The 54965-nt window shown below is 60.6% G+C and carries 56 protein-coding genes (1 of these 56 running past the window's edge); 27 read left to right on the top strand and 29 right to left on the bottom strand.

The genetic code is table 11. The features are described 5' to 3' along the window. Both AC30D9_RS06945 and prlC read right to left on the bottom strand, forming a co-directional pair. Positions 1-59, bottom strand: partial view of a YheV family putative zinc ribbon protein gene (locus AC30D9_RS06945; RefSeq protein ID WP_047230061.1) — the 5' portion only. 220 nt of this gene lie to the left of the window's left edge; the window shows 59 of its 279 coding nt (coding positions 1-59); the start codon lies at positions 57-59; its stop codon lies beyond the left edge, outside the window. After that, positions 56-2134, bottom strand: coding sequence for an oligopeptidase A (gene prlC, locus AC30D9_RS06940; RefSeq protein WP_167659290.1), 2079 nt, complete (start codon positions 2132-2134; stop codon positions 56-58). Before prlC ends, AC30D9_RS06945 begins: the two co-directional genes overlap by 4 nt. Before the next feature lie 72 nt (positions 2135-2206). On the opposite strand from prlC, the gene AC30D9_RS06935 reads away from it, so the two are divergent. Together AC30D9_RS06935 and AC30D9_RS06930 are read left to right on the top strand one after the other, a co-directional pair. Then, complete coding sequence (locus tag AC30D9_RS06935; protein ID WP_490143757.1) at positions 2207-2752, top strand: gamma carbonic anhydrase family protein; 546 nt, start codon at positions 2207-2209, stop codon at positions 2750-2752. 212 nt (positions 2753-2964) lie between these two features. Next, positions 2965-3615, top strand: a complete 651-nt coding sequence (locus AC30D9_RS06930; protein WP_134922277.1) for an HAD family hydrolase — start codon at positions 2965-2967, stop codon at positions 3613-3615. A gap of 39 nt (positions 3616-3654) precedes the next feature. Here the strand turns inward: AC30D9_RS06930 and AC30D9_RS06925 are convergent, their stop codons facing one another. The 4 genes from AC30D9_RS06925 to aspA form a co-directional block, all read right to left on the bottom strand. Then, positions 3655-4647 (bottom strand): AraC family transcriptional regulator, encoded by a 993-nt coding sequence (locus tag AC30D9_RS06925; protein WP_490143756.1) that lies wholly within the window; start codon positions 4645-4647, stop codon positions 3655-3657. An 87-nt stretch (positions 4648-4734) separates the two neighbouring features. Continuing rightward, on the bottom strand, positions 4735-5739 hold the full coding sequence (locus AC30D9_RS06920) for an asparaginase (RefSeq protein ID WP_490143755.1): 1005 nt from the start codon (positions 5737-5739) through the stop codon (positions 4735-4737). A 136-nt stretch (positions 5740-5875) separates the two neighbouring features. Further along, entirely contained in the window at positions 5876-7327 is a 1452-nt protein-coding gene (locus AC30D9_RS06915) for an alanine/glycine:cation symporter family protein (protein ID WP_490143754.1), read from the bottom strand. Positions 7328-7815: 488 nt separating this feature from the next. Continuing rightward, positions 7816-9240 carry an aspartate ammonia-lyase gene (gene aspA, locus AC30D9_RS06910; RefSeq protein WP_003196363.1) on the bottom strand — a complete coding sequence of 475 codons (1425 nt, stop codon included), beginning with the start codon at positions 9238-9240 and terminating at the stop codon, positions 7816-7818. Positions 9241-9423: 183 nt separating this feature from the next. On the opposite strand from aspA, the gene AC30D9_RS06905 reads away from it, so the two are divergent. The 5 genes from AC30D9_RS06905 to AC30D9_RS06885 all read left to right on the top strand — a co-directional run bounded on the left by AC30D9_RS06905 (position 9424) and on the right by AC30D9_RS06885 (position 13236). Next, positions 9424-10341 carry a LysR substrate-binding domain-containing protein gene (locus AC30D9_RS06905; RefSeq protein ID WP_212801692.1) on the top strand — a complete coding sequence of 306 codons (918 nt, stop codon included), beginning with the start codon at positions 9424-9426 and terminating at the stop codon, positions 10339-10341. Between the two features lie 333 nt (positions 10342-10674). Then, a complete protein-coding gene (purE, locus tag AC30D9_RS06900; RefSeq protein ID WP_134922283.1) occupies positions 10675-11166 on the top strand; it encodes a 5-(carboxyamino)imidazole ribonucleotide mutase in 492 nt (163 codons plus the stop codon). A 12-nt stretch (positions 11167-11178) separates the two neighbouring features. Next, complete coding sequence (locus AC30D9_RS06895) at positions 11179-12264, top strand: 5-(carboxyamino)imidazole ribonucleotide synthase (protein ID WP_490143753.1); 1086 nt, start codon at positions 11179-11181, stop codon at positions 12262-12264. Between the two features lie 100 nt (positions 12265-12364). Further along, a complete protein-coding gene (locus AC30D9_RS06890) occupies positions 12365-12610 on the top strand; it encodes a GlsB/YeaQ/YmgE family stress response membrane protein (RefSeq protein ID WP_003196372.1) in 246 nt (81 codons plus the stop codon). An 89-nt stretch (positions 12611-12699) separates the two neighbouring features. Further along, entirely contained in the window at positions 12700-13236 is a 537-nt protein-coding gene (locus tag AC30D9_RS06885) for a DUF3299 domain-containing protein (RefSeq protein ID WP_490143752.1), read from the top strand. Positions 13237-13371: 135 nt separating this feature from the next. Here AC30D9_RS06885 and AC30D9_RS06880 read toward each other — a convergent pair whose 3' ends face one another. Both AC30D9_RS06880 and AC30D9_RS06875 read right to left on the bottom strand, forming a co-directional pair. Further along, the gene (locus AC30D9_RS06880) at positions 13372-14271 is read right to left on the bottom strand and encodes a D-hexose-6-phosphate mutarotase (RefSeq protein ID WP_490143751.1); all 900 of its coding nucleotides are present in this window, start codon (positions 14269-14271) and stop codon (positions 13372-13374) included. Between the two features lie 57 nt (positions 14272-14328). Continuing rightward, positions 14329-14733: an acyl-CoA thioesterase gene (locus tag AC30D9_RS06875; protein ID WP_003177184.1), complete on the bottom strand. Its 405-nt coding sequence runs from the start codon at positions 14731-14733 to the stop codon at positions 14329-14331. 378 nt (positions 14734-15111) lie between these two features. Between AC30D9_RS06875 and AC30D9_RS06870 the strand changes: the two genes are divergently transcribed. From AC30D9_RS06870 to AC30D9_RS06835, 8 genes are all read left to right on the top strand, one after another. Continuing rightward, entirely contained in the window at positions 15112-16410 is a 1299-nt protein-coding gene (locus tag AC30D9_RS06870; protein ID WP_134922287.1) for an MFS transporter, read from the top strand. Between the two features lie 239 nt (positions 16411-16649). Beyond that, positions 16650-17648 carry a phosphate ABC transporter substrate-binding protein PstS gene (locus AC30D9_RS06865; RefSeq protein WP_134922289.1) on the top strand — a complete coding sequence of 333 codons (999 nt, stop codon included), beginning with the start codon at positions 16650-16652 and terminating at the stop codon, positions 17646-17648. 413 nt (positions 17649-18061) lie between these two features. Next, entirely contained in the window at positions 18062-20095 is a 2034-nt protein-coding gene (locus AC30D9_RS06860; RefSeq protein WP_209022196.1) for an ABC transporter permease subunit, read from the top strand. Between the two features lie 15 nt (positions 20096-20110). Next, a complete protein-coding gene (gene pstA / locus AC30D9_RS06855; protein ID WP_134922291.1) occupies positions 20111-21781 on the top strand; it encodes a phosphate ABC transporter permease PstA in 1671 nt (556 codons plus the stop codon). A 162-nt stretch (positions 21782-21943) separates the two neighbouring features. Further along, a complete protein-coding gene (pstB, locus tag AC30D9_RS06850; RefSeq protein ID WP_072411200.1) occupies positions 21944-22777 on the top strand; it encodes a phosphate ABC transporter ATP-binding protein PstB in 834 nt (277 codons plus the stop codon). A 97-nt stretch (positions 22778-22874) separates the two neighbouring features. Continuing rightward, positions 22875-23636: a phosphate signaling complex protein PhoU gene (gene phoU, locus AC30D9_RS06845; RefSeq protein WP_018609970.1), complete on the top strand. Its 762-nt coding sequence runs from the start codon at positions 22875-22877 to the stop codon at positions 23634-23636. 168 nt (positions 23637-23804) lie between these two features. Next, on the top strand, positions 23805-24740 hold the full coding sequence (locus AC30D9_RS06840; RefSeq protein WP_307573191.1) for a response regulator: 936 nt from the start codon (positions 23805-23807) through the stop codon (positions 24738-24740). A gap of 228 nt (positions 24741-24968) precedes the next feature. Further along, complete coding sequence (locus AC30D9_RS06835; RefSeq protein ID WP_490143750.1) at positions 24969-25865, top strand: peptidoglycan DD-metalloendopeptidase family protein; 897 nt, start codon at positions 24969-24971, stop codon at positions 25863-25865. A gap of 186 nt (positions 25866-26051) precedes the next feature. Here the strand turns inward: AC30D9_RS06835 and AC30D9_RS06830 are convergent, their stop codons facing one another. The 3 genes from AC30D9_RS06830 to phoB form a co-directional block, all read right to left on the bottom strand. After that, on the bottom strand, positions 26052-27392 hold the full coding sequence (locus AC30D9_RS06830) for a hemolysin family protein (RefSeq protein ID WP_014335895.1): 1341 nt from the start codon (positions 27390-27392) through the stop codon (positions 26052-26054). 113 nt (positions 27393-27505) lie between these two features. Further along, positions 27506-28792 carry a phosphate regulon sensor histidine kinase PhoR gene (phoR, locus tag AC30D9_RS06825; RefSeq protein WP_245150961.1) on the bottom strand — a complete coding sequence of 429 codons (1287 nt, stop codon included), beginning with the start codon at positions 28790-28792 and terminating at the stop codon, positions 27506-27508. 81 nt (positions 28793-28873) lie between these two features. Continuing rightward, entirely contained in the window at positions 28874-29563 is a 690-nt protein-coding gene (gene phoB / locus AC30D9_RS06820; protein WP_003177195.1) for a phosphate regulon transcriptional regulator PhoB, read from the bottom strand. A 152-nt stretch (positions 29564-29715) separates the two neighbouring features. Between phoB and AC30D9_RS06815 the strand changes: the two genes are divergently transcribed. Continuing rightward, positions 29716-30099 (top strand): COG4315 family predicted lipoprotein, encoded by a 384-nt coding sequence (locus AC30D9_RS06815; protein WP_134922296.1) that lies wholly within the window; start codon positions 29716-29718, stop codon positions 30097-30099. A gap of 190 nt (positions 30100-30289) precedes the next feature. Here AC30D9_RS06815 and ubiA read toward each other — a convergent pair whose 3' ends face one another. Next, positions 30290-31180, bottom strand: coding sequence for a 4-hydroxybenzoate octaprenyltransferase (gene ubiA, locus AC30D9_RS06810; RefSeq protein ID WP_490143749.1), 891 nt, complete (start codon positions 31178-31180; stop codon positions 30290-30292). Next, positions 31180-31743, bottom strand: coding sequence for a chorismate--pyruvate lyase family protein (locus AC30D9_RS06805; RefSeq protein ID WP_490143748.1), 564 nt, complete (start codon positions 31741-31743; stop codon positions 31180-31182). The genes ubiA and AC30D9_RS06805 overlap by 1 nt, the downstream gene beginning before the upstream one ends. 175 nt (positions 31744-31918) lie before the next feature. On the opposite strand from AC30D9_RS06805, the gene AC30D9_RS06800 reads away from it, so the two are divergent. The 3 genes from AC30D9_RS06800 to AC30D9_RS06790 all read left to right on the top strand — a co-directional run bounded on the left by AC30D9_RS06800 (position 31919) and on the right by AC30D9_RS06790 (position 33723). Beyond that, a complete protein-coding gene (locus tag AC30D9_RS06800) occupies positions 31919-32083 on the top strand; it encodes a rubredoxin (protein ID WP_134922299.1) in 165 nt (54 codons plus the stop codon). Between the two features lie 24 nt (positions 32084-32107). Continuing rightward, on the top strand, positions 32108-33256 hold the full coding sequence (locus AC30D9_RS06795) for an NAD(P)/FAD-dependent oxidoreductase (protein ID WP_490143747.1): 1149 nt from the start codon (positions 32108-32110) through the stop codon (positions 33254-33256). A gap of 191 nt (positions 33257-33447) precedes the next feature. Beyond that, entirely contained in the window at positions 33448-33723 is a 276-nt protein-coding gene (locus AC30D9_RS06790; RefSeq protein ID WP_003213368.1) for an HU family DNA-binding protein, read from the top strand. Between the two features lie 144 nt (positions 33724-33867). Here AC30D9_RS06790 and AC30D9_RS06785 read toward each other — a convergent pair whose 3' ends face one another. Continuing rightward, positions 33868-34959, bottom strand: a complete 1092-nt coding sequence (locus tag AC30D9_RS06785) for an aminopeptidase (protein ID WP_490143746.1) — start codon at positions 34957-34959, stop codon at positions 33868-33870. 59 nt (positions 34960-35018) lie between these two features. Here AC30D9_RS06785 and AC30D9_RS06780 point away from each other — a divergent pair, with 59 nt between their 5' ends. Together AC30D9_RS06780 and AC30D9_RS06775 are read left to right on the top strand one after the other, a co-directional pair. Further along, positions 35019-35432 carry a PA0061/PA0062 family lipoprotein gene (locus AC30D9_RS06780; protein ID WP_134922302.1) on the top strand — a complete coding sequence of 138 codons (414 nt, stop codon included), beginning with the start codon at positions 35019-35021 and terminating at the stop codon, positions 35430-35432. Between the two features lie 41 nt (positions 35433-35473). Beyond that, the gene (locus tag AC30D9_RS06775) at positions 35474-35899 is read left to right on the top strand and encodes a PA0061/PA0062 family lipoprotein (RefSeq protein WP_134922303.1); all 426 of its coding nucleotides are present in this window, start codon (positions 35474-35476) and stop codon (positions 35897-35899) included. 6 nt (positions 35900-35905) lie between these two features. On the opposite strand, the gene AC30D9_RS06770 is transcribed toward AC30D9_RS06775, so the two are convergent. Further along, the gene (locus AC30D9_RS06770) at positions 35906-36139 is read right to left on the bottom strand and encodes a DUF1161 domain-containing protein (RefSeq protein WP_134922304.1); all 234 of its coding nucleotides are present in this window, start codon (positions 36137-36139) and stop codon (positions 35906-35908) included. Between the two features lie 152 nt (positions 36140-36291). Further along, positions 36292-36723 carry an OsmC family protein gene (locus tag AC30D9_RS06765; protein WP_134922305.1) on the bottom strand — a complete coding sequence of 144 codons (432 nt, stop codon included), beginning with the start codon at positions 36721-36723 and terminating at the stop codon, positions 36292-36294. Positions 36724-36960: 237 nt separating this feature from the next. Here AC30D9_RS06765 and AC30D9_RS06760 point away from each other — a divergent pair, with 237 nt between their 5' ends. Beyond that, positions 36961-37962, top strand: a complete 1002-nt coding sequence (locus AC30D9_RS06760) for an LLM class flavin-dependent oxidoreductase (RefSeq protein ID WP_058544936.1) — start codon at positions 36961-36963, stop codon at positions 37960-37962. Between the two features lie 54 nt (positions 37963-38016). Here AC30D9_RS06760 and AC30D9_RS06755 read toward each other — a convergent pair whose 3' ends face one another. Both AC30D9_RS06755 and AC30D9_RS06750 read right to left on the bottom strand, forming a co-directional pair. Continuing rightward, entirely contained in the window at positions 38017-38244 is a 228-nt protein-coding gene (locus AC30D9_RS06755) for a DUF1161 domain-containing protein (protein WP_134926567.1), read from the bottom strand. Positions 38245-38358: 114 nt separating this feature from the next. Then, positions 38359-38574 carry a dodecin gene (locus AC30D9_RS06750; RefSeq protein ID WP_003177209.1) on the bottom strand — a complete coding sequence of 72 codons (216 nt, stop codon included), beginning with the start codon at positions 38572-38574 and terminating at the stop codon, positions 38359-38361. A 156-nt stretch (positions 38575-38730) separates the two neighbouring features. Here AC30D9_RS06750 and AC30D9_RS06745 point away from each other — a divergent pair, with 156 nt between their 5' ends. Continuing rightward, complete coding sequence (locus tag AC30D9_RS06745) at positions 38731-39057, top strand: ElaB/YgaM/YqjD family protein (protein WP_003196426.1); 327 nt, start codon at positions 38731-38733, stop codon at positions 39055-39057. Here AC30D9_RS06745 and AC30D9_RS06740 read toward each other — a convergent pair. Then, positions 39030-39947, bottom strand: coding sequence for a LysR family transcriptional regulator (locus AC30D9_RS06740; protein WP_134922306.1), 918 nt, complete (start codon positions 39945-39947; stop codon positions 39030-39032). The genes AC30D9_RS06745 and AC30D9_RS06740 overlap by 28 nt on opposite strands. Before the next feature lie 112 nt (positions 39948-40059). Between AC30D9_RS06740 and trpB the strand changes: the two genes are divergently transcribed. Continuing rightward, positions 40060-41292, top strand: a complete 1233-nt coding sequence (gene trpB, locus AC30D9_RS06735) for a tryptophan synthase subunit beta (protein ID WP_134922307.1) — start codon at positions 40060-40062, stop codon at positions 41290-41292. After that, positions 41292-42104: a tryptophan synthase subunit alpha gene (gene trpA, locus AC30D9_RS06730; RefSeq protein ID WP_134922308.1), complete on the top strand. Its 813-nt coding sequence runs from the start codon at positions 41292-41294 to the stop codon at positions 42102-42104. The genes trpB and trpA overlap by 1 nt, the downstream gene beginning before the upstream one ends. 130 nt (positions 42105-42234) lie before the next feature. Here the strand turns inward: trpA and AC30D9_RS06725 are convergent, their stop codons facing one another. From AC30D9_RS06725 to AC30D9_RS06680, 10 genes are all read right to left on the bottom strand, one after another. Then, positions 42235-44196, bottom strand: a complete 1962-nt coding sequence (locus tag AC30D9_RS06725; RefSeq protein WP_490143745.1) for a DUF7844 domain-containing protein — start codon at positions 44194-44196, stop codon at positions 42235-42237. Beyond that, positions 44193-44513 (bottom strand): DUF2388 domain-containing protein, encoded by a 321-nt coding sequence (locus AC30D9_RS06720; protein WP_003187020.1) that lies wholly within the window; start codon positions 44511-44513, stop codon positions 44193-44195. Before AC30D9_RS06720 ends, AC30D9_RS06725 begins: the two co-directional genes overlap by 4 nt. Before the next feature lie 27 nt (positions 44514-44540). Next, the gene (locus AC30D9_RS06715) at positions 44541-44849 is read right to left on the bottom strand and encodes a DUF2388 domain-containing protein (RefSeq protein WP_024616321.1); all 309 of its coding nucleotides are present in this window, start codon (positions 44847-44849) and stop codon (positions 44541-44543) included. Positions 44850-44955: 106 nt separating this feature from the next. Next, positions 44956-45273 (bottom strand): DUF2388 domain-containing protein, encoded by a 318-nt coding sequence (locus tag AC30D9_RS06710; RefSeq protein ID WP_307573225.1) that lies wholly within the window; start codon positions 45271-45273, stop codon positions 44956-44958. 344 nt (positions 45274-45617) lie between these two features. Beyond that, on the bottom strand, positions 45618-45833 hold the full coding sequence (locus AC30D9_RS06705; RefSeq protein WP_003187014.1) for a DUF1127 domain-containing protein: 216 nt from the start codon (positions 45831-45833) through the stop codon (positions 45618-45620). 318 nt (positions 45834-46151) lie between these two features. Then, a complete protein-coding gene (scpC, locus tag AC30D9_RS06700) occupies positions 46152-47645 on the bottom strand; it encodes a succinyl-CoA:acetate CoA-transferase ScpC (RefSeq protein WP_134922311.1) in 1494 nt (497 codons plus the stop codon). Between the two features lie 198 nt (positions 47646-47843). Further along, positions 47844-49280 carry an NAD(P)(+) transhydrogenase (Re/Si-specific) subunit beta gene (locus AC30D9_RS06695; RefSeq protein ID WP_134922312.1) on the bottom strand — a complete coding sequence of 479 codons (1437 nt, stop codon included), beginning with the start codon at positions 49278-49280 and terminating at the stop codon, positions 47844-47846. After that, a complete protein-coding gene (locus AC30D9_RS06690; protein WP_003187010.1) occupies positions 49280-49603 on the bottom strand; it encodes an NAD(P) transhydrogenase subunit alpha part 2 in 324 nt (107 codons plus the stop codon). Before AC30D9_RS06690 ends, AC30D9_RS06695 begins: the two co-directional genes overlap by 1 nt. Positions 49604-49618: 15 nt before the next feature. Then, entirely contained in the window at positions 49619-50740 is a 1122-nt protein-coding gene (locus AC30D9_RS06685) for a Re/Si-specific NAD(P)(+) transhydrogenase subunit alpha (protein WP_134922313.1), read from the bottom strand. Between the two features lie 434 nt (positions 50741-51174). Beyond that, entirely contained in the window at positions 51175-52071 is an 897-nt protein-coding gene (locus AC30D9_RS06680; RefSeq protein WP_134922314.1) for a LysR family transcriptional regulator, read from the bottom strand. A gap of 156 nt (positions 52072-52227) precedes the next feature. Here AC30D9_RS06680 and AC30D9_RS06675 point away from each other — a divergent pair, with 156 nt between their 5' ends. After that, a complete protein-coding gene (locus tag AC30D9_RS06675; protein WP_014335919.1) occupies positions 52228-53409 on the top strand; it encodes an acyl-CoA dehydrogenase in 1182 nt (393 codons plus the stop codon). A 13-nt stretch (positions 53410-53422) separates the two neighbouring features. Then, positions 53423-54643: a CaiB/BaiF CoA transferase family protein gene (locus AC30D9_RS06670; RefSeq protein ID WP_490143744.1), complete on the top strand. Its 1221-nt coding sequence runs from the start codon at positions 53423-53425 to the stop codon at positions 54641-54643. The last annotated feature ends 322 nt before the right edge of the window (positions 54644-54965 follow it).

The following is a 54965-nucleotide window of genomic DNA, read 5'->3' as shown; positions in this document are numbered from 1 at the left end:
GCCGGGCAGACCGCCCCGGCGATAAAGCGTCTCTTGGTAATCACAGGCCCCTCGCTCATGCTGCCGCGTCCTCGGTCAGGCCGCTATGGCGCAAGAGTGCGTCAATCGACGGCTCACGGCCACGGAAGTCGACGAACAGCACCATCGGTTCCTGGGAGCCGCCACGGGCCAGGATGGCTTCGCGGAAGGCACGACCGGTATCGGCGTTGAGCACGCCGTCCTCTTCGAACTTGGAGAACGCATCGGCCGACAACACTTCCGCCCATTTGTAGCTGTAGTAACCCGCCGCGTACCCGCCGGCGAAAATGTGCGCAAAGCTGTTGGGGAAGCGGTTATAGGCCGGCGGGCGCATGACCGACACCTCGTCGCGCACGCCTTCGAGCACCTGCGCTACGCTGCGACCGTCGCCGTGGGTGGCGTGCAGCTCGAAGTCGAACAGCGAGAATTCCAACTGGCGGACCATCATCAGGCCGGACTGGAAGTTTTTCGCCGCGAGCATTTTTTCCAGCAGATCCTGGGGCAGCGGTTCGCCGGTTTCGTAGTGGCCGGAAATCAGCGCCAGGCCTTCAGGCTCCCAGCACCAGTTTTCCATGAACTGGCTTGGCAGTTCCACGGCATCCCAGGCCACGCCGTTGATGCCGGACACGCCAGCGTGTTCGACGCGGGTCAACAGGTGGTGCAGGCCATGGCCGAACTCGTGGAACAGGGTGGTGACTTCGTCGTGGGTCAGCAGCGCCGGCTTGCCGCTGTCGGCCGGAGTGAAGTTGCACACCAGGTTCGCCACAGGGCTTTGCAGTACGCCATCGATGGTACGGCGGCGGTCGCGGGCGCCGTCCATCCAGGCGCCGCCACGCTTGTTGGCGCGGGCATAGAGGTCGAAGAAGAAGCGGCCGACGTGCTGGCCGTTCTCCTTGATCTCGAACAGGCGCACGTCCGGGTGCCAAGTGTCGAAACCTTTCAGTTCGGCGATCTCGATGCCGTACAGGCGTTGCACGATGGCGAACAGGCCGCTCAGCACTTTGTCGATCGGGAAGTACGCGCGCAGGGCTTCCTGGGCCACGCTGTAACGCTGCTGGCGCAGCTTTTCACCGTAGAAACCGCTGTCCCAGCTTTGCAGGTCGGGGCAGCCCTGTTCGGCGGCGAAGGCTTTGAGCTGTTCCAGGTCGAGGGCGGCGAACGGCTTGCTGCGCTTGGCCAGGTCCCGCAGGAAACTGAGGACCTGGTCGCTGGATTCGGCCATCTTGGTTGCCAGGCTCAACTCGGCGAAGTTGGCGAAACCGAGCAGTTGGGCCAGTTCCTGACGCAGGTCGAGGATCTGTTCCATCACCGGGCCGTTGTCGTTCTGACCGGCATTCGGGCCCTGATCCGACGCGCGGGTGCAGTAGGCGGCGTAGACTTCTTCACGCAAGGCGCGGTCTTCGGCGTAGGTCATCACTGCGTAATAGCTGGGGAATTCCAGGTTGATCAGCCAGCCGTCCAGCTCCTTGGCCTGGGCAGCGGCGGCCATTTGCGCCTTGGCCGAGTCGGTCAGGCCGGCGAGGGCGGCTTCATCGGTGATGTGCTTGGTCCAGGCCTGGGTTGCATCCAGCAGTTGATTGGAGAAGCGGCTGCCCAGCTCGGAGAGTTTGCTTTGCACTTCGGCGTAACGCTTCTGCTGCTCGGGCGGCAGGTCGATGCCCGACAGACGGAAGTCGCGCAGAGAGTGTTCCAGGATGGTTTTCTGCGCCACGTCGAAACCAGCGGCTTCGGGGCTGTTGGCCAAGGCTTCGAAAGCCTGGAACAGTTCGCGGTTCTGGCCCAGCTCCGTGGAGTAGGCACTCAGCGCCGGCAGGCAGGCCTCGTAGGCCTCGCGCAGTTCGGGGCTGTTGCGCACGGCGTTCAAATGACTGACCGGGCTCCAGGCGGCGCCCAGGCGATCATTGAGCTCGTCCATCGCCAGCACCAGGCCGGCCCAGGTAGGCTGGCTGCCTTGAGTCTTGAGGATTTGCGCAATGGCGGCACGGTTGTCAGCCAGGATCTGCTCGATGGCCGGTTGCACGTGCTCGGCACGGATCGCCGAGAATGGCGGCAGGTCATAGGGCTGCAAAAGAGGGTTGTTCACGCTCACGGTCGACACCTTGGCTGGAAGAAACATGGGCCCATCTTAATTACAATCGACGTTCACCGCAGCTAGCAGCGCCTATCACTGAATAAGAGAGAGCCTATCGTGACCCTTCGTACGTACCAGAACCACAGCCCGCGGCTAGCCCGTGGCGCTTTTGTCGACAGCACCGCGGTGGTGATCGGCGACGTCGACATCGGCGAAGACAGCTCCGTCTGGCCGCTGACGGTCATTCGCGGCGACATGCACCGCATCCGTATCGGTGCGCGTACCAGTGTCCAGGATGGTTGCGTATTGCACATCACCCACGCCGGCCCCTTCAATCCCGAGGGTTTCCCGCTGTTGATCGGCGATGACGTGACCATCGCCCACAAAGTCATGCTCCATGGCTGCACCGTGGGCAGCCGGATTCTGATCGGCATGGGCAGCATCGTCATGGACGGAGCGGTGGTCGAAGATGATGTGATCATCGGTGCCGGCAGCCTCGTACCGCCGGGCAAGCGCCTGGAAAGTGGCTTTCTGTACGTGGGCAGCCCGGTGAAACAGGCCCGGCCACTGACGGACAAGGAGCGCGCTTTTTTCACTTACAGCGCGGCGAACTACGTGAAGCTCAAGGATCTGCACTTGGCCGAAGGCTACGACCAGGTCTGAATCGCCCACCTAAGATGTCGAATGAACCATGGTGGCGAGGGGATTTATCCCCGCTGGGCTGCGCAGCAGCCCCAAACCCTGCCACCGCAGTGTGCCAAGTTTGTTACATTCAGTTTTTTGGGGGCTGCTGCGCAGCCCAGCGGGGATAAATCCCCTCGCCACAGTTTCATTCAAGCCTGTTGAGTGAACTTCATGATCACCCAGGAACAGCCATGCACTACCAGACCGTACTCTTCGACCTCGACGGCACCCTCACCGACCCTCGCGAGGGCATCACCCGTTCGATCCAGTTCGCCTTGAGCAAGCTGGGCATCGACGAACCCGACCTGACCCGCCTCGAGCACTTCATCGGCCCGCCGCTGTTGCAGGCCTTCATGCAGTTCTATGACTTCGACGAAGCGAAAGCCTGGGAGGCGGTGAATTTCTATCGCGAACGGTTCAAGGTGACCGGGTTGTACGAAAACCGCGTCTTCGACGGCGTGATGCCCCTGCTGGAAACCCTGGGCGGCCAGGGTCGGCAACTGTACATCGCCACTTCCAAGCCCTGGGTCTTCGCCCGGGAAATCGCCCGTCATTTCGACTTCGCCCGGCACTTCAAGGTGATCTACGGCAGCGAGCTGGACGGCACTCGCACCAATAAAGTCGAGCTGATCGCCCATCTGCTGGCCGAAGAAGGCCTCGACCCGGCCAGTACGCTGATGATCGGCGACCGCAAGCACGACCTGATCGGCGCCCACAGCAATGGGCTGGATGCGGCAGCGGTCGGGTATGGGTTTGGCAGCCACGAAGAGCTTAGCGCCGAGCGCCCGGCGTATCACTTCCAGACGTTGGATGCGTTGCACCAGGCGTTTTTGCGGGGTTAGTCATATTGCAATCGCGGGCAAGCCTTGCTCCCACAGGGATCAGGAGCGGAACTGGCTTGGCGCTACCCCGCTCCAGCGCACGAAGGCATGGCGAAAACTGGCGGTCTCGCTGAAGCCCAGCCGTTCGGCGATTCGATGGATCGGCAATTGGTCCTCGCAGAGCATCTGCTTGGCCCGTTCGAAGCGCAGTTCGTCCAGCAGTTCCTGGTAGCTGCAACCCAGGTCCTTGAGGTGCCGGCGCAAGGTGCGCGCCGAGCAGTTCATTTGTTCGGCCAGGCCTTCCAGCCCGGGGGCGGCGTCGAGTTGGGCGGCGAGCAACTGGCGAATTCGCCCCAGCCAGGCCTGGCGGCCGGTGAACTCGGTGTTCTGCCGGCGGCAGCGTTCGGCCATGGCGTGATGAGTGATGGGGTCGGCCAGGGGCAAGGGTTGGTCGAGCCAGTGTCGGTCGAAAGCGAAAGCGTTATCGACGCTGTCGAAGCGCACCGGGCAATCGAGTAGCGCTGCATAACGCGCCTGGTAATCGGGCGCCGGGTGTTCGAAGCGCGCTGCGCGCAATGGCAATGGATGGCCGAGCAGGTCGTTGCAGATGACTTTCAGCGAAACCATGCAGAACTCTGCATTGAACACGGTCAGGGCTGGGTTCTCCCGATAATCGCTGGCGCTGAACCATATGCAGTCGCCGTCATCGTCCAGGTTCAGGTCGAAGAGTGTTCCCAATAGCGCCGGATAGCGCAGCGCCAGGCGCAAGGCGTCACCTAAGGTGGCACTGGTGAGCAGGGCGTAGCCGAGCATGCCGTAGGACGAAACGTGCATGCGCAGGCCCAGTTCCAGGCCGATGTCGCGCTTGAGGGCCACGGCGTTGGCGCAGACCTGCATCTCCTGGTTGGTGGTGATGCGCGTGTCAGCCCGGCTCAGGTCCGCCGCGCTGATGCCGCTGCCGGCCAGCAACGCGTCACTGGACAGCCCTTCGCTTTTAAAGGTGCTGAGTACCAGTGAGACGGCGTTCAGGGTGGTGAGATGAGAGTGAAGCATGTCCGTTTCCAGCCTGGGGAAGCTGGAAACGGAGCAAGTTGTATGCCGGGCGAAGATTGCAAGGCTTGAGCGGGCCCCCTGTGGGTGTCAGCTCAGTTCGCCACACAGGTCCAGCTCAACCAGCCGCCGAACTTCGTCTACCGGCAACCCCGCGCCAATCAATGCCTGCAACTTGCCAAGCGCTGCCTCACGGGTCATGCCGCCGCCGGACAGCACGCCAACGCCACGCAAGCGACTGCCGGCCTCGTACACGTCCAGCTCGACGCCACCTTCATGGCATTGGGTCACCGCCACCACTACCACGCCGCTGTCCCGCGCCCGCTCGAGGCTGGCGAGGAAGGCCGGGTTGTCGCTTGGCCCCGTACCGCTGCCATAGCACTCCAGCACCAGGCCCTGGACGCCGCTGCCCAGCAGGCCATCGAGGATCTGCGCGCTGATGCCGGGAAACAGCGGCAGCGCCGCGATATTCGCCAATTGCTTGGGCTGGTCGTAATTCAACTGCGCCGGCAGCGAAGAGGCCTTGGCACCGCCACCCTGGCGCTCCAGGCGCTTGAACGGATGACGACCGAAGCTGCGCACTTTCGCGCAACGGGTCGGTGCCAGCAGCTCACCGTGGAAGTACAGGTGCACGCCCGGCGCCAGACCCTGGCCGAGCGTGACCAGTGCGCCGCTGAGGTTTTCCCAGGCGTCGCTGTCGGTCACGCCGGCGGGCAGCATGGAACCGGTGAAGCAGACCCGCGCATGCAGGCCCAGCAGTTGGAAACTCATCGCCGCTGCGCTGTAGGCCAGGGTGTCGGTGCCGTGCAGGATCAGTACGCTGTCGCAGCCGTGCACATCGACGGCATCGACCACCGCTTCGCGCAGTTGCTGCCAGTAGGCCGGGGTCATGTTGGCGCTATCGATCAGCGGCGCCATTTCCCGGAAGCGCCATTGCGGCACGACGAGTTCGGGTTGGCTGTGCAGGTAGTCACGCATCCGCGCTTCGAAACCGGATGCCGGGGCCAGGCCGTGGGCGCTGGCCTGCATGCCAATGGTGCCGCCGGTGTAGAGCACCATGACGTGTTGGGCGGCAGGGTAGGTGGTGGAATTCATGGTTGTTCTCCGAGGACGAAAACGGCAGCTTCATTAATAGCTGCCACAACATAAGGCCGAGCATACGCCGACCTTATGCTGTGTCACGCCGGGCGCAGGGGGTGCGCCCGGTTTTTTCCAGACAGCTTGTTACCGATCAGCGTTGCGCTGCGGTCACGCCAGCAACAGCGGCGTCAGGCTTGGTAACCGGCGCCGAGGGGGTCGCAGGCCAAGCCTTGCGGTCCAGGTCCAGGTCCGGGAACTTGCTGGAGTCGAAGACTGGGGTCTTGATACCGGCCGAACGCTGGTCATCGTAGTCACGCAGGATGCGCATGCCGACCTTGAACAGCAGGAACAGCGCGATCAGGTTCACGAACGCCAGCAGGGTCATGGTGATGTCGGCGAAGGCGAACACGGTGCTGAGGTTTTCGATGGCGCCCCAGAAAATCAGGACCAGGACCAGCGCGCGGTAGGCGATCAGGGCCTTGCGGTTTTCACCCAGCATGAAGCGCAGGTTGTTTTCGCCCAGGTAGTAGTTGTAGAGGATCGAGGTGAAGACGAACAACGCCAGGGCCACGGAAATGAACATCCGGCCCCAGTCACCGACCACGGCTGCCAGGGAGTTCTGGGTCAGGGCAATGCCGTCGCCTTCGAAGCCTGGGGTGTAGAAGCCCGACAGCAGGATCAGCAGTGCGGTGCAGGTGCAGATTACGAACGTGTCGAGGAACACGCTGAACGCCTGTACCACGCCCTGGGCTACCGGGTGCTCGACCGAGGCTACGGCGGCCACGTTAGGCGCACTGCCCAGGCCGGCTTCGTTGGCGAACACGCCGCGCTTGACGCCCATGACGATGGCGCTGCCGATCAGGCCGCCAAAGGCCTGGTCCAGGCCGAAGGCGCTCTTGACGATGGTCGCCAGCATGGCCGGTACGTGGTCGAACTGCAGCACGATCACGTAGATGGTCACGGCGATGTACGCCAGGGTCTTGACCGGTACCAGCAGGTCGGCAACCTTGGCGATACGCTTGATCCCGCCGATGAACACCAGGCCCAGCAGCACCGCCAGGCCCAGGCCGGTGTAGGTGGTGTCGAAGCCGAAGGCGTTGTTCAGGGAATGGGTGACCGCGTGGGCTTGCAGGCCGTTGAAAGCGAAGCCGAAGGTGACCAGCAGCAGGAACGCCATGATCATGCCCAGCCAGCGCTTCTGCAGGCCGTGCTGGATGTAGTAGGACGGGCCGCCACGGTACTGGCCTTCGGAGTCGCAGCGCTTGTAGAGCTGGCCGAGGGAGCATTCGAAGAAGCTGCTGGACATGCCGACCAGAGCGGTCACCCACATCCAGAAGACCGCACCAGGACCGCCAAGGGTCACGGCGATGCCGACACCGGCAATGTTGCCCGCGCCGACACGGCCAGCCAGGCTGAGCATCAGGGCCTGGAAGGAGCTGAGTTGGTCGGTGCTGCTTTTCAGACTGTCGCGGAACACCGCGAACATGTGAAAGAAATGACGGAACTGGACGAAACGCGAGCGGATCGTGAAGTAGCCACCGAGCCCGACAATGAGCACGATCAGCACTTTCCCTGAAAGGAAGTCGTTGATGACTTCGAGCATGAGTATTCCTCGCTGTTTTTTGTTTAAGCAAATGCTGGCCCTTTGGAAACATTGCGTTACATCGGTCGGCGCGCGGCACGACAGGTGAGGCGATGTTTCGTCCCGGACCATTTTCGCGGGTTTGTTATTAGTTCGGTTTTCGCATGTTTAAGGGTCTCGCTGCCGACGACCGCTCATGCGAAGAGGGGCGGCACTATACCTATCAGTGCGGTGCCCGTCTGCACAGTTGTGGTGCGTCCGACGAAACGGATCCTTTGAAACACCTGGCCTTTCGGTCAGGTTCTTGTGGGGGCGAGCTTGCTCGTGTTGGCTGGCGACGCGGTTTACAACGGGCAGCGCGTCATCGTTTATCACGAGCAGGTTCCTTCCCACAGGTTCGGTCATCCTTTGCTGCTATCAATTAAAAAAAGGGCTTGGGGATAATCCCCAAGCCCTCAAAAGGTGAGAGGTGTCTAGTCCCTCGACCTGGTGAGCGGTGCTCGTGTCGATCACGCTTTGAGCGGGACCAGACGCGGAGCGATCATGTTTTCCGGGCGCAGGATGTCGTCGAGCATGGCGTCGTCGAGCAAGCCTTCTTCGCGCACCAGTTCCAGCACGCCGCGGCCACTTTCCAGGGCAACACGGGCGATGCGGGTGGCGTTTTCATAGCCGATATACGGGTTCAGGGCGGTGACCAGGCCGATCGAGTGCTCGACCAGTTCGCGGCAGCGCGCTTCGTTGGCGGTGATGCCGACGATGCAGTGCTCGCGCAGCATGTCCATGGCCCGTTGCAGCAGGCGGATCGAGTCGAAGATCTTGAAGGCGATCAGCGGTTCCATCACGTTCAGTTGCAGTTGGCCGCCTTCGGCCGCGATGGTCAGGGCCAGGTCATTGCCGATGATCTGGAACGCCACCTGGTTGACCGCTTCCGGGATCACCGGGTTGACCTTGCCGGGCATGATCGAGCTGCCTGGCTGGCGGGCCGGCAGGTTGATTTCGTTGATGCCGGTGCGCGGGCCGCTGGACAGCAGGCGCAGGTCGTTGCAGATCTTCGACAGTTTGACCGCGGTGCGCTTGAGCATGCCGGAGAACAGCACGAAGGCGCCCATGTCGGAGGTGGCTTCGATCAGGTCGGCAGCCGGAACCAGCGGCTGACCGCTGATGGTTGCCAGGCGCTGCACGGCCAGGGCCTGGTAGCGCGGGTCGGCGTTGATGCCGGTGCCGATGGCGGTGCCGCCCAGGTTCACTTCGGTGAGCAGCTCAGGCGCCAGGGTTTTCAGGCGTGCCAGGTCTTCGCTCAGGGTGGTGGCGAAGGCGCGGAATTCCTGGCCGAGGGTCATCGGCACGGCGTCCTGCAGCTGGGTGCGGCCCATTTTCAGGACGTGGCTGAATTCTTCACCCTTGGCTGCGAAGGCCTGGATCAGGCTGTCGAGGCTGGCCAGCAAGGCGTCGTGGCCCAGCAGCAGACCCAGGCGGATCGCGGTCGGGTAGGCGTCGTTGGTGGACTGCGCCATGTTCACGTCGTTGTTGGGGTGCAGGTACTGGTACTCGCCTTTCTGGTGGCCCATGGCCTCCAGCGCGATGTTGGCGATGACTTCGTTGGCATTCATGTTGGTCGACGTGCCGGCGCCGCCCTGAATCATGTCCACCACGAATTCTTCGTGGAAATCGCCGCGGATCAATCGTGCACAGGCTTCACTGATGGCTGCGTGCTTGGCTTCGCTGAGCTGGCCCAGTTCACGGTTGGCGTCAGCGGCGGCCTGTTTGACCATGGCCAAGCCGACCACCAGCTTGGGGTAATGCGAGATCGGGACGCCGGAGAGACGGAAGTTGTTTACCGCTCGCAGGGTCTGGATGCCGTAATACGCTTGCGCCGGTACTTCGAGTACGCCAAGCAGGTCTTTTTCTGTGCGGAATGATGCAGCGGAGGACATGATAGAAATCATCTCGATAAGGACCCGGTCTGAGCCGGAACGCTGCGAATCCTAGGCTCTGGGGGAAATTAGGGCCAATGCTGTTAAACACTGGGCTATGCATATTCGGCATAATGCCGGTGTGACGCCGGCGGCGCGGCGAACGTGTGACCTGTTTTGGTGCGTTTAAGGGAGGGTGGTGGGATGAATCTTGAAAGCAAATGGCTTGAGGACTTCAGTGCCCTGGCCGCTACCCGTAGTTTTTCCCAGGCGGCCGAACGGCGCTTCGTGACGCAGCCGGCGTTCAGCCGGCGAATCCGTAGCCTCGAAGCGGCGCTGGGGCTGACCCTGGTCAACCGTTCGCGTACGCCCGTCGAGCTGACGGCGGCCGGACAGTTGTTCCTGGTGACGGCGCGCACGGTGGTTGAGCAACTGGGTGAAGTGCTGCGCCATTTGCATCACCTGGAAGGCGGACAGGGCGAAGTCATCCAAGTCGCCGCCGCCCATTCCCTGGCGCTGGGCTTTTTCCCGCGCTGGATCGCGCAATTGCGCAACGAGGGAATGAACATTGCCACGCGGCTGGTGGCGACCAACGTCGGCGATGCGGTCCACGCCTTGCGTGAAGGCGGCTGCGACCTGATGCTGGCCTTCTACGATCCGGATTCGGCCATGCAGATGGACCCGGAGATCTTCCCGTCGCTGCACCTGGGCCAGACCGAGATGCTCCCGGTATGCGCCGCCGATGCCAACGGCAACCCGCTATTCGACCTTGAAGGTGAGGCCAGCGTGCCGTTGCTGGCCTACAGTGCCGGGGCGTTCCTCGGGCGTTCGGTCAACCAGTTGTTGCGCCAGCGGGCCCTGCGTTTTACCACGGTCTACGAGACGGCCATGGCCGACAGCCTGAAAAGCATGGCCCTGGAAGGCCTGGGCATCGCATGGGTGCCGCACCTGAGCGTACGCGCCGAACTGGCCCGGGGTGAACTGGTGATCTGCGGCGGCCCGCAATGGCACGTGCCGTTGGAGATCCGCCTGTACCGCTGCGCCCTGGTGCGCAAGGCCAATGTGCGGTTGTTGTGGCGCAAGCTTGAGGGTGGTGTGGCGCAGAACGCCATCGGATCCTGAAAACAACGCAGAACCCCTTGTGGGAGCGGGCTTGCTCGCGAATGCGGTGTGTCAGTCGCCACCTTCTGAACTGACACACCGCCTTCGCGAGCAAGCCCGCTCCCACGGGGATTTGCGCTGATGGTTCGCTGACCTGCAGGTCAATAAATCCGCCGTTTCACCGCAAATGACAGATGGTCGGCGAAAGTGCGTTTAACGCACCATTTTCGGTATACTGCCCGGCCTTCGGTCGGTTCGTCCGGCCATAATTCGTACAACAAGCCACGCCGGTTTCCTGCGTGGCTTGTTGTTTTTTGACGCGCCTGCGGGCGCCCAGAGAGAAGAGGCACGACGATGAGTGCACTGGTTGGCGTGATCATGGGCTCCAAGTCCGATTGGTCCACCCTTAGCCACACCGCCGATATGCTGGAAAAGCTCGGCATCCCTTACGAGGTGAAAGTGGTCTCCGCCCACCGTACCCCGGACCTGCTGTTCCAGTACGCCGAAGAGGCCGAGTCCCGTGGCATCGAGGTGATCATCGCCGGTGCCGGTGGCGCGGCCCACCTGCCAGGCATGTGTGCGGCCAAGACCCACCTGCCGGTACTGGGCGTGCCGGTGCAGTCGTCGATGCTTTCGGGCGTCGATTCGCTGCTGTCGATCGTACAGATGCCGGCCGGCATTCCGGTCGCGACCCTGGCCATCGGCAAGGCCGGTGCGATCAACGCGGCCCTGCTGTCGGCGAGCATCCTGGGTGCCAAGCATCCAGAATTTCATACCGTGCTGAAAAAATTCCGCGCTGAACAGACAGACAGCGTCCTGGACAATCCAGACCCACGTATTGCCTGAGGTTGTTGACGAATGAAGATCGGTGTAATCGGTGGCGGCCAGTTGGGTCGCATGTTGGCCTTGGCGGGTACGCCGCTGGGGATGAACTTCGCTTTCCTGGATCCGGCGCCGGACGCCTGCGCCGCGGCGCTGGGTGAACACCTGCGGGCCGACTATGGCGATCAGGATCACCTGCGCCAATTGGCCGATGAAGTCGACCTGGTGACCTTCGAATTCGAAAGCGTCCCGGCCGAAACCGTGGCCTTCCTGTCCCAGTTCGTCCCGGTCTACCCGAGTGCCGAAGCCTTGCGCATCGCCCGCGACCGCTGGTTCGAAAAGAACATGTTCAAGGACCTGGGCATTCCCACGCCGGCCTTCGCCGACATTCAATCCCAGGCCGACCTGGACGCCGCCGTTGCCGCCATCGGTCTGCCGGCCGTGCTCAAGACTCGCACCCTGGGTTACGACGGCAAGGGCCAGAAAGTCCTGCGCACCCCTGAAGACGTAGTGGGTACGTTTGCCGAGTTTGGTAGCGTGGGTTGCCTGCTGGAAGGCTTCGTACCGTTCACCGGCGAAGTCTCGCTGATCGCCGTGCGCGCCCGCGACGGTGAAATCCGTTTCTACCCGCTGGTGCACAACACCCACAAGGACGGCATCCTCAAGCTGTCCGTCGCCAGCACCGACCATCCGTTGCAGGCCCTGGCCGAGGACTATTCCAGCCGGGTGCTCAAGCAGCTCGACTATGTCGGCGTGATGGCGTTCGAGTTCTTTGAAGTGGACGGCGGTCTCAAGGCCAACGAAATCGCGCCTCGTGTGCACAACTCCGGGCACTGGACCACCGAAGGCGCCGAGTGCAGTCAGTTCGAAAACCACCTGCGGGCGGTGGCCGGGCTGCCGCTGGGGTCGACTGCCAAGGTCGGTGAGAGCGCGATGCTCAACTTCATCGGCAAGGTCCCGGACAGCGAGAAAGTCCTGGCGATCGCTGACTGCCATTTGCACCACTATGGCAAGGCGTTCAAGGCCGGACGCAAGGTCGGTCACGCCAACCTGCGCTGCGCTGACCGGGCCACGCTGGCTCAGCAGATCATCAAGGTCGAGACGCTGATCGCCGAGCAATAATCTGAAACATCGGTGGAACCATTCGTCGGCTAATCTCTCTCATGGCTAAGTGCCAAAGTCTGAAGGCTTTGGCATAGCTATCCAACCAGAGGGAAATGCCATGGGAATCATCGGAACCATTTTTATCGGCTTGATCGTTGGCCTGCTGGCACGCTTCCTGAAACCAGGCGATGACAGCATGGGCTGGATCATGACCATCCTGCTCGGTATCGGCGGTTCGTTGGCAGCCACTTACGGTGGCCAGGCGCTGGGCATCTACCAGGCCGGTCAAGGCGCTGGCTTCATCGGTGCCCTGGTCGGCGCAGTGGTATTGCTGGTGATCTACGGCCTGATCAAAAGAAACTGATTCAAATGCGACAAAGCCCTCTCTGCGTGGCGCGCAGGGGGGGCTAGAATGCCCGGCGTTGCACTTCCCACTCATTGCCGAGCCCTTTCATGCGCCGTCTAGTGTTGACCCTTCTTTTGCTGGGCAGTGGCCTGGCCCACGCCGCCGAGCTGCCCGAAACCGACTGGCTTGAACTGATGCCCAAGTCGGACCAGAAAGCCCTCGAGGCCATGCCCGAGATTGACCACAACTCCCCGGAAGCCAACGGCACCTTCACCGAAAAAGGAGGCCTGAAGCAAAGCAAGGGCCTGCCGGCGGTGATGTACTCGACCAAGACCGTGGCGGCGATGAACAACAAGCACATCCGCATCGGTGGTTACCCGGTGCCCCTGGAAAGTGATGCCAAGGGCCGTAGCACGCTGTTCTTCCTGGTGCCTTACCCTGGCGCCTGCATCCACGTTCCGCCACCGCCGCCTAATCAATTGGTGCTGGTGCGCTATCCCAAGGGCTTGAAGCTGGACGACATCTACACGCCGCTCTGGGTGACGGGCACGTTGAAGATCGAGAAGGTCGACAACGATTTGGCGAGTGCGGCGTATGCGCTGGATGCAGAGAAGGTGAGGGTGGTGCAGGAGGCGGATTTGTAGCGCCAGTAAATATGGCGTAGATCCACTGTGGGAGCGAGCCTGCTCGCGATAGCGGACTGACAGTCAACATCTGCATTGACTGATACAGCGCTATCGCGAGCAGGCTCGCTCCCACAAGGGGATTTTCAGTGTGGCTTAAAGCGGCTTGCTGCCGATGCTCACACCCAGGGTATGGCTGGCCTGTGGCAACAATGTCACCACGTCGTCCATCACATTCGCCGTCTCGATGCACAACATGCGCTGCCAACCATCGTCGGCCATGTCGCTGAAGGCCTTGGCGCGTTCGGTCCAGGGGTTCCAGATCACCGCCGAGCGCGAACCGCTGCTGGTCAGTTCGATCCGTCGTTCCCAGTGCGGGTCAAGGATGCTCAGCGTCGGCGGGGTATCGAGGTAGATGCGGTCGGTTTCGCCGGCAAAGTGCAGGTTGCCGGCCTGGGTATGGGTGTTCCAGTCGTCCAGGGTCTCGATGTAGCTCAAGCCATCCACCCCTTCGACCTGCACGTTGCGCACGTCGCTCACGGCAAAGTAGCTGTGCAGCGCCTGGCTGAGGCTGACGGTTTCGCTGCCTCGATTATGGCTGGTGAGGTGGATGTGCAACTGCTCGTCCATCACGATGGTCAGCGTCAGGTCCACCTGATGCGGCCAGCCCGAGAGGCCGTTTTCAGGATAGGGCAGCACGAACTCCACCTTGAGGCTTTCGCCTTCGGCTTCGATGCCCTTCAATTCCCAATCCATCGCCCGCACCAGGCCGTGGGCGGTGGCCGGGTCGTTGCTCACGCGCATGGCCTGTACGCTGTCGGGGTTGCGCGTCAGGTTGCCGAACCATGGCCAGCACACCGGCACGCCCGCACGGATGCTCTTGCCGGTCTTGAATGTGGCCTGGTCGTTGAGCCAGATCAGCGGCGGCTTGCCGTCCACTTGATAGCTGAGGATGTGCGCGCCTTGCTGGGCCACCAGCAACTCGGCCTGACCGTGGCGGATGCGCCAGGCGTTCAGTTCATCCAGTTTGACGGCTTCGACGTTGGGCGTAGGCATGTTGCAAATCTCGCTCGGGAACAGGGACTGCAATGGACCGCAAAACGGCCGTCGTGTTTAACGAGCGCGCGGCGGAACCGAGCGGGTGCGACCACTGCCGTCGATGGCGACGAACACGAACACCGCTTCAGTGACCTTGCGCCATTCACTGGACAGCGGGTCGTCGCTCCAGACTTCGACCATCATCTGGATCGAGCTGCGGCCGATTTCCAGCGCCTGGGTATAAAAGGACAGCTGCGCGCCCACCGCCACCGGTACCAGGAACGCCATGCGATCGATCGCCACGGTGGCCACGCGTCCGCCAGCTACTTTGCTGGCCATGGCGGTGCCGGCCAGGTCCATCTGGGACACCAGCCAGCCGCCGAAAATATCGCCAAAGCCGTTGGTCTCGCGAGGGAGCGCGGTGATTTGCAGGGCCAGGTCGCCTTGCGGGATTGGATCTTCTTGTTCGAGTTCTATCATGCCGGGGGTGCCTCTGACCCGTAACGCTGTCTTGTGCTTCAGGTGAATAGCCGTCTTTGTAAAAAACGATTCAGCCCGAACATACTGCGTTCGTCACGTTTTTCGTAAAGGCGTGCCAAAGGGAAACTCTGCGAAACCGGCTGGTTCTGGTACTACTCCCCCAACGACGTTTTCGCACAGCAACCCCTTACAGAGTACTGCAAGGTTGCGAGTATATCGGGCGATAGACGTCGAGACGACCACTCGGTTCTGATTTCGACTGTCAAATACGCGCCTCTATGTGCTTTTTCGAACAATTTGCTATCGTGCCGAACCTGCCCAGGCCCCCAACCCGTGTTCTCCAGGGTTGCAGAACCGACTATAAGAGAAGCCCTTGCCATGACCACTGCGCCTTCGAGCACGGCGACGCCCGCACAACCGGCACGTCCACTGACCCGCAACGATTACAAGACCCTGTCGCTTTCTGCCTTGGGCGGTGCGCTGGAATTCTACGATTTCATCATTTTCGTGTTCTTTGCCACCGTGGTCGGCAAATTATTCTTTCCTGCCGAAATGCCCGAGTGGCTGCGCTTGATGCAGACCTTTGGCATTTTCGCCGCCGGTTACCTGGCCCGGCCGCTGGGCGGGATCGTCATGGCCCACTTCGGCGACCTGCTGGGGCGCAAGAAGATGTTCACCTTGAGCATTTTCATGATGGCCGTGCCGACCCTGATCATGGGCCTGCTGCCCACTTATGCGCAGATCGGCATATGGGCACCCATCCTGCTCTTGCTGATGCGGGTGATCCAGGGCGCGGCCATCGGCGGAGAAGTGCCGGGCGCCTGGGTATTCGTTTCCGAACACGTTCCGGCGCGTCACATCGGCTATGCCTGCGGCACGCTGACCTGCGGCCTGACAGCGGGGATTTTGCTGGGTTCGCTGGTCGCCACCGCAATCAACAGCCTCTATACACCGCTGGAAGTGGCCGATTACGCCTGGCGGATTCCGTTCCTGCTGGGTGGCGTGTTCGGGCTGTTTTCGGTGTACCTGCGTCGTTGGCTGCACGAAACGCCGGTGTTCGCCGAGCTGCAGTTGCGCAAGGCCCTGGCCGAGGAAGTGCCGCTGCGGGCAGTGCTGCGTGATCATCGCGGAGCCATTGCCATCTCCATGTTGTTGACCTGGTTGCTGTCGGCCGGCGTCATTGTGGTCATCCTGATGACACCGACCGTGCTGCAGACGGTGTATCACTTCAGTCCGACTACCGCGTTGCAGGCCAACAGCCTGGCAATCGTGTTCCTGAGTTTCGGTTGCATCGGTGCGGGGGTGCTGGCCGACCGTTTTGGGGCTGGCCGGGTGTTTGTCTTTGGTAGCGGCTTGCTGTTGATTACGTTCTGGACCTTCTACCACTGCCTGTTCGACCACCCCGAATGGCTGTTCCCGCTCTATGCCTTGAGTGGCTTGCTGGTGGGTACCATCGGCGCGGTGCCCTACGTCATGGTCAATGCCTTCCCAGCCGTTGTGCGTTTCAGCGGCCTGTCGTTCTCCTACAACCTGGCTTACGCAATCTTCGGTGGGTTGACGCCGATGATCGTGACCCTGCTGTTGAAGGAGAGCTCGATGGGACCGGCGTATTACGTAGCGGTCATCTGCGGGATCGGAATTGTGGTGGGTGGTTATCTCTGGAAGAAGGGGCGCTAGGTCCGAATCTTTCACTGACTGCATCGGCCTCATCGCGAGCAGGCTCGCTCCCACATGGATTCTGCTTTCACCGCAAATCCCCTGTGGGAGCGAGCTTGCTCGCGATTAGGGTCACAAGAATCATCTTGTAAAACTCGATGCTGGCCTTTCATCCAATTGTCATATTTCAGCCATAGAGTGTTCATACGGCTTACCGATACTTTGCCGACTTAACACACCCTATCTGCTAGGAGTAAGGCATGAAACTGAAGCGTTTGATGGCGGCAATGACTTTTGTCGCTGCTGGCGTTGCGACTGCCAACGCGGTTGCCGCTGTTGACCCTGCGATCCCGAGCTACACCAAGACCACTGGTGTATCGGGCAACCTGTCCAGCGTCGGCTCCGATACCCTGGCCAACCTGATGACCTTGTGGGCTGAGAACTACAAGAAAGAATATCCGAACGTAAATATCCAGATCCAAGCCGCCGGCTCCTCCACCGCGCCGCCCGCACTCACCGAAGGCACCGCCAACCTGGGCCCGATGAGCCGCAAGATGAAGGACAACGAACTGCAGGCCTTCGAAACCAAATACGGCTACAAGCCAACCGCTATTCCGGTTGCCGTGGACGCCCTGGCCGTATTCGTGCACAAGGACAACCCGATCCAGCACCTGACCATGGAACAGGTCGACGCGATCTTCTCGTCCACTCGTCTGTGCGGCGCCAAAGCCGATGTGAAAACCTGGGGTGACCTGGGTGTAACCGGCGACCTGGCCAACAAGCCAGTGCAACTGTTTGGTCGTAACTCGGTATCCGGCACCTACGGCTACTTCAAGGAAGAAGCCCTGTGCAAAGGCGACTACAAGCCAAACGTCAACGAACAACCAGGCTCGGCTTCGGTCGTGCAGTCGATCAGCTCTTCGCTGAACGGCATCGGTTATTCGGGCATCGGCTACAAGACCGCCAGCGTGAAGACTGTGGCCCTGGCCAAGAAAGGCAGCACTGACTTCATCGAAGACACCGAAGAAAACGCCCTGAACGGCAAGTACCCGCTGTCGCGTTTCCTCTATGTCTACGTCAACAAGGCACCGAACAAGCCTCTGGCCCCGCTGGAAGCCGAGTTCGTGAAGCTGATCCTGTCCAAGCAAGGCCAGGAAGTCGTGGTCAAGGACGGCTACATCCCGGTACCTGCCAAAGTCGCCGCCAAGGCACTGGCTGACCTGGGGCTGCAAGAAGGCAGCAACGTCGCCAAGAAGTAATAATCCGGCCTAGCCCGGACCTTGTGGGAGCGAGCCTGCTCGCGATAGCCGGTCACTCCCACAGACAAATTTCCTGTCCGCTGCCGGTTCCCTCCGGCGGCGGATTTGTTGCGTCACTGCACTGTCATCTTTCTGTCATACAGGATCGCTAGGGTGTGCGCATGAATGATCTGGCCAACTCCACAATGACTACGACTTCCCCTCCCAAGCGCATTGACTTCAATACGCCTGAGCTTCAACGCAAGCGCCGTATTCGCGCGCTCAAGGATCGCCTGACCCGTTGGTACGTCCTGGTTGGCGGCCTGGCCGTCCTGGCTGCCATTACGTTGATCTTCTTCTTCCTGGCCTACGTGGTACTGCCTCTGTTCCAAGGCGCGGACCTGACCGCCAAGGACTCGATCACCCCGGCCTGGATGCAAGACGCCGGCAAACCCCTGATGATCTCCATCGAAGAACAGAACCAAGTCGCCATGCGGATTTCCGACAAGGGCCAGGCACTGTTTTTCGATATCAGCAGCGGTGCCGAACTGCGCCGCGTCGACTTGCCGATCCCGGCCGGCGCCAGCGTGACCTCCATTGGCGAAGACCAGCCCGGCAGCCCATTGGTGGCAATCGGTCTGTCCAACGGCCAGGCCCTGGTGCTGCGTCACACCTATAAGGTCACCTACCCGGACGGCAAGAAAACCATCTCGCCTGCCATCGAATACCCTTATGGCGAGACGCCGATCGCGTTGAACGAACAGGGCGCGGCCCTGGAACATGTCAGCCTCAACGCCACCGATTCGACCCTGCTGCTGGCCGGTTCCAGCGGTGCCCAACTGCACGTGCTGTCGCTCACCAGCGAAGAGAACATGATGACCGGTGAGGTCACCAGCGAGCAGACCCGCATCGACCTGCCGCAGATGACCGAGCCGGTGAAGAACATCTTCGTCGACCCACGCCAGCAATGGTTGTATGTGGTCAACGGGCGTGCCCAGGCCGACGTGTTCAGCCTGCGGGACAAGAGCCTCAACGGCCGCTACAAACTGTTGGAGAACGCCGACGCCCAAGTCACCGCCGCCACTCAGTTGGTGGGCGGGATCTCGCTGATCATCGGCGACTCCAAGGGTGGCCTGGCCCAGTGGTTCATGGCGCGCGATCCGGATGGCGAGTTGCGCTTCAAACAGATTCGTACCTTCCAGATGAGCAGCGCGCCGATCGTCGAGATCAGTGCCGAAGAACGCCGCAAAGGTTTCGTTGCCCTCGACGCCGCCGGCAAGCTCGGCGTGTTCCACAGCACCGCCCACCGCACCTTGCTGGTGGACCAGGTGGTCGACGGCCAGGGCCTGTTCGGCATGTCACCCCGGGCCAACCGCCTGATCGTGGAACAAGGTGGCAAGCTGCAACCGTTGACGCTGGATAACCCGCATCCGGAAGTGTCGTGGAGCGCGTTGTGGAGCAAGGTCTGGTACGAAAACTACGACGAACCTAAGTACGTCTGGCAATCGACCGCCGCCAACACCGACTTCGAACCCAAGCTGAGCCTCTCGCCGCTGACCTTCGGTACCCTGAAAGCAGCGTTTTACGCGATGTTGCTGGCCGCGCCACTGGCGGTTGCCGCGGCGATCTACACCGCCTACTTCATGGCCCCGGGCATGCGCCGCAAGGTCAAGCCGGTGATCGAGCTGATGGAAGCGATGCCGACGGTGATCCTCGGTTTCTTCGCCGGCCTGTTCCTGGCGCCGTACGTCGAAGGGCACTTGCCGGGCATCTTCAGTCTGCTGATGTTGCTGCCAATCGGCATCCTGGTCGCCGGTTTCGTCTTCAGCCGCCTGCCGGAATCCATTCGCCTGAGGGTCCCGGACGGCTGGGAAAGCGCCCTGCTGATCCCGGTGATCCTGTTCGTGGGTTGGCTCTCGCTGTACATGAGCCCGTACATGGAAGCCTGGTTCTTCGGCGGCGACATGCGCATGTGGATCTCCCATGACCTGGGCATCACCTACGACCAGCGCAACGCCCTGGTGGTCGGCCTGGCGATGGGCTTTGCAGTGATCCCGAACATTTATTCCATCGCCGAAGATGCGGTGTTCAGCGTACCCCGCGGCCTGACCCTGGGCTCCCTGGCCCTCGGTGCCACGCCGTGGCAGACCATGACCCGCGTGGTGATCCTCACCGCCAGCCCCGGCATCTTCTCGGCGCTGATGATCGGCATGGGCCGTGCGGTGGGCGAGACCATGATCGTGCTGATGGCCACCGGTAACACGCCGGTCATGGAAATGAACCTGTTCGAAGGCCTGCGCACCCTGGCGGCCAACGTGGCGGTGGAAATGCCTGAGTCGGAAGTCGGCGGCAGCCATTATCGCGTGCTGTTCCTGTCGGCACTGGTGCTGCTGTTGTTCACCTTCGTCATGAACACCCTCGCCGAGCTGATCCGTCAGCGTCTGCGCAAGAAATATTCGGCGCTTTAAGGAAGGTAGAAGTCTGTGAAACAGAACTCCCTGAAAGGATGGTTCAAGAGCGGCGCCCCCGGCGTCTGGATCAGCGGTGGCGCGGTGTCCATTGCGGTCATCATGACCATTGGCCTGCTGGCGGTGATTGCCGTGCGCGGCCTGGGCCACTTCTGGCCGGCGGACCTGGTCCACGCCAGCTACAACGTGCCGGGCATGCCTGCGCACCTGGTGGTCGGCGAAGTCGTGCAGAAAGAAGAAGTACCCCGCGAGCGCCTGAAAAGCGCCGGCCTGCCGGTGCCCGACGAAGGCCCCGAGTTCATGACCCGCGAACTGATCAAGGTCGGCAACCGGGACCTGAATGGCACCGACTTCACCTGGATCGTCGGCGACTGGCTGACCAACCAGACCACGCCGCCGGAGCTGATGGCCATCGAGCGTCGTGAGTGGGGCAACTTCTACGGCTACCTGGTCAACGTCAAGGAAGACGGCAAGGTCATCGCCGAAGGCGAGGCCGCCTGGCCGCAACTGCAGGCTCGCGTACAGCGGGTCAACCAGTTGGCCGCCGAGCTCAAGACCCTGGAGAAAGTCGACATCGGCGCGATTAACGCCGGTCTGGAGCGCATCCGCCTGCACGGTCGCAAACTGGAGCTGGACGGCAAACTCGATGCCGCCGCCCAGGCGGATCTGGAAAGCGAGCGCGCCGAACTCAATGCCCGCTACAAGGACATCGAAGCGCGCCTGTCTGACTTGCACGCCCAATTCAACCGCGACAGCCTCACCGCCCGCGATGCCAACGGCAAGGAAGTGGAGATTGGCATCGGCAAGGTGGTGCACGCCTACCAGCCGAACGGCATGGGTACGTTCACCAAGGTCGGTTTCTATTTCAGCAAGGTCTGGGAATTCCTCAGCGACGACCCCCGTGAAGCCAATACCGAAGGCGGCATCTTCCCGGCGATTTTCGGCACGGTGATGATGACCCTGATCATGGCGATGATCGTGACGCCGTTCGGCGTGCTGGCGGCGGTTTACCTGCGTGAATACGCCCGCCAAGGGCCGATGACCCGCCTGATCCGTATCGCGGTGAACAACCTGGCCGGCGTTCCGGCGATCGTCTACGGCGTGTTTGGCCTGGGCTTCTTCGTCTATGTGCTGGGTGGTTCGGTGGACCGGCTGTTCTTCCCCGAAGCTTTGCCGGCGCCGACCTTCGGTACCCCGGGCCTGCTCTGGGCGTCCCTGACCCTGGCACTGCTGGCGGTGCCGGTGGTGATCGTCGCCACCGAGGAAGGCCTGGCGCGGATCCCGCGGACCGTGCGCGAAGGTTCCCTGGCGCTCGGCGCGACCAAGGCCGAGACCCTGTGGAAAATCGTCCTGCCGATGGCGAGCCCGGCGATGATGACCGGGATGATCCTCGCCGTGGCCCGTGCCGCCGGTGAAGTGGCGCCGCTGATGCTGGTGGGCGTGGTGAAACTGGCCCCGTCGCTGCCACTGGACGGCAACTACCCGTACCTGCACTTGGACCAGAAGATCATGCACCTGGGCTTTCATATCTATGACGTGGGCTTCCAGAGCCCGAACGTCGAAGCGGCGCGACCGCTGGTGTACGCCACGGCGCTGCTGCTGGTGCTGGTGATCGCGATACTGAACCTGTCGGCGGTGTGGATCCGTAACCACCTGCGCGAGAAATACAAAGCGTTGGATAGCTGATTTTCATGTGGGAGCGGGCTTGCTCGCGAAGACGGCGGCACCTTCAGCAGAGATGCAAGCTGACACACCGTTTTCGCGAGCAAGCCCGCTCCCACAAGTACACCGAATGGCATGGCCGCTCAGCGGCCAACGAACCGAATTTGTTAGCACAGGGAGCCTCCCATGCAACACGAAGCACACACACACGGCATCAACATGTCGGCCCTGGGCCGCGACAAGCAGAGCCTGGACCTGGCCCAGGAAACCGTCGCCATCGAAGTGCCCGGCCTGAACCTGTTCTATGGCGAGAAGCAGGCGCTGTATGACGTCAGCCTGAACATCCCGAAACAGCGCGTCACCGCGTTCATCGGCCCGTCGGGCTGCGGCAAGTCCACCTTGCTGCGTACCTTCAACCGCATGAACGACCTGGTGGACGGTTGCCGTGTCGAAGGTGAGATCAACCTCTACGGCAACAACATCTACCGCAAGGGCGAGGACGTGGCCGAGCTGCGTCGGCGCGTGGGCATGGTGTTCCAGAAGCCCAACCCGTTCCCGAAAACCATCTACGAGAACGTGGTCTACGGCTTGCGCATCCAGGGCATCAACAAGAAGCGCATTCTCGATGAAGCCGTGGAATGGGCCCTCAAGGGCGCTGCACTGTGGGATGAGGTCAAGGATCGCCTGCATGAATCGGCCCTCGGTCTGTCCGGCGGCCAGCAGCAACGCCTGGTGATCGCCCGCACCATCGCTGTGGAGCCGGAAGTGTTGCTGCTCGACGAACCTTGCTCGGCCCTGGACCCGATCTCGACGCTTAAAGTCGAAGAACTGATCTACGAGCTCAAGTCCAAGTTCACCATCGTCATCGTGACCCACAACATGCAACAGGCGGCGCGGGTTTCCGACTACACCGCGTTCATGTACATGGGCAAACTGGTGGAATTCGGCGATACCGATACGCTGTTCACCAATCCGGCCAAGAAACAGACCGAGGACTACATCACCGGTCGTTACGGCTAGTCGAGGCGGCTGCATAGCCGCGCTGTGCTATCAGGATCAACATTTAACTGCTTGAAGCTTGCAGCTTGAAGCTTGCAACTTTCGCGGAGCGAACAAGATGATTTCGAAGGAAGGCCTTACTCACCACATTTCCGCACAGTTCAACGCCGAGCTGGAGGAAGTACGCAGTCACTTGCTGGCCATGGGCGGGCTGGTGGAAAAGCAGGTCAACGACGCGGTGACCGCGCTGATCGAGGCCGATTCGGGCCTGGCCCAGCAGGTGCGCGAAATCGATGACCAGATCAACCAGATGGAGCGCAACATCGACGAGGAGTGCCTGCGTATCCTGGCCCGTCGTCAGCCGGCCGCCTCCGACTTGCGCCTGATCATCAGCATCTCCAAGTCGGTGATCGATCTTGAGCGGATCGGCGACGAAGCCACCAAGATCGCCCGTCGTGCCATCCAATTGTGCGAAGAGGGCGAGGCACCGCGCGGTTACGTCGAGGTTCGCCACATTGGCGACCAGGTGCGCAACATGGTCCGCGATGCGCTGGACGCCTTCGCCCGCTTCGACGCCGACCTGGCGCTGTCGGTGGCCCAGTACGACAAGATCATCGACCGCGAATACAAGACCGCCCTGCGCGAGCTGGCGACCTACATGATGGAAGACCCACGCTCCATTTCGCGGGTGTTGAGCATTATCTGGGTGCTGCGTTCTCTGGAGCGTATCGGCGATCATGCGCGCAACATCTCGGAACTTGTCATTTATCTGGTGCGCGGCACCGATGTGCGGCATCTGGGGCTCAAGCGCATGAAGGAAGAAGTTGAGGGCACCCCGTCCGAAACCGCTAATGTTCCGGGCGAAACTGACGATAAGTAAGATTGCCAAGAAAAGCGCCCGGCCTTCTGGTCGGGCTTTTTTTTGGGTTTTTTTTAATCGACAGCAGCACCCCGCGAACGAAAAGTCCCGGCGTGACTGAAGGTTTTTTGGCAATGTGCCATCAGTAAAAGCGGTATGCTTGCCGGGATTTTTTAGAGGTGTATCTGGATGAGTAAGGTCAGTGTGTTGGTCGTGGACGATGCTTCGTTCATTCGTGACCTGGTGAAGAAGTGCCTGCGCAACTACTTCCCGGGCGTGCGCATCGAAGACGCGGTGAACGGCAAGAAAGCCCAGGCCCTGCTGGCTCGCGAGGCGTTCGACCTGGTGCTGTGTGATTGGGAAATGCCGGAAATGTCCGGCCTGGAACTGCTGACCTGGTGCCGTCAGCAGGACACCCTCAAGGGCATGCCGTTCGTGATGGTCACCAGCCGCGGCGACAAGGAAAACGTCGTCCAGGCGATCCAGGCCGGCGTTTCCGGCTACGTCAGCAAGCCGTTCACCAACGAACAGTTGCTGACCAAGGTCAAGCAGGCCCTGCATAAGGTCGGCAAGCTCGACACGTTGATGAACAGTGCTCCGACCAAGATGAACTCGGCGTTCGGCAATGATTCCTTGAGCGCCCTGACGGGCGGCAAGGCTCCGGTTGCGGCGGTTGCTTCGGCGCCTGCCGCCCCTGCTCCTGCCCCTGCGTCGGCCCCAGCCGCTGCGGCTCGTGGCTTGCTCAACAGCCCGCCGGTCAAGGCACCGGCCGCCGCCGCGTCGACGACCAACCGTGGCCAAGGCCAGTTGCGCCTGTCCAGCGGAACCCAGCAATGCGTGATCAAGGCCTTGAGCCTCAAGGAAGCGCTGCTGGTGGTCAAACGCTCCGACACCCTGCCGCAAGTACTCGAAGGCGCGGTGCTGGACATGGAGCAGGGCGACAACGCCGAAACCGCTCGTCTGAACGGCTATCTGCACGCCATCGTCGCCCATGAGCAGACGCCCGACAGCGAATGGCTGCAACTGACCTTCCGCTTCGTCGACAAAGACCCGCAGAAACTCGACTACATCTCCCGCCTGATCGCCCGCGGTACAGCGCAGAAGCACTTCGTCCCTGGCGCATGATCCCGGCGGCGCCTGTCAGGCCGCCATCGCGAGCAGGCTCGCTCCCACATTGGATCTGCGCTGAATGCAGATCCAATGTTCACTGAGAGCAACTGTGGTAGCGAGCCTGCTCGCGATGGGGCCATCGGTCTTCCACCAACCCATTTTGAAACATCCGTCGACTACGCTGGTCCATCACAGCTGCTAGGCTGCTGTGCAGGCCTTCACTTTTCGACAGAACCTTTGCCCATGCTCGCGCCCCTGCTGTTCGCCTGCGGTCTGGTCCTGGCCTCCACTTCGGCCGTGGCCATGACGATCTATAAATCCACCGACGCCAATGGCGTGGTGTCCTACAGTGACCGTCCCAGCAAGGGTGCCCAGGTGTTCGTGTTCCGCGATCGCATGGTCGAGCGCCTGGAGCGACAGGTGTTTCTTGATATCAAGAAGCAGAAGGGCGGGGATGCGGTGTTCGTGCGCAACGATTTGTATGCGCCGGTGGAGATCGAATTGAGTTTCGCTGGGGTGCGCAATGTCAGCGGGGCGCCGAGCCGGCCGATTCGGCGGGTGCTGCCGGCGCGCAGCAACCTGCGCCTGGCGTTGCTCACGGCCACGCGGCCCGGCAAGCCCTTGGTGTACACCCCGCGGTTCGAATATTCCCTGGGCGACCCTGCCGGTACGGCGCAGGCCTATCGGTACCCGCTACCGTGGCGTGGCGGGCCGTTCCGGCTGAGCCAGGGGGCCAACGGCCAATACAGCCATTACGGCCCGAAGAATCGCTACGCCATGGACATCGCCATGCCTGAAGGTACGCCGATCATCGCGGCGCGGGGCGGCGTGGTGATCAAGACCGAAAACGAACAGACCGGCCGTGGGGATGACCCCTCGGGCAACTTCGTGCGAGTGCTGCACGATGACGGCACCATGGGCGTCTACCTGCACCTGCAGAAAGGCTCGGTGAGCGTACGGGAAGGGCAGCGGGTCGGGGTGGGCACGCCGTTGGCGTTGTCGGGCAATACTGGCAACAGCTCAGGTCCGCACCTGCATTTCGTGGTGCAGCGCAATACCGGGTTGGGGCTGGTGTCGATTCCCTACCAGTTCAATCAACCGGTGGGGGAGTTGCCCAACTTTGCGTTGGGCAAGCAGTAAGTCCTGAATAGGCGCAGAGGGCTCTTGTGGCGAGGGGATTTATCCCCGCTGGGCCGCGAAGCGACCCCCAGCACTGCTAACTCAATTTGCCAGTCAACCTGGAATGTCAGGTTTTGGGGCTGCTTCGCAGCCCAGCGGGGATAAATCCCCTCGCCACAGGTGGACCTTCAATATCAGGGTTGATGCTCAATCGAGCATCAACACCTTCGCCAGGATGATCTTCGGCCCTTTCATCTTCTTGATGATGATCCGCAGGCCTTCGACTTCCAGCACTTCTTCCTCTTCCGGCACGCGCTTGAGGGTTTCATAGACCAACCCGGCCAGGGTTTCGGCTTCGATGTGGTCCAGGTCGATCCCCAGCAAGCGCTCGACCTTGAACAGCGGCGTATCGCCACGTACCAACAGCTTGCCCGGCTGGTAGGCCAGGATGCCGCGTTCGGCCTTGCGGTGTTCGTCCTGGATGTCGCCCACCAGTACTTCCAGCACGTCTTCCATGGTCAGGTAGCCGATGATGTTGCCGTCGGCTTCCTCGACCAGGGCGAAGTGCGAGCCGCCCTTGCGGAACTGCTCCAGCAACTGCGACAGCGGCATGTGCCGCGACACGCGCTCCAGCGGCCGGGTCAGTTCGGCCAGGTTGAACGACTCGGGGATGTGATCCAGGGCCGCCAGTTCCAGCAGCAGGTCCTTGATGTGCAGCAGGCCGACGAACTCCTGGCGCTCGCTGTCATACACCGGATAGCGGCTGAACTTGTGGCGACGGAACATCGCCAGGATTTCCTTGAGTGGCGCGTTGAACTCCAGCGTCACCAGGTCTTCCCGGGAGTTGGCCCAGTCCACCACTTCCAGCTCGCCCATCTCCACGGCCGAGGCCAGCACGCGCATGCCCTGGTCGCTGGGGTCCTGGCCACGGCTGGAGTGCAGGATCAGCTTCAGTTCTTCGCGGCTGTAATGGTGTTCGTGATGGGGGCCGGGCTCGCCTTGGCCGGCGATGCGCAGGATGGCGTTGGCGCTGGCGTTGAGCAGGTAGATCGCCGGGTACATGGCCCAGTAGAACAGGTACAGCGGTACCGCAGTCCACAGCGACAACAGCTCGGGTTTGCGGATGGCCCAGGATTTGGGCGCCAGCTCACCGACGACGATGTGCAGGTACGAAATGATGAAGAACGCGGTGAAGAACGACACCCCCTTGATCACTTCCGGCGACTGTACGCCGACCGCGCCCAGCAGCGGCTCGAGGATGTGGGCGAACGCCGGCTCACCGACCCAGCCCAGGCCCAGGGACGCCAGGGTGATGCCCAGCTGGCAGGCCGACAGGTAAGCGTCGAGCTGGCTGTGGACGGTGCGCAGGATATGTCCGCGCCAGCCGTTCTGCTCGGCAATCGCCTCGACCCGGGTCGAGCGCAGCTTGACCATGGCGAATTCCGCCGCAACGAAAAAACCGTTGAGCAAAACCAGGATCAGAGCAAAAAGAATCATGCCGAATTCGGCGAAGAGCGTAACGAGGGACAAGCCAGGGGAAGGGTCCATGATGGAGTTTTGCGGGTTCCGTATAGTCGTAAAGGTTGGAAATGAGCGCCTGAAAAGGCAGGCACAAGTCAGTCAATGTAGCGGCTGACTCGGCGGTTGCCTAGAGGGCGCTCTCAATCAGCAGGGTTGGCTAGACGTGCGCGAACCACCTGGGCCGGGGCGAAATGGCAGGTAAAGGTGCTGCCATGGCCAGGCACGCTGCTGATTTCCATGCGGGCGCGATGACGCAGCAGGACGTGTTTGACGATGGCCAGGCCCAACCCGGTGCCCCCGGTATTGGAGTTGCGGCTGGAGTCGACGCGGTAGAAACGTTCGGTCAGGCGCGGCAGGTGCTTGCTGTCGATGCCGATGCCTGAATCGCGCACGCTCAAGTGCGCGCCTTGCTCATCGCCCCACCAGCGCACGTGGATCCGGCCCTGTTCCGGCGTGTACTTGACCGCGTTGAACACCAGGTTGGAGAACGCACTGCGCAGTTCTGCCTCGCTGCCTTTGAGCTGCACGGCTGGATCGGCTTCCAGGGTAATGGTCTGCTGCTTGGGGCCGGACAGTTCCTGTGCATCTTCGACAATGGTTTGCAGCAGGTCGTCGATGGGCACCGGCTGGTTGTCCGACGGATAATCGGTGGCTTCGAGCTTCGCCAGCAATAGCAAGTCGTTGAGCAGGGTCTGCATGCGCCCGCTTTGCTGGTGCATCTGCTGCAAGGCCCGGGTCCAACGCGGGTTCACCTCCTCGACATTGTCGAGCAGGGTTTCCAGATAACCGCAGATAACCGTCAATGGCGTGCGCAGTTCGTGGGAAACGTTGGCGATGAAGTCTTTGCGCATCTGTTCCAACTGATGGATGCGCGTGACGTCGCGCACCAGCATCAAGTGCTCGTTGTTGCCGTAGCGCGTGATATACAGCTGGATGCGCAGCCGATCATTGGTCGGCGAAGGAATCTCCAGCGGCTCGGCGTAATTACCCTGCTCGAAATACTCCTTGAAGCGTGGGTGACGCACCAGGTTGGTCACCGGTTGGCCGCTGTCCTGTGGGGTCTTGAGGCCCAGCAGGGTCTCGGCGGCGCGGTTCCACCACTCCAGGTTGCCGTCGCTGTCGAGCATGATCACCGCGTCTTTCAGCGCGGCGGTGGACTCCTGGACCCGGTCGATCACCGCCTGCAGGCGCCCACGAACGCGCTGGTCGCGCCGTTGCAGGTGGTAGATGCTGTCGAACACCTCGCCCCACAGGCCATAGCCGTCGGGCGGGGCTTCGTCGGGTTGATGCAGGCGCAACCATTCGTGCAGGCGCAGCAGTTGCTTGAGGGTCCAGGCCAGGTAAAGCCCCAGCCCCGCCGCCAGGCTCCAGCCGTAGTAACCACTGATCAGGCCGATCAGCAAACAGCCGGTCACCAGCAGCAACATGTGGCGAATCAGGGTGCCATGCCAGTTTTGATTCAATTGAGCGCGCGTCCTTGTCAGCTTGTCGGGCGGTAAGGGCTCGGATCAGGCCTTGGTAGAAAAACGATAACCGGTGCCGCGCACGGTTTGCACAAGATTTTCATAGGCATCGCCGAGGGCCTTGCGCAGGCGGCGGATGTGCACGTCCACGGTGCGCTCCTCGACATAGACGTTGCCGCCCCAGACCTGGTCCAACAGTTGTCCGCGAGTGTAGGCACGTTCCTGGTGAGTCATGAAGAATTGCAGCAGGCGGTATTCGGTCGGGCCCATCTCGGCGGGTTTGCCGTCGATGGTCACGCGGTGGCTGATGGGATCGAGCAGCAGGCCGCCAACTTCGATGGGCGCCTCGCCATCGGTCGGCCCGGCGCGCCGCAGCACTGCCTTCAGGCGCGCCACCAGTTCCCGTGGGGAAAACGGCTTGGTGATGTAGTCATCGGCACCGACTTCCAGGCCTTGGATCTTGTTGTCCTCTTCGCCCTTGGCGGTGAGCATGATGATCGGAATATCCCCGGTCAGCTCATCGCGCTTGAGGCGCCGCGCCAGTTCGATGCCTGACGTGCCGGGCAGCATCCAGTCCAGCAGGATCAGGTCGGGCTTGCGGTCGACGATGATGGCGTGGGCCTGTTGAGAGTTTTCTGCTTCCATGCAGTCATAGCCGGCCATCTCCAACGCAACGGCGATCATCTCGCGGATAGGCGCCTCGTCGTCGACGATCAGAATGCTCCTGCCAACCATGGGGTAATCCTCTTGTCATTTAACTGTCTTGCGCCGCATTAGATAACGGAATTATTGCAGTCGTGTGACAGATATTTCGTAATCCGGCAGCGAAGGGGATCCTGGGCTACGCTTTTCAGTCCGAATCCTGACAACCACAAAAGAAGGTTTCCATGAATTACTTCACCCAAACCATCAAGGTTCTGGCGGTGACCGCTGCGCTGGCGCTGCCAGCATTGGCGTTCGCGGCTGAGCCGGCGATGGAAAAAGACGGCGTGTTGACCGATCACAAAGGCATGACGCTGTATACGTTTGACAAAGATCAAGGCACCGATTCAACGTGCTATGACCAATGCGCGAAGAACTGGCCACCACTCAAGGTTGAAGGCGCAGCCAAGCCTACGGGCGACTGGACCGTGATCGAACGTAAGGACGATGCGAAGCAGCAGTGGGCCTACAAGGGCAAGCCGGTGTACACCTTTGCCGGAGACAAAAAGGCAGGAGACAGCAACGGTGACAACAAAGGCGGTGTCTGGCACGTCGCCAAGCCGGATTGACAGACTTCACCAAGGAGAACGACAAATCATTTGTGGCGAGAGGATTGATGTGGGAGCAAGGCTTGCCCGCGATGAAGGCGCTGCGGTCTTTCAGAAATCGAGGCGCCTGGTTCGCGAGCAAGCTTTGCTCCCACAGCAAACGGGGATAAATCCCCTCGCCACAAGGTAACGGCTTGGAAACCGATGGGCCTCAGCGCAATGCGTAATCCAGCACAATCCCCACAAAAATCGCCAACCCGGCCCAATGGTTGTGCAGGAATGCCTCGAAGCAACGCATCCGCTCCCGGCCACGGGTATACCAGAACTCCCAGGCGAAGCACCCGGCAGCGGCCACCAGCCCCAGGTGGAACCAGCCGCCCAGGTGGAATTTCGACCCGGCCAACAGCAGGCAGCCCAAGGCCAGGCCTTGCAACGTCAGGATGATCACCCGGTCGGCGTCGCCAAACAGGATCGCCGTGGATTTCACGCCGATGCGCAGGTCATCGTCCCGGTCGGTCATCGCGTAATAGGTGTCGTAGCCCACCGTCCACAGCAGGTTGGCGATGTACAGCAACCAGGCGGCGGCCGGCAGATGACCGGTTTCGGCGGTGAACGCCATTGGCATGCCCCAGGAGAACGCCGCGCCCAGCACCACTTGCGGGTAGTAGGTATAGCGCTTCATGAACGGGTAGCTGAACGCCAGCGCCAGGCCACCGAGCGATAGCAGGATGGTCGGGGCGTTGGTGCACAGCACCAGCAGGAAGCTCACGCTCATCAGGACGGCGAAGAACACCAGCGCCTCTTTCGAACTGATCTTGCCGCTCACCAGCGGGCGCTGTTCGGTGCGCTTGACGTGGCCATCCACCTTGCGGTCGGCCCAGTCATTGATCACACAGCCGCCGGCGCGGGTCAGCACCACGCCGAGCACGAAAATCACTATGTTGGCGATGGACGGCGAGCCTTCACCGGCAATCCACAACGCCCACAACGTTGGCCACAGCAGCAGATAAATGCCGATGGGCTTGTCCATGCGGGTCAATTGCACGAAGTCCCACGCCCGTGGATTCAGGCGATTCAAGGATTTGAGCAGTTGCACGTACATCAAAAATTCTCCGAATAGGCGCGGGCGACGGTCCACAAGCCTGGCAGGAAGATTTCCGCCACCAGCACGCTCAACGCACCGCGATCGAAACGTGAGCGGCGACCCCACAGCCCACTGGCGCGCACTTCTTCCGGCAACCCTGGCTCGGGGTAGTGGCAAACTTCGATGGCCCGGCGCTGGAACGCCTGGTCGCAAAACAGTAATTCCCCCAGGGAACGGCTGCCCAGTTCGTCCATCTGCAAGCCGTCACCCTGCAAGGCGCTGCGCGCCGCCACACTGCGGGCGAATACCCACGGCTGGCCGCGGCCGCGCAGATATACCTCGCGTACCCAGCCTTCGCTGCCCTCGGCCAGGTCCAGCGCGGCGCATTCGTCGGCGCGCAATGGTTGCCAGCCTTCGAACAACGGCGTCACGCTGAAATGGCCGTCCGACAGGCGCGTCAGGCGCCGGGTCAGGGAGCCTTCGTCGAACAGCCAGTCGAGCACACGCGCATCGGGGCGCGGCGACAGCAGGTGCTGGGGTAGCCATTGGAGTGTAGGAAATATCGAATTTGTATGCGGCACAGAGGTCTTGAATGGCAGCAAATGAGGTCGCGAGCTTACCATGTCGGTCGCTGGTTTTGACTGGCCCGGCCTGTCGCCTTCCGATCGTGCTTGCATCTGTCGCAAGCGATCAGTACAAAACGGCCGTGAGCCGGAAAATACCGGCCAAGGCCTGACATCTTGAGGAAGTATTGGTATGAAGAAGTGGCAATGTATCGTCTGCGGCCTGATCTACAACGAAGCTGATGGTTGGCCTGACGATGGCATCGCGCCCGGCACCCGCTGGGAGGACGTACCGGCAGACTGGCTGTGCCCGGACTGCGGCGTCGGCAAAATGGATTTCGAAATGATCGAAATCTGATCGTTTCATCGAATGGAGAGCAACATGAGCGCACCTGTCGTCATCGTCGGTACTGGGCTGGCCGGTTATAACCTGGCCCGGGAGTTTCGCAAGCTCGACAGCGAAACCCCGTTGCTGCTGATCACCGCGGACGACGGTCGCTCGTATTCCAAGCCGATGCTCTCCACAGGCTTTGGTAAAAACAAGGATGCCGACGGCCTGAGCATGGCCGAACCGGGGGCCATGGCCGAGCAACTCAAGGCTGAAGTACGCACCCATACCCGTATCAGCGGCATCGATCCGGGCCACAAACGGCTGTGGATTGGCGAAGAGGCGGTGAACTATCGTGACCTGATCCTGGCTTGGGGGGCTGAAACCGTGCGGGTGCCGGTACAGGGCGATGCCGCCGAGCTGATTTTTCCGATCAACGACCTGGAAGACTACGCACGGTTCAGGGCTGCGGCTGCTGGCAAGCGCCGGGTGTTGTTGCTCGGCGCCGGCCTGATTGGCTGCGAGTTCGCCAATGACCTGAGCCTGGGCGGCTACGAAGTACAACTGGTGGCGCCGTGCGAGCAAGTCATGCCGACGCTTCTGCACCCGACCGCTGCCGCAGCGGTCCAGGCCGGGCTGGAAAGCCTCGGCGCGCGCTTCCACCTGGGCCCTGTGCTCAACCGCTTGCAGAAGGTCGCCGACGGGCTGGAGGCGCACCTGTCCGACGGCCAGGTGATTGCCTGCGACCTGGTAGTCTCGGCCATCGGCCTGCGCCCGCGCATCGACCTGGCGGCAGCCGCCGGCCTGGTGGTCAACCGCGGCGTCGTGGTCGACCGCCACTTGAAAACCTCCCACGCCAACATCTACGCCCTGGGCGATTGCGCCGAGGTTGATGGCTTGAACCTGCTCTACGTCATGCCGCTGATGAGCTGTGCCCGGGCCCTGGCCCAGACCCTGGCTGGCAATCCGACCGCCGTCAGCTATGGCGCCATGCCGATTACCGTAAAAACCCCGGTGTGCCCGCTGGTGGTGTCGCCGCCACCGCGAGGCAGCGAGGGTGTGTGGAGCGTCGAAGGGCAGGGCGCGGACATCAAGGCGCTGTGCCGCGATGCTCAAGGCAACCTGTTGGGCTACGCCCTGACAGGCACGGCGGTGATGGAGAAACTGGCACTGAACAAGGAACTTCCAGCCCTGCTGGCGTAAATACTGGTCGTTCTGTCGCAAAAACCCTACTTTTGGTCCCACAAAGGTCGCCCGGACACTGGCGCGGTTTTCGGCACCGTGCCATCCTCACTCCCGTCTGCCGCAGAGTAGAGCCTGCGGCGCCTTAGGGGCTGTTCCAAAGAGAACAGCACGGACATAACAACAAAAAAACCGTCAAAGGGGCTTCATTCATGCGTAAACCAGAACTCGCCGCCGCCATCGCGGAAAAAGCAGACCTCACCAAAGAACAAGCCAACCGCGTCCTCAACGCCGTCCTCGAAGAAATCACTGGCGCCTTGCACCGCAAGGACAGCGTCACGCTGGTGGGCTTCGGCACTTTCCTGCAACGCCACCGCGGCGCTCGCACCGGCAAAAACCCACAAACCGGTGAGCCTGTGAAAATCAAGGCCAGTAACACCGTTGCCTTTAAACCGGGCAAGTCGTTGAAGGACAGCGTTAACCCGTAATTGCTGCGAGTACCTCGGTCAAGGGGAAGAAAACGGCAATCAAAAGGGGCATACCGATGAATCGGTGTGCCCTTTTTTGTGCTGGGCTGCTGGTTGTGGTGAGGCATCCAATGTGGGAGCGAGCCTGCTCGCGATGGCGTGCGCCTAGCCAGCAGAAGTCTTCGGCTCCGCCAGCATCTTCAAGGCTGCCTTACGCTCGTCGATCGGCAATTTGCCCAGCTTTTCCACGGCCGCATAAAACGCAATCCAGTCCCCGCCCTCCCGCCTGAACAGCGCCGCAAACGCCGGCACCCACTGGCTATACAAACCAAACGGTAATAGCCGTGCATTGTTCAGGGGGGCATAGACCCAGGCGTCATAGCGTTTGTCGCCTGCCCACTGGCTGTCGCGCAGTTGCTGGTAGTCGGCGCGCAGGCGTTCGAATTCCTCTGCTTTGCGTTGGCGCATCTGTTCGGTCGGCAAGGGTTGGGTATAGAGCTTTTCCAGGCGTTGACGGGTATCGAGGATCAATTGGATGAATTGGTCGCGCTGGCGCATCTGTTTGCCGTTATCCGGCGCCAGTCCGCGGCTGGCGCGCCATTGGCGGGTACCTTCCTGTTCAACGAAGGTGGCGAAGGACTCATTGAATTCCGTGTCGTCCTTTACATAAAACCGCTGGTGCGCCAGTTCATGAAAGATCAGTGTCGCCAGACGTTCGTCGCCCCAATGCATCATCGAACTCAGGATCGGATCGTTGAACCAGCCCAGCGTCGAGTAGGCCTCAACGCCACCGATCGACACGTCCATGCCCTGCAAACGCTGCAACGCGGCCTCGCCACGGGCGGCGTCCTGGCTGTAGTAGCCGCGATAAGCCACGCAACCGGCAATCGGGAAACAGTGGTTTTGCGGCACCAGGGAAAATTCGGGCGTGGCGAAGACATTCCAGACTACGAACGGGCGGCCAATGTCGGCGTACAGGCGATAGCTTTTATTGTCCGGCAGATGCAGGTGTGAACTGGCGAACGACCGTGCCTCGCGGGCCTGCGCCAGATGCTTGCGTAGTTGAGGATCGCGGGCAGGGTCGGCAATCACTTGGTCGACGGGCTCCCGAGCCTGCAACAACCGCAGTTGCCCACCGACGAGCTGGCTGTAGTAACTGGCGCTCGTGCAACCGTTGAGTAACAAAAGCAGGAGGCCTGGAAACAAAATCCGGAAAACACGGTCGAGTAACCGATGGCTTGAATGCGGCCTGATCAATTGGAATCACCCTGGGAAAGTCTGCCCACAAGACTATCTCGCCTGCCTGGAGCTTCGCTATGCGCGTGTTGATGCTGACGAGTGGCCTGTTGCTGCTGACCGGTTGTGCCGGTTTGCCTGACCCTGATCCATCCCAAGCGTGGATCGACCTGGGAAACCATCAGGACACCGCGCTGCAAGCGCTGAAGGTCGATGACAAGACATCCGTGGACCGACGTTATTTCGAAGTGCAACCCGGCAGCCATGAGCTGACGGTGCGTTATCAATTTGCCGTCGAACCCGGCAACATTGGCCCGGATGCCGAGCCGCTGTGGCGCGATTGCCGATTGAATGTGAAGTTCAAGGACTTCAACGCCGGCCAGCGCTACCAGTTGCAGGCCGGCAACATCGGTTTCCGGCCCTGGGCCAAGCTGTATGACCAACAACGCAAGGTGGTGGGGCAAGGGACACCGGCAGGCTGCCAGCAAAGTTGATCGGCGCTATGCTCAAGCCCTGTTTTTTCAGGAAACTCACCATGCGTCTTCACATGCTGTTACTGGCCTTCGTTGCCATGAGCGGTTGCACGGCGACCCCGTTGCCACCGGTCGATCCGAACATGGCCTGGATCGATTTCGCGACGCCTACGCCAGGTGGCAAGGTACTGATGGCTGAAAAGCTGGATGGCCAGCGACTGCGAGACGGGCGTTTCTTCCAGGTTTCGCCGGGCAGCCATGAATTGGAAGTGCGCTTCGATTTCGAGGTATTTGGTGGTGGTGGGCTGGGTTTGATGACCGAACCGCAGGAACGGCTGTGCTACCTGACCGTGCGATACGATCATTTCGAGGCCGGCCAGCGCTATCGTCTGGAGGCGCGTCACCTGGCGTTCACCCCAAGCGCCCGGCTTTATGACGCCAAGCGAGAAATCGTTGCCGAAGATCGACAAGCCCGTTGCATGCCATAGGGCGTCTTAGCGGTCGTTCTTCTGGTAGATGATTTTCTTCGTACCCTTTTCGCAGGTGCCCACCACCATGTTCTGGTCGTGGACCTCGTCGTTGGTGACGATTTCCAGTGTGTAGGACGTAACACCCTGTGCTTGGATCTTGGCTTCGATCTCTGCCTTGAGTTCTTCACAGGGTTTGGGGGCCGCAAGGGTCGACGAGGCCAATGCGCAACCGATGACTGCCAGGGCAAATCGTTTCATGCTCGAATTCCTCATTGCAGCGCGCACTGCCTGTGCGCTGAGACTGCGGGCATGCATTCGACCACAATTGCATCAAGGTAAACAGATCGCCCGTCTCCGGAAAGGTCGCAGCCTCCACAGTGCCTGCAAAAGCTGCGACCGCCTTCAGCGAGTCAGTTCAACAGTGTTGCGTCCAATGTGATCTTGGCATTCAGCACCTTGGAAACCGGGCATCCTTCTTTGGCCTTTGTACTCAGCTCGTCGAATTTTTCCTGGGTGGCACCGGGGATTTTCGCCTTGAGAATCAGCTTCACGGCGGTAATCGCAAAGCCGCCATCGACCTGGTCCAGGGTGACTTCGGCGTTGGTGTCGATACTGTCAGCCTTTAGCCCGGCGTCGCCGAGGATCATCGAAAATGCCATGGAAAAGCAGCCGGCGTGGGCTGCACCGATCAATTCCTCTGGGTTGGTGCCCTTGCCGCCTTCGAAGCGTGCCTTGAAGCCATAGGGTGCTTCGCGCAACACGCCGGTTTCCGTGGAGATCGAGCCGATGCCGGTTTTCAGGTCACCTTCCCAATGAGCCGATGCTTTCTTGATGATAGCCATGTCTGCCTCCTCAATATCCGGCGCGAGGGTCGCGCCTGGGTGTTTTTCGTTGTCAGGGTTGTGAGGATAGACCGGTCGATAAAGTTCATCCTGTCGATTAGCCGACTTATTTAGTAGGAAAATTCGTTGCTGCTATTGAAACTCGGGTATATGCCCACATTGCATGGAACACACCTATAGAAACGGCAGGCTTTTGCCCGTAGGAAAAGCCCGGAACGCCGTTGGAGATCCCGGCCCATGAAACAGCTGTCCGAAGTGAAATTCTCAACCCTCGACCTGGTGCCTGTCCGCGCCGACGGCAACGCCGCCCAGTCCTTGCGCAACTCGCTGGACCTGGCGCAGCACGTGGAGAAATACGGCTATACCCGCTTCTGGGTGGCCGAGCACCACAACATGGATGGCATCGCCAGCTCCGCGACCGCCGTGCTGCTGGGCTATCTGGCAGGGGGCACTTCGACGATTCGCGTCGGCTCCGGCGGGGTGATGCTGCCCAACCATGCGCCATTGATCATCGCCGAGCAGTTCGGCACCCTGGAAAGCCTTTACCCCGGCCGAATCGATCTGGGGCTGGGCCGCGCCCCCGGCTCTGACCAGATGACCGCCCGGGCGTTGCGCCGAGAGCGCTCCGGCAGTGCCGACGATTTCCCCGAGGACGTGGCCGAACTGATGCGCTACCTCGGCCCGCGCACTCCGGACCAACGCATTATCGCCATGCCGGGCACCGGGACTAACGTGCCGGTATGGCTGCTGGGTTCGAGCCTGTTCAGCGCACAACTGGCCGGTGAGCGCGGCTTGCCTTACGCCTTCGCCTCGCATTTCGCACCGCGGTATATGCACGAGGCGATCCGTATCTACCGCAACCACTTCAAACCGTCGGCGGTCCTCGATAAGCCTTATGTGATGCTCGGTGTGCCGCTGGTGGCGGCGGACACGGATGAACAGGCCGATTACCTGGCGACTTCGGTGTACCAGCGGATCCTGGCGCTGATGCGCGGCCAGAGCCTGGTGCAACGTCCGCCGGTGGAAACCATGAACGGTCTCTGGCTGCCCCATGAGAAAGAAGCGGTTGGCGATTTCCTGGGCCTGGCCATGGTTGGCGGCCCGCAGAAGATCCGCGCCAAGCTGGAGGTGCTGATCGAGCAAACTCAGGCCGATGAGCTGATTTTTACCAGTGATCTATATGAGCACGCCGATCGTTTGCACTCCTACGAGTTGCTGGCGCAGGTCATGAAAGGCTGAATGACGCCCATGAAAAAGCCGACGCATTGCGTCGGCTTTGACTTACGCGCAGGATCAGCCGCGCTTGTAGACGATTTCCTTCGCACCGCCCTCACAGGTGCCGACGACTTTTTGTCCTTCAGCCGCTGCGCCTTTATCGACGATTTCCAGCGAATAACCTGACACATTCTTGGCGTCCAGCTTCGCTGCGATTTCGGCTTTCAGTTCTTCGCAGGGCTTGCCGGCTGCAAACGCACCACCGGCAAGGCTCAGCAAACCCAGGGCTACCATCAACTTTTTCATCGCTCGCACTCCTTGGTCGGATCGAATAGGGCAGGTATGGAAAAACATGATGCGCATACCATAGCGCATCGCCATTCCCTATGGCACTCCGCCAGCGTGCAAGTTCACCGCCCCTCAGCTATTGGCAATCCGGAACCCGACCTTGATGGTCACCTGGAAGTGCGCGGCCCGGCCGTTTTCGATGTGTCCGCGGGTTTCCGTGACTTCGAACCACTCCAAGTGCTTGAGGCTTTTGCTGGCCTCGGCCAGGGCGTTATTGATGGCGTCTTCAATACTGGTGGGAGACGAGCCGACCAGCTCGACTTTTTTGTACGTGTGATGATCACTCATGACGTTCTCCTTGGTTGGTCTTTAACAGCCTAGCAGCGATTTTTCGCCTTACGTGTGGCGCCGTTTGCGCTTTGAAGTTCAGATTTACTGCACTTTCAGAAACGACCGCAGTCCCAATTCACACACGCCACTCAACCACTGCAGGAGAGAGCCACCATGGCCAGCAATTCGTTACGTAAAGCCTCGTTGCAAAGCATGGAAGCGGAGATCGAGAGTCTGCTCAAGTCGTTGGAAAGCCTGAAGGACGATGCTTCGGACGAGTCGCGTAAGACCCTCAAATCGCTCAAGGCAAATGCTGAAAACGCGTTGAAACATTCTCGCCATCTGCTGAGCGATGCGTATGAAGAGGTCAAGGTGAAAACCCGTGAGACCGGGATCGCCACACGCGACTACGCGCAAGAACACCCCTGGACCACGGCTGGTGTCGCGGTCGGTGCGCTGGGTTTGCTGGCTGCTTACTTGCTGTGCAAACGCGGTGACTGACCCGGTTGGCTCAGCTCATGCCTGAGCCACTGGGCCAATTGCCCTGCGCGCCCGTCTGCGGCGCGCTTGGGCAGCCACAACGCCAGTCGCGCCGGCGTTTCATCGAAACCCCACGGCGCGACCAGACGACCGGCGCGCACGTCCTCGGCCACCAGTGGCTCGGGCGCGATCGCCACGCCTAGTCCCGCTACGGCGGCCTCCAGCAAATAGTACAGATGCTCGAATCCTTGCCCGAACTTCAATGCCTGGGGTTCAAGGTGGTTTTGCCGGGCCCAGGTCGGCCAGGCCTGTGGACGGGACGTGGTATGCAGCAACGGCTCGTCCAATAGCGCACTGGCCGGGGCGACCTGCAAGCGGGCGAATCCGGCGTAGTGCGGGCTCATCACGGGGCCGATTCGCTCGCTCACCAGTTCGTACACCTGCATGTCAGCAGGCCAGGGCGGCTCGGCGAATACCAGCAAGGCGTCCAGCCCCGGGCGCCGGGGATCCAGGTCGCCTTCGCCGGCGGACAAATGCAGGCGCAAATCCGGCAGGTCGGCGTTGAGCCTGCCCAGCCGGGGAATAAACCAGCGCGCCAGCAAACTTCCCGAGCAGCCCAGGACAAACGGGGCATCTGCCGTGCTTTGCGTCAGCTCCGCGCAAACACCGCGCAATCGTTCGAACGCATCGGTGCTGGCATCGCGCAGACGCAAACCGGCATCTGTGAGTTTCAGGCCGCGCCCATCCTTGCTGAACAGGCTGACCCCCAGGTGCTCTTCCAACACCTTCAATTGTCGGCTGACTGCACCATGGGTGACATGCAGCTGTTCAGCCGCCTGGCTTACGCTGTTCAGGCGGGCGGTGGCCTCGAAGGCGCGCAAAGCGTTGAGCGGGGGAAGGTCGTGGCTCATGGGATCTGTGAGTTTTCCTGACAGGTTGTGGCGATCTTATCGGTTTTCAGCGCGGCATGTCAGGGGTAGAGTGACCTTCATTGTCTTTCTACGCATTCCCTTGGAGCGCCCGATGACCCAGTCTACGACCCCCTTCAACCTGCGCAGTGGCCCCGACGCCAACGGCCTGTTCGGTGCGTTCGGTGGCCGCTATGTGGCCGAAACCCTCATGCCGCTGATCCTCGACCTGGCCCGCGAATACGAAGTGGCGAAGGAAGATCCGGCGTTCCTCGAAGAATTGGCCTACTTCCAGCGTGACTATGTCGGACGTCCGAGCCCGCTCTACTTCGCCGAGCGCCTGACCGAATACTGCGGCGGCGCCAAGATCTATCTCAAGCGTGAAGAGCTGAACCACACCGGCGCGCACAAGATCAACAACTGCATCGGCCAGATCCTGTTGGCGCGGCGCATGGGCAAGAAACGCATCATCGCCGAGACCGGTGCCGGCATGCACGGCGTGGCGACCGCCACCGTGGCTGCACGTTTCGGCCTGGATTGCGTGATCTACATGGGCACCACCGACATCGAGCGCCAGCAGGCCAACGTGTTCCGCATGAAACTGCTCGGTGCCGAAGTGATCCCGGTGGTCGCCGGCACCGGCACGCTGAAGGATGCAATGAACGAGGCCCTGCGTGACTGGGTCACCAACGTCGACAGCACGTTCTACCTGATCGGCACCGTGGCCGGCCCGCACCCTTACCCGGCCATGGTTCGCGACTTCCAGGCCGTGATCGGCAAGGAAACCCGCGAGCAGTTGCAAGCCCAGGAAGGTCGCCTGCCGGATAGCCTGGTGGCGTGCATCGGTGGCGGCTCCAACGCCATGGGCCTGTTCCACCCGTTCCTGGACGACAAGAGCGTCGAGATCATCGGCGTCGAGGCCGCGGGTTATGGCATCGAGACCGGTAAGCATGCGGCGAGCCTGAACGGCGGCGTACCGGGTGTACTGCACGGCAACCGCACTTTCCTGTTGCAGGACGAGGACGGCCAGATCATCGATGCCCATTCGATTTCCGCTGGCCTTGATTATCCGGGCATCGGCCCGGAACACGCCTGGTTGCATGACATTGGCCGTGTCCAATACACCTCGGTTACCGACGCTGAAGCCCTGGAAGCTTTTCACAAATGCTGTCGCCTGGAAGGGATTATTCCTGCGCTGGAAAGCGCCCATGCCCTGGCTGAAGTGTTCAAGCGCGCACCGAACCTGCCCAAAGATCACCTGATGGTGGTCAACCTGTCCGGTCGTGGCGACAAAGACATGCAAACCGTGATGCACCACATGGAACAGTCCCAGCAGGAGAAACACTGATGAGCCGCCTGCAAACCCGTTTTGCCGAACTCAAGGAACAGAATCGCGCCGCCCTGGTGACTTTCGTCACGGCTGGCGATCCGGACTACGACACTTCGTTGGCGATTCTCAAAGGCCTGCCGGCTGCCGGTGCCGACGTGATCGAGTTGGGCATGCCGTTCACCGATCCGATGGCCGACGGCCCGGCGATCCAGTTGGCGAACATCCGCGCCCTGGGGGCCCAGCAGAACCTGGCGAAAACCCTGCAGATGGTTCGCGAGTTCCGTAAGGACAATACCGAGACACCGCTGGTGCTGATGGGTTACTTCAACCCGATCCACCGTTATGGCGTGCAGCGTTTCATCGGTGAGGCGCTGGACTCTGGCGTGGACGGCCTGATCGTTGTGGACATGCCGCCCGAGCACAACAGCGAACTGTGCGAACCGGCCCAGGCTGCTGGCCTGGATTTCATCCGCCTGACCACACCTACCACCGACGACGTGCGCTTGCCGACTGTGCTCAACGGCAGTTCGGGTTTCGTGTATTACGTATCGGTGGCGGGCGTGACCGGTGCCGGCGCCGCGACGCTGGAGCATGTGGAAGAAGCCGTTGCGCGCCTGCGTCGGCATACCGATCTGCCGATCAGCATTGGTTTCGGTATCCGTACGCCGGAGCAGGCTGCGGCCATCGCGCGATTGGCTGATGGGGTGGTGGTGGGCTCGGCGTTGATCGACCATATCGCCAGTGCCGATACATCGGAACAGGCGATTGATGGGGTGTTGAGCTTGTGTGCGGCCCTGGCGGATGGTGTGCGCAAGGCGCGTGTCAGCTGATTGTCGACTCGACTCGCAGCCACGAAAAAGGGGTTCGGAACTTGGTTCCGAACCCCTTTTTTGTTGCTCATGAAATGCTCGAAGAACGGCTCTAGGAACTGCTCTTGTTGTCGCGTAGGTCAGAAGACCATCACGGCAACTCCAACCCTCCGCCGGCCTTGTGCAGCTTGCGCAAATGCTCGCCGATCTGTTTCACATTAGCCTCACTGGCGGCAATTTCAGCAGCGCGGCTCGGCTCGAGCAAAGCCCTGACTTCCTTGTCCAGGTCGCCTGTCAGTGTTTGCAGCTGTTTCTGACGCAGGCTGCTTTCCGACTCCAGTCGTTGCCACTCGCTGGGTTGTGGCAACCCATAGCCGCTGCTACCCAGCAACTCCGCGGGACGGCTCAGGAAGCCGCTGTTGGCAAGGATCTGCTGCAGCGTCGCGTTAGCCCTTTCCATACCACCATTCTGCAATTCACGGGCGCCGAGGTAACGCTGCTTGACTTCGTCCTGTGCCAATAACAGTTGCCGACGATAACTGGCCTGTTCCAGCAGTAACAACGCCGCGCTGGTGCGCAGGTCGGCCTGTTCGAACCAGGCGCGGCGGTCAGCGGCGTCCAGGGCCAGCCAGTCTTCCACCGTTTGCTGCTTGATCGGCAGATACTTCTTCAGCACATCGAACATCGCCTGGTACCGCTCGCGGAAGGAGTCGAAGCGGTAGCCCAGGCGCAAGGCTTCCTTGGGATCATCCAACACGCTGGTGTCCGCCAGGCCCCGGCCCTTGAGCACTTCCAGCAAACCGTTGGGCATGATGCTGTCCAGGCCCTTGAGCTGCTCGTTATTGCTGCCGCTGCGCAGCAGTTTCAAGCTTTCCACGGCGCAGTTGTTGGACAGGAAGTAATAGTTGCCGTCGTAGCTCCAATGCATTTCGGCAGCGTGTTCGACGGTTTCCTCGATCTCGGTGCGCGACAGGTTCAGCGGCACCGATGCCAGGCTGCGCAGTTCGGTCTTGGTGTATTCATCGATCACCTGGGCCAACGGCAATACGAACAGGCGCGATGGGTATTTGCCGACCAGTCCATCCCAACTCGACAACTGCACATCGCCCACGAAAGCGCGGTATGACAGCACCAGGTGTTGGTCCAGATCCAGTCGGCAGTCCGGGCCACGTGGTCGCCCCGGTGCGCAGATCACCAGCCGGAGCATGCTGTGGCCCCAGCGGCTCACCCAGTTCTGATTGGCTTCGGCCAGCAGGTAATCAATGGCATAGACCCGCTCTGGATCGACCTTGCCCAGTGGTGTCTTGGCGAAGTCGTTTCCGGCGTTGAGGAAGGCGAACGATTTGGCGCAGGTGTCCTTGGCGGCGGGTGCCCAGCCGAAGTGCTCCTGGTAATAGCGATACAGGGCGGGGCGGCGGCAAGCATAGCTGGGGTCAAGGAGAAAGTACTCCATGTTGACCGCGACGAATTCCTTGGGGCTGCTCGTTTCGTAGAGGTCCGGGCTGCGGGCGACCTGGCGGTTGTGTTGTTCACGTTCACCGCGACGGCCGACGTATTGCGGCCAGCCGGCGAGGTCCAGCAGGCGCGGATCATCGCTGAGGGTGAAACGGCGGTCGTTCTGGCCCCGGCATTCATCCGGGAGGCCGATGAGCCCGGCGCTGCTGTTGCGCCGGGTGCAACGCTGGATCAGCGCACGCTCGGCGTCTGGCCATAGGCGCGAGCGGTCATAAATGTGAGTCAGTTCGTGCAGGACCGTGGCGAGCATTTCCCGTCGCACGGTGCCGTGGGGGCGATGGGTTTTCTGCGTCGCGGCGCTGCCGTCGACAAGGCTGTCGAGCAGATTGCTATTGAGGTCCAACTGCGACACCAGCGAAGCCTGACCGTAAGCGTTGGCGGGCATCTGGTCGGTCCAGCCGACATCGATGCGTCGGTCCAGGCGCTCGATGAAGCGCGGCGGCAACGCCTGCATGGCTTCATCGAGCAGCGCCTGGCTGGCCTGCTGTTGCGCCGGGCTCAGTCCGTTGGTGTTGAGGTGCAGTTGCAAGCCGGCCTGGGCCATGCTGCCCGTGAGCAGCAAGACCCCGGCCGCCAGCCAGGCGGCGAACCGCCTCACAATGCGAGGATGGCTTCGGCGAGAACCTGGTCGCTGGCGTCACGGGCTTCCGGCACGCGGGTGCGCAAGGTGTCGAAGGCGGCCTCGAGATGAGCGCCACGAATTTCACCATTGCTGGCGACAAAACTGGCCGCATCGTCATGGGCTTCGCGGACGATTTTCGAATCACGGATGGAGGTGGTGGTATCGGAAGTGAAATCAATCGTGCGCTGGGAGGCGCGGACGATGATGTTACTGGTGGCTACCAGGGTATGTGCCTGGGCCACATCGGCCAACACCAGCAGGCCTAGGGCGGCAGCAATCAGCGGGCTACGCATGGAACGACTCCGGAAAAATAAGGATAACTATTGGACGAGAATTGCCTGTGCCAGTTCAAGGTCGCTGACGTGAAGTTTTGGCTGGGTCCGGCGCAGGTAATCCAGAGCCGATTCCAGCTGTGCACCTCGCAGCTGCCCGTCGCTGGCGATGAATGCCGCAGCGTCATCGTGTGCGGCAACGATCAGTTTATGGTCGAAGGGCGCGGAGGTCACCATGCTCGTGGCATAGCCGCTGACCACCACTTGCTGGGTGGACACATCGAAAGCATGGGCCGGAACAGACCAGCAGAACACTACGAAGAACGACGCGATGAACAGATCTGAGTAAAAACGCATGGGACTCGACGGTTGATGGCGAGCTTGAAGGCTAGCGCAAACCTGCGGGCCAGAGCCAGCGCTGAAACATCGGAACACCCTTTGGTGCCCGATGTTTCATGTTGCATCAGATCACCAGGATGGCCTGGGCCAGCTGCGCGTCGGTGGCGTTGAGCTGTGGTGCCTGTTGGCGGATGTAATCCAGGGCGCTTTCCAGTTTCACGCCACGGATGGCGCCTTCGCTGGCCACGAAACTGGCGGCGTCATCGCGGGCGGCTTGAACGATCTTGTTGTCCCGCAGTGACGAAGTTGCGTCGGAAGTCGCGTCAGACGTGGCCTTGAGTGCGCCAACGATGGAGTCAGTGGTGACGATAAAGCTGCTGGCGTTGGAGTGGGTGGCTACGGCCAACAGGGCAACTGCGCTGAGCAGGCGAAGACGAATCATGATGAAACTCCTTGGATAATGAGGTGATGCCGGTGCGTGTAGCTGGAAGAGCAGACGCATGCTCGACTCGCTTCGCCACGTTCGCATCGATATTAGGACAGAACGCATTGGCTGACAGCCCTTTAGGACCGTCGTTGGCAGCAGGATGCTCGCATTGGGCGTTACGGCTCAAGAAAACTGTACTGGTGTTAATTCGGTTTTTTAAAAACTGTTATACCTCTCCAGTTTTCCCTAAAAATCGGACCCGAAAACGACAAGACCCGTCGCGGTTTCCCGCGACGGGTCTTGTTTGTTCAATTCGGTGCTGGCGGTGGACCCGGTGGGTCAGGGCCAGCGACGCTGAGTTAGCGCCAGAACGGCTTGCTCAGCTCTTCGTAGCGTTGTGCTTCGCTGATACCGGCGTCGGCCAGCAGGCGCGAATCCAGACGAGCCAGTTGGTGGCGGCTGGCGATGCGGCGCTGCCACAACATCAGGTTAGCGATAACGCGAAGAGGCAGGGAAGCCTGGTTTTTTTCAGCTTTGTCTTCGAAAAACAGCTCGGAACTGAGTGTACGTTCCATGGTTGACATCCTTCCGCTTGTGGCGGGATTAGGTAGTGGTTTACTGGTGCCCATGATCCTCTCGTTTGGCCAGTCTCTCTAGATACAGTTCACCTGTATTGTGAGAGACCAGTTAACTGTTAAAGAGCGGTGTACTGGTCGATATTGAGGCAACTGTACCTATCTGCTCAATATTGGTGCGTTTTTCATCGTTTCCAGAAGTTTTGTGGGAAAAGACTGTAAGAAAACACCGGTACAGCAGTACAGTTTTTGGCAGGTAAGGCCCAAATGATGAGCTTCTGTCAAAACTGTATTTGCGATAGCGGTGTTCCAGCTGTATCAGACTGCCAACATCCGCCCGGTTTCTTCGAGGTTCAGGTGCCAACTTAGTGCATCACGCAGGATATGCGGGGTATGCCCACCCAGGGCGCATGCAGCTTGGAAGTACTCATTCAGCGCTTGGCGGTAGGATGGATGCACACAGTTGTCGATGATTACTCGCGCCCGCTCCCTTGGCGCCAGGCCACGCAGGTCGGCCAGGCCGATTTCGGTCACGAGGATGTCGACATCATGCTCGGTATGGTCCACATGGCTGACCATCGGCACGACACTGGAGATGGCTCCGCCCTTGGCAATCGACTTGGTGACGAAAATCGCCAAGTGGGCATTGCGGGCGAAATCCCCCGAGCCGCCAATGCCATTCATCATCCGGGTGCCGCAGACATGGGTGGAGTTGACGTTGCCGTATATGTCGAACTCCAGCGCGGTGTTGATACCAATGATGCCGAGGCGGCGTACGACCTCGGGGTGGTTGGAGATTTCCTGCGGGCGCAGGACCAATTTGTCCTTGTACCTTTCCAGGTTGCCGAACACATCGGTGTTGCGGCGACTCGAAAGGGTGATAGAACTGCCGGAGGCAAAGCTCAGCTTGCCGGCGTCGATCAAGTCAAATGTCGAGTCCTGCAGGACCTCGGAATACATGGTCAGGTCTTCGAACGGGGAATCGATCAGCCCACACATCACGGCGTTGGCGATGTTGCCAATCCCCGCCTGCAACGGCCCGAGCTTGTTGGTCATGCGCCCGGCTGAAACTTCCTGCTTGAAAAAATCGATCAGGTGATCGGCGATGGCCTGGGTGTCGCTGTCCGGTGGCGCGACGGTCGAAGGCGAGTCTCCTTGGTGGGTGATGACAATGGCGGCAATTTTTTCCGGCGGGATCGGGATAGCGGGGCTGCCAATGCGGTCGTCGACTTTCACCAGCGGGATCGGAGTACGGGTTGGGCGATAGGTCGGGATGTAAATGTCGTGCAACCCTTCCAGGTTCGGGTTGTGGGCCAGGTTGATCTCGACGATCACTTGCCGGGCGAAAATGGCGAAACTGGCCGAGTTACCCACCGATGTGGTCGGTACGATATGCCCTTGCTCGGTAATGGCCACCGCTTCGATCACGGCAATATCGGGCAGCTTGAGCTGGCCATTGCGCAGTTGTTCGACGGTTTCCGAGAGGTGCTGGTCGATGAACATCACCTCGCCTGCGTTGATCGCCTTGCGCAACGTGCTGTCGACCTGGAACGGCATGCGTCGCGCCAGCACACCGGCTTCGGTGAGCTCCTTGTCGAGGTCGTTACCCAGGCTCGCACCGGTCATCAGGCTGATTTTAAGTGGGGTGAGCTTGGCGCGCTCAGCCAGGGCATGGGGCACGGCTTTCGCTTCTCCGGCGCGGGTAAAGCCGCTCATGCCGACGGTCATGCCGTCCTGAATCAACAAGGCTGCTTCGGCAGCGCTCATCACTTTATTCAACAAAGAGGGCAAGCGAATGCGATCACGATACATGAAGGATTATCTCGGGCTGGAAGCAAGATGCGCAGTCTAGTGAATTCGCGCGGTGCCCGACCCGCTACAAAGGTCGCATTTAAGGCCTCTATTACGGGCGTTTCAGGCAAAACATTATTACCGGATCGGTAACGTTCGGCCTTGATACAAATCAAAACGCCCCGACAAGTCGGGGCGTTAGTGGTGAAGCAGTGAGCGTTATTCCACCGCTTTGACCATGTCTTCGATGACCTTCTTGGCGTCACCGAACACCATCATGGTTTTGTCGAGATAGAACAGCTCGTTGTCCAGGCCGGCATACCCGCTGGCCATCGAGCGCTTGTTGACGATGATGGTCTTGGCCTTGAACGCTTCGAGGATCGGCATGCCGGCAATCGGCGACTTCGGATCGTTCTTCGCCGCCGGGTTGACCACGTCGTTGGCGCCCAGCACCAGCACCACGTCGGCCTGGCCGAACTCGGAGTTGATGTCTTCCATCTCGAACACCTGGTCGTAAGGCACTTCGGCCTCCGCCAGCAGGACGTTCATGTGCCCGGGCATGCGCCCGGCCACCGGGTGGATCGCATATTTAACGGTCACGCCGTGGTGGGTCAGCTTCTCGGTCAGCTCTTTCAGCGCGTGCTGCGCCCGCGCCACCGCCAGGCCGTAGCCCGGCACGATGATCACTGTGTCGGCGTTGGTCAGCAGGAAGGTCGCGTCATCAGCCGAGCCGGATTTCACCGGACGGGCTTCTTTGGAGCCTGCCGGGCCAGCAGCATCCGCCGTGTTGCCGAAGCCGCCGAGCAACACGTTGAAGAACGAACGGTTCATCGCCTTGCACATGATGTACGACAGGATCGCACCGCTCGAACCCACCAACGAACCGGCAATGATCAGCATCGAGTTGTTCAGCGAGAAGCCGATACCCGCCGCGGCCCAACCGGAATAACTGTTGAGCATGGAGACCACCACTGGCATGTCCGCGCCGCCGATCGGGATGATGATCAGCACACCCAGTACAAAGGCCAGGGCCAGCATCAAGGCGAACGCGCCGAGGTTGCCGGTGAACATGAAGGTCAGGCCCAGGCCCAGCGTTGCAAGGCCCAGGATCAGGTTCAACTTGTGTTGGCCACCAAACTGTACCGGTGCGCCCTGGAACAGGCGGAACTTGTACTTGCCCGACAGCTTGCCGAAGGCGATCACCGAGCCGGAGAAGGTAATTGCACCAATTGCCGCGCCAAGGAACAGCTCCAGGCGGTTACCAGTCGGAATCGAATCACCCAATTGTTTGACGATGCCCAGCGATTGCGGCTCGACGACAGCGGCGATGGCAATGAATACCGCCGCCAGGCCGATCATGCTGTGCATGAACGCCACCAGCTCGGGCATCTTGGTCATCTCGACGCGCTTGGCCATGATCGAACCGGCGGTGCCGCCAATCAGCAGACCGACAATCACGTAGCCAATGCCGGCAGTGGCCAACTCAGCCCCTAGCTTATAAATGAGGCCCACGGTGGTAAGCACCGCCAGCGCCATGCCAAGCATGCCGAACAGGTTGCCACGTCGCGAGGTGGTGGGATGCGACAGGCCTTTGAGGGCCTGGATGAAACAGATCGACGCGATCAGGTAGAGCGTCGTTACCAGGTTCATGCTCATTACTTGGGCGCCTCTTCTTTTACGGCTTTCGGGGCTTTTTTCTTGAACATCTCAAGCATGCGGCGTGTTACCAGGAAGCCACCGAATACGTTCACCGCGGCCAGGGCCACGGCGAGGGTGCCCATGGTCTTGCCCAGAGGGGTCACGGTCAGCGCGGCGGCAAGCATGGCGCCGACGATCACGATCGCCGAAATGGCATTGGTTACCGCCATCAACGGTGTGTGCAGCGCAGGCGTTACGTTCCAGACCACGTGGTAACCGACATAAATCGCCAGCACGAAGATGATCAGGTTGTAGATACCGGGGGAGATAAGCTCTTCCATTGTCTGAATCCCTGCTTAGGCGTTTTTGCGGATGACTTGGCCGTCGCGGCACATCAGGCACGCGGCGACGATGTCGTCTTCCAGGTTCACGTCGAACTGACCTTCCTTGGTGAAGACCAGCTTCAGGAAGTCCAGCAGGTTACGGGCGTACAGCGCCGAAGCGTCGGCCGCGACTTCACCGGCCAGGTTGGTCGGGCCGACGATGGTGACACCGTTCTCGACAACCACCTGATCGGCCACGGTCAACGGGCAGTTACCACCCTGGGCTGCCGCGAGGTCGATGACCACCGAGCCGGGTTTCATCTGCGCGACGGTATCGGCGCTCAGCAAGGTCGGTGCCTTGCGGCCCGGAATCAACGCGGTGGTGATGACGATGTCCGCCTGTTTGGCGCGCTCGTGCACGGCTTGGGCCTGGCGCTGCATCCAGCTGGCAGGCATGGGCCGGGCGTAACCGCCGACGCCGACGGCGCATTCACGCTCTTCGTCGGTTTCGTAAGGCACGTCGACGAACTTGGCGCCGAGGGATTCGATTTGTTCCTTCACCGCCGGACGCACATCCGACGCCTCGATCACAGCGCCCAGGCGCTTGGCCGTGGCAATCGCCTGCAACCCAGCCACGCCGGCCCCGAGAATCAGCACGCGTGCCGCTTTCACGGTGCCCGCAGCGGTCATCAGCATCGGCATGAAGCGTGGATAGTAGTGGGCGGCCAGCAGCACGGCCTTGTAGCCGGCAATGTTCGCTTGAGACGACAGCACATCCAGGCTCTGGGCGCGGGAGGTCCGTGGCGCGGCCTCAAGGGCGAAAGCGGTAATGCCGCGTTCGGCCAGCTTGGCGATGGTTTCGTTGTTGAACGGATTGAGCATGCCCACCAGAACGGTGCCGCTCTTGATCAGCGTCAGTTCGCTGTCGCTGGGGGCGACCACCTTGAGGATCAGTTCGGCCCCGAATGCATCACTGGCATTGCCAATGGTTGCGCCCGCTGCCTCATAGGCACTGTCGATAACGCTGGCCTTGATGCCGGCGCCGCTTTGAACAGTGACTTTATGGCCTTGGCCGATCAGCTTCTTGATGGTTTCCGGGGTAGCAGCAACCCGTGTTTCACCCGTTTGGGTTTCGAGGGGAACACCAATGTGCACGTCAAATCTCCTGCGTGATCTTATTGAGTAAACCCAGGCACTTCGGATGGTGCGGCTGGGGCGGCCGATCAGCACGATCCCGCCAAACCAGGCGGGGCGCGGCATTTTGCAGGCGAAAATTCAGCCCTTCAAGGGATTATGACGGGTGACGGAAAATTAACTACAAGTCACCCTGTGACCGAATGTCGCAATTATCGATCGGCATCCCTTGTAGGCCGTGCTTTCCAAGGATTCAGGTTCAAATTGACAATTTTTCCCATCGGCCAGATGAATAAGGCCTGATGCGCTGCGTGATATGGCTCAAAGCCATGTATTTAAACGCTTTGGAGACTACTTCAGGGGCTGCGTAACAGATTGACTGGATGCGACATAAACTTATATCTGTAGCGACTTATGTTAGTTGACTACCTAATCATGTTTTGATTTTTTCTTTATTAATCAATGTGATAGTTGCTTGCTTGTTTCACGAGCCAATCACGAAAGGCACGAAGAGAAGCAGATTCGGCCTTTCGTTCTGGAATCATCAGGTAGTAAGCCTTGATGCTCGACAGCGCGTTAGGGTTGGCAACGACCAGTCGTTTCTCTGCCAGCTCGCGCTGAATCAAAAAAGGCGGAATCAGCGCAATGCCCATGTCGTGCATGGCCGCTTGGGCAAGCATGGAGAATAGTTCATAACGCGGGCCTGTCAGGTCTCGCGCAATATTCAGGTTCTGGGCGTTGAACCACTGGCGCCACGCGTACGGGCGAGTGGTCTGCTGGAGCAAGGGCAGTTCGGCGATGGCCTGAGGTGTCAGGCTCTTTTGGCCCCCCAGTAGGGTGGGGCTGCATACCGGCATCGGATTTTCGCCCATCAGCTTGTGGGATTCGGTGCCAGACCAGTCCGCATCACCAAAATAGATGGCGGCATCAAACTCTGTGTCCGCAAAGAGAAAAGGACGTGTGCGGTTGGTCAGGTTGACGGTGACTTCCGGATGCTGCTGCTGGAAATCCTTGAGACGGGGCAGTAGCCATTGAGTGCCGAAGGTCGGAACCACGGCCAGCTCGATCACGTTCGCACCGGTGTGCCCCATCACTGAAAGAGCATCGCGCTCGACGGCATCCAGTTGGGTGGCAACTCGACGGCTGTAGGAAATGCCTGCTTCAGTCAGTTTGACGCCTCGGCGTGAGCGTCGGAAAAGCTCCACGCTGAGGAAGTCCTCCAGGCTGGCGATCTGTCGGCAGATTGCGCCCTGCGTAAGAGAAAGTTCTTGCGCCGCCTTGGTGAAGCTTTCATGGCGCGCAGCGGCCTCGAAACTGACCAGGGCGGTGGTGCTGGGAATTTTACGGCGCATGTACGCAAGCCTCACTCAATATCGGCATAAACGGGGTTTATGGCGTTTACGAAGTGAGAAATTAGCACAACATAGTGCGTAATCCTCGTTTGCCCTTGTAGGAAAGCGCGCCTAGGATCAATCCACGATTTTCATTTAATTGGCGAGGACTCTTTCATGGCCGGTAAAGCGAGCTTCAACTGGATCGATCCATTGTTGCTGGATCAGCAGCTCACCGAAGAAGAGCGCATGATCCGCGACACTGCCGAGCAGTTTGCCCAGCAGAAACTTGCGCCGCGGGTGCTGGAAGCGTTCCGTCATGAGAAAACCGATCCGGCTATTTTCCGCGAGATGGGTGAAGTAGGCCTGCTGGGGGCAACCATCCCTGAACAGTACGGCGGCAGTGGGTTGAACTACGTCAGCTATGGCTTGATCGCTCGTGAGGTAGAGCGCGTCGATTCCGGTTATCGCTCGATGATGAGCGTGCAATCCTCGCTGGTCATGGTGCCGATCAATGAATTCGGTACCGAGGCGCAAAAACAGAAATATCTGCCGAAACTGGCGTCGGGTGAGTGGATTGGTTGCTTTGGTCTGACCGAGCCGAACCATGGGTCTGACCCGGGCGCGATGATTACTCGTGCGCGCAAGGTGGAAGGCGGCTACAGCCTGACGGGTAGCAAAATGTGGATCACCAACAGTCCGATCGCAGACGTCTTTGTTGTCTGGGGCAAGGATGACGCCGGCGATATCCGTGGTTTCGTTCTCGAAAAGGGCTGGAAGGGTCTGAGTGCGCCGGCTATTCATGGCAAGGTCGGGCTGCGTGCTTCGATCACCGGCGAAATCGTCATGGATAACGTATTCGTGCCGGAAGAGAACATTTTTCCCGATGTCCGTGGCCTGAAAGGTCCGTTTACCTGCCTGAACTCGGCGCGCTACGGCATCTCCTGGGGGGCATTGGGGGCCGCTGAATTCTGCTGGCACACCGCTCGTCAGTACACGCTGGACCGCCAGCAGTTTGGGCGCCCGCTGGCTGCCAATCAGCTGATCCAGAAGAAATTGGCCGACATGCAGACTGAAATCACGCTGGCCCTGCAGGGATGCTTGCGTCTGGGGCGTATGAAAGATGAAGGCACTGCGGCGGTCGAGATCACTTCGATCATGAAGCGCAACTCCTGCGGCAAGTCCCTGGATATCGCTCGCATGGCGCGGGACATGCTGGGCGGCAACGGTATTTCCGATGAGTTTGGCATCGCTCGTCATCTCGTGAACCTGGAGGTCGTAAACACCTACGAAGGCACGCACGACGTTCATGCGTTGATCCTGGGGCGTGCGCAAACCGGTATCCAGGCGTTCTATTAATAGGAGAACGCTCATGGGCGCGCTTTCGCATCTGCGGGTACTGGATTTATCGAGGGTCCTGGCCGGGCCGTGGGCTGGACAGATCCTGGCGGACCTGGGGGCTGATGTCATTAAGGTCGAGCGTCCCGGCAATGGTGACGATACACGTGCCTGGGGGCCGCCCTTCCTGAAGGATGCCCGAGGCGAGAATACGACCGAGGCTGCTTATTATCTGTCGGCCAATCGCAACAAGCAGTCGGTGACCATCGACTTCACGCGTCCAGAGGGGCAGCGGCTGGTGCGAGAGCTGGCGGCCAAGTCCGATATCCTGATCGAAAACTTCAAGGTGGGCGGGCTGGCGGCTTATGGCCTGGACTACGACTCGCTGAAGGCGATCAATCCGCAATTGATCTATTGCTCGATAACCGGGTTTGGCCAGACCGGCCCTTACGCCAAGCGCGCCGGGTATGATTTCATGATTCAGGGGCTGGGGGGCTTGATGAGCCTGACTGGCCGCCCTGAGGGTGATGAGGGCGCGGGGCCTGTGAAGGTAGGGGTTGCGCTGACGGATATCCTCACGGGGCTGTATTCGACTGCTGCTATTTTGGCGGCGCTGGCTCATCGTGATCATGCCGGCGGCGGGCAGCACATCGATATGGCCTTGCTGGATGTTCAAGTGGCTTGCCTGGCCAATCAGGCGATGAATTACCTGACCACGGGCAATGCGCCGAAGCGTCTGGGCAATGCTCATCCAAACATCGTGCCTTATCAGGATTTTCCTACGGCCGATGGCGACTTCATCCTCACGGTAGGTAATGACGGCCAGTTCCGAAAATTCGCTGAGGTGGCCGGTCAACCGCAGTGGGCTGATGATCCACGTTTTGCCACAAACAAGCTTCGGGTGGCGAATCGGGCGGTGTTGATTCCGTTGATTCGCCAGGCGACGGTGTTCAAGACCACCGCCGAGTGGGTGGCTCAGTTGGAGCAGGCGGGTGTGCCGTGTGGGCCAATCAACGACCTTGCTCAGGTGTTTGCCGATCCTCAGGTACAGGCGCGTGGATTGGCGATGGAGTTGCCTCATCTTCTGGCCGGTAGCGTGCCGCAGGTGGCCAGTCCGATTCGACTGTCCGAGACACCGGTGGAATATCGCAATGCGCCCCCTTTATTAGGGGAGCATACGTTGGAGGTGCTGCAGCGAGTCTTGGGGCTGGATGAATCTGCGGTGATGGCGTTCAAGGAGGCGGGGGTTCTTTGAGTCTTCTCTCTATATAGAGGAGAGGTTTAAAGGGCGAAAGCAGTGAGTTGGCCAGTGCTGCGCAACTTATTGATAGAAAAGCGAAATTAAGGGTTGACGGCAAATTCTGGACGTCTATAATTCGCCCCACTTCCGGCGCAGTCGAAACGGAAAACTCCTTGAAATTCAATGAGTTAAGTAGGTTTCGAAGGGGTCGGGCTTCAGTTCATCGAAGCCAGGAAGCAGTTGATAAGGCAGTGTTGATTTGGCCTTTTCAGCGGTTCGATCTTCTCGGTCGAAAGCGGTGAAAAAGAGGTGTTGACAGCAGCGAGTAACGCTGTAA

The sequence above is a fragment of the Pseudomonas sp. DF11 genome, assembly GCF_058148565.1.
Note: the sequence above shows the minus strand (reverse complement) of the source record. Positions and strands in the feature narration are given on the sequence as shown.

Excerpts from the sequence above, each read along its gene's own strand:
- AC30D9_RS06915 (WP_490143754.1), bottom strand. The coding sequence starts at position 7,327 with ATGCTCGAAGTCATCAACGACTTCCTTTCAGGGAAAGTGCTGATCGTG.
- AC30D9_RS06790 (WP_003213368.1), top strand. The coding sequence starts at position 33,448 with ATGCGTAAACCAGAACTCGCCGCCGCCATCGCGGAAAAAGCAGACCTC.
- AC30D9_RS06780 (WP_134922302.1), top strand. The coding sequence starts at position 35,019 with ATGCGCGTGTTGATGCTGACGAGTGGCCTGTTGCTGCTGACCGGTTGT.
- trpB (WP_134922307.1), top strand. The coding sequence starts at position 40,060 with ATGACCCAGTCTACGACCCCCTTCAACCTGCGCAGTGGCCCCGACGCC.
- AC30D9_RS06745 (WP_003196426.1), top strand. The coding sequence starts at position 38,731 with ATGGCCAGCAATTCGTTACGTAAAGCCTCGTTGCAAAGCATGGAAGCG.
- AC30D9_RS06865 (WP_134922289.1), top strand. The coding sequence starts at position 16,650 with ATGAAACTGAAGCGTTTGATGGCGGCAATGACTTTTGTCGCTGCTGGC.
- AC30D9_RS06895 (WP_490143753.1), top strand. The coding sequence starts at position 11,179 with ATGAAGATCGGTGTAATCGGTGGCGGCCAGTTGGGTCGCATGTTGGCC.
- AC30D9_RS06670 (WP_490143744.1), top strand. The coding sequence starts at position 53,423 with ATGGGCGCGCTTTCGCATCTGCGGGTACTGGATTTATCGAGGGTCCTG.
- AC30D9_RS06885 (WP_490143752.1), top strand. The coding sequence starts at position 12,700 with ATGCGCCGTCTAGTGTTGACCCTTCTTTTGCTGGGCAGTGGCCTGGCC.
- AC30D9_RS06695 (WP_134922312.1), bottom strand. The coding sequence starts at position 49,280 with ATGAGCATGAACCTGGTAACGACGCTCTACCTGATCGCGTCGATCTGT.
- AC30D9_RS06690 (WP_003187010.1), bottom strand. The coding sequence starts at position 49,603 with ATGGAAGAGCTTATCTCCCCCGGTATCTACAACCTGATCATCTTCGTG.
- AC30D9_RS06710 (WP_307573225.1), bottom strand. The coding sequence starts at position 45,273 with ATGATTCGTCTTCGCCTGCTCAGCGCAGTTGCCCTGTTGGCCGTAGCC.
- AC30D9_RS06750 (WP_003177209.1), bottom strand. The coding sequence starts at position 38,574 with ATGAGTGATCATCACACGTACAAAAAAGTCGAGCTGGTCGGCTCGTCT.
- AC30D9_RS06765 (WP_134922305.1), bottom strand. The coding sequence starts at position 36,723 with ATGGCTATCATCAAGAAAGCATCGGCTCATTGGGAAGGTGACCTGAAA.
- purE (WP_134922283.1), top strand. The coding sequence starts at position 10,675 with ATGAGTGCACTGGTTGGCGTGATCATGGGCTCCAAGTCCGATTGGTCC.
- AC30D9_RS06905 (WP_212801692.1), top strand. The coding sequence starts at position 9,424 with ATGAATCTTGAAAGCAAATGGCTTGAGGACTTCAGTGCCCTGGCCGCT.
- phoR (WP_245150961.1), bottom strand. The coding sequence starts at position 28,792 with ATGTTGCTGCTGGTGACCGGCTGTTTGCTGATCGGCCTGATCAGTGGT.
- AC30D9_RS06920 (WP_490143755.1), bottom strand. The coding sequence starts at position 5,739 with ATGAATTCCACCACCTACCCTGCCGCCCAACACGTCATGGTGCTCTAC.
- AC30D9_RS06925 (WP_490143756.1), bottom strand. The coding sequence starts at position 4,647 with ATGCTTCACTCTCATCTCACCACCCTGAACGCCGTCTCACTGGTACTC.
- AC30D9_RS06680 (WP_134922314.1), bottom strand. The coding sequence starts at position 52,071 with ATGCGCCGTAAAATTCCCAGCACCACCGCCCTGGTCAGTTTCGAGGCC.
- AC30D9_RS06930 (WP_134922277.1), top strand. The coding sequence starts at position 2,965 with ATGCACTACCAGACCGTACTCTTCGACCTCGACGGCACCCTCACCGAC.
- AC30D9_RS06880 (WP_490143751.1), bottom strand. The coding sequence starts at position 14,271 with ATGCCTACGCCCAACGTCGAAGCCGTCAAACTGGATGAACTGAACGCC.
- AC30D9_RS06760 (WP_058544936.1), top strand. The coding sequence starts at position 36,961 with ATGAAACAGCTGTCCGAAGTGAAATTCTCAACCCTCGACCTGGTGCCT.
- AC30D9_RS06795 (WP_490143747.1), top strand. The coding sequence starts at position 32,108 with ATGAGCGCACCTGTCGTCATCGTCGGTACTGGGCTGGCCGGTTATAAC.
- AC30D9_RS06770 (WP_134922304.1), bottom strand. The coding sequence starts at position 36,139 with ATGAAACGATTTGCCCTGGCAGTCATCGGTTGCGCATTGGCCTCGTCG.
- AC30D9_RS06705 (WP_003187014.1), bottom strand. The coding sequence starts at position 45,833 with ATGGAACGTACACTCAGTTCCGAGCTGTTTTTCGAAGACAAAGCTGAA.
- AC30D9_RS06890 (WP_003196372.1), top strand. The coding sequence starts at position 12,365 with ATGGGAATCATCGGAACCATTTTTATCGGCTTGATCGTTGGCCTGCTG.
- AC30D9_RS06775 (WP_134922303.1), top strand. The coding sequence starts at position 35,474 with ATGCGTCTTCACATGCTGTTACTGGCCTTCGTTGCCATGAGCGGTTGC.
- ubiA (WP_490143749.1), bottom strand. The coding sequence starts at position 31,180 with ATGTACGTGCAACTGCTCAAATCCTTGAATCGCCTGAATCCACGGGCG.
- pstB (WP_072411200.1), top strand. The coding sequence starts at position 21,944 with ATGCAACACGAAGCACACACACACGGCATCAACATGTCGGCCCTGGGC.
- AC30D9_RS06740 (WP_134922306.1), bottom strand. The coding sequence starts at position 39,947 with ATGAGCCACGACCTTCCCCCGCTCAACGCTTTGCGCGCCTTCGAGGCC.
- AC30D9_RS06870 (WP_134922287.1), top strand. The coding sequence starts at position 15,112 with ATGACCACTGCGCCTTCGAGCACGGCGACGCCCGCACAACCGGCACGT.
- scpC (WP_134922311.1), bottom strand. The coding sequence starts at position 47,645 with ATGTATCGTGATCGCATTCGCTTGCCCTCTTTGTTGAATAAAGTGATG.
- AC30D9_RS06835 (WP_490143750.1), top strand. The coding sequence starts at position 24,969 with ATGCTCGCGCCCCTGCTGTTCGCCTGCGGTCTGGTCCTGGCCTCCACT.
- AC30D9_RS06875 (WP_003177184.1), bottom strand. The coding sequence starts at position 14,733 with ATGATAGAACTCGAACAAGAAGATCCAATCCCGCAAGGCGACCTGGCC.
- AC30D9_RS06840 (WP_307573191.1), top strand. The coding sequence starts at position 23,805 with ATGAGTAAGGTCAGTGTGTTGGTCGTGGACGATGCTTCGTTCATTCGT.
- AC30D9_RS06675 (WP_014335919.1), top strand. The coding sequence starts at position 52,228 with ATGGCCGGTAAAGCGAGCTTCAACTGGATCGATCCATTGTTGCTGGAT.
- prlC (WP_167659290.1), bottom strand. The coding sequence starts at position 2,134 with ATGTTTCTTCCAGCCAAGGTGTCGACCGTGAGCGTGAACAACCCTCTT.
- AC30D9_RS06860 (WP_209022196.1), top strand. The coding sequence starts at position 18,062 with ATGCAAGACGCCGGCAAACCCCTGATGATCTCCATCGAAGAACAGAAC.
- AC30D9_RS06715 (WP_024616321.1), bottom strand. The coding sequence starts at position 44,849 with ATGCGTTTTTACTCAGATCTGTTCATCGCGTCGTTCTTCGTAGTGTTC.
- phoB (WP_003177195.1), bottom strand. The coding sequence starts at position 29,563 with ATGGTTGGCAGGAGCATTCTGATCGTCGACGACGAGGCGCCTATCCGC.
- AC30D9_RS06800 (WP_134922299.1), top strand. The coding sequence starts at position 31,919 with ATGAAGAAGTGGCAATGTATCGTCTGCGGCCTGATCTACAACGAAGCT.
- aspA (WP_003196363.1), bottom strand. The coding sequence starts at position 9,240 with ATGTCCTCCGCTGCATCATTCCGCACAGAAAAAGACCTGCTTGGCGTA.
- AC30D9_RS06830 (WP_014335895.1), bottom strand. The coding sequence starts at position 27,392 with ATGGACCCTTCCCCTGGCTTGTCCCTCGTTACGCTCTTCGCCGAATTC.
- AC30D9_RS06720 (WP_003187020.1), bottom strand. The coding sequence starts at position 44,513 with ATGCGTAGCCCGCTGATTGCTGCCGCCCTAGGCCTGCTGGTGTTGGCC.
- phoU (WP_018609970.1), top strand. The coding sequence starts at position 22,875 with ATGATTTCGAAGGAAGGCCTTACTCACCACATTTCCGCACAGTTCAAC.
- AC30D9_RS06755 (WP_134926567.1), bottom strand. The coding sequence starts at position 38,244 with ATGAAAAAGTTGATGGTAGCCCTGGGTTTGCTGAGCCTTGCCGGTGGT.
- trpA (WP_134922308.1), top strand. The coding sequence starts at position 41,292 with ATGAGCCGCCTGCAAACCCGTTTTGCCGAACTCAAGGAACAGAATCGC.
- AC30D9_RS06815 (WP_134922296.1), top strand. The coding sequence starts at position 29,716 with ATGAATTACTTCACCCAAACCATCAAGGTTCTGGCGGTGACCGCTGCG.